Source organism: Telluria sp. ZB4P36 (assembly GCF_059685865.1).
The window spans coordinates 1-57242 of record NZ_JCASIE010000008.1 but is presented as its reverse complement, the minus strand read 5'-3'; the positions used below and the strand labels follow the sequence as shown (position 1 = coordinate 57242).

General features: G+C 65.7%; 49 protein-coding genes, 2 tRNA genes and 1 pseudogene (1 of these 52 running past the window's edge). 39 read left to right on the top strand and 13 right to left on the bottom strand.

The genetic code is table 11. The features are described 5' to 3' along the window. The 22 genes from mlaD to tatC form a co-directional block, all read left to right on the top strand. Positions 1–370: the 3' portion of an outer membrane lipid asymmetry maintenance protein MlaD gene (gene mlaD, locus AC56LK_RS12755; RefSeq protein ID WP_497184880.1), read on the top strand. 104 nt of this gene lie to the left of the window's left edge; the window shows 370 of its 474 coding nt (coding positions 105–474); its start codon lies off the left edge, out of view; its stop codon occupies positions 368–370. Next, positions 367–1128 carry an MlaA family lipoprotein gene (locus AC56LK_RS12750; RefSeq protein WP_497184879.1) on the top strand — a complete coding sequence of 254 codons (762 nt, stop codon included), beginning with the start codon at positions 367–369 and terminating at the stop codon, positions 1126–1128. Before mlaD ends, AC56LK_RS12750 begins: the two co-directional genes overlap by 4 nt. 103 nt (positions 1129–1231) lie before the next feature. Continuing rightward, positions 1232–1864: an MlaC/ttg2D family ABC transporter substrate-binding protein gene (locus AC56LK_RS12745; RefSeq protein WP_497184878.1), complete on the top strand. Its 633-nt coding sequence runs from the start codon at positions 1232–1234 to the stop codon at positions 1862–1864. Continuing rightward, entirely contained in the window at positions 1864–2139 is a 276-nt protein-coding gene (locus AC56LK_RS12740; RefSeq protein WP_497184877.1) for an STAS domain-containing protein, read from the top strand. Before AC56LK_RS12745 ends, AC56LK_RS12740 begins: the two co-directional genes overlap by 1 nt. Before the next feature lie 143 nt (positions 2140–2282). Beyond that, positions 2283–3206 carry an ABC transporter ATP-binding protein gene (locus AC56LK_RS12735; RefSeq protein ID WP_497184876.1) on the top strand — a complete coding sequence of 308 codons (924 nt, stop codon included), beginning with the start codon at positions 2283–2285 and terminating at the stop codon, positions 3204–3206. Continuing rightward, positions 3203–3970, top strand: coding sequence for an ABC transporter permease (locus AC56LK_RS12730; RefSeq protein WP_497184875.1), 768 nt, complete (start codon positions 3203–3205; stop codon positions 3968–3970). The genes AC56LK_RS12735 and AC56LK_RS12730 overlap by 4 nt, the downstream gene beginning before the upstream one ends. A 32-nt stretch (positions 3971–4002) precedes the next feature. After that, a complete protein-coding gene (locus AC56LK_RS12725; RefSeq protein WP_497184874.1) occupies positions 4003–4239 on the top strand; it encodes a BolA family protein in 237 nt (78 codons plus the stop codon). Between the two features lie 2 nt (positions 4240–4241). Then, entirely contained in the window at positions 4242–5495 is a 1254-nt protein-coding gene (murA, locus tag AC56LK_RS12720; RefSeq protein ID WP_497184873.1) for a UDP-N-acetylglucosamine 1-carboxyvinyltransferase, read from the top strand. Next, entirely contained in the window at positions 5492–6181 is a 690-nt protein-coding gene (gene hisG / locus AC56LK_RS12715; protein WP_497184872.1) for an ATP phosphoribosyltransferase, read from the top strand. Before murA ends, hisG begins: the two co-directional genes overlap by 4 nt. A 6-nt stretch (positions 6182–6187) precedes the next feature. Then, on the top strand, positions 6188–7507 hold the full coding sequence (gene hisD / locus AC56LK_RS12710) for a histidinol dehydrogenase (RefSeq protein ID WP_497184871.1): 1320 nt from the start codon (positions 6188–6190) through the stop codon (positions 7505–7507). Next, positions 7504–8325: a DNA-methyltransferase gene (locus tag AC56LK_RS12705; RefSeq protein WP_497184870.1), complete on the top strand. Its 822-nt coding sequence runs from the start codon at positions 7504–7506 to the stop codon at positions 8323–8325. The genes hisD and AC56LK_RS12705 overlap by 4 nt, the downstream gene beginning before the upstream one ends. Before the next feature lie 8 nt (positions 8326–8333). Continuing rightward, positions 8334–9422, top strand: coding sequence for a histidinol-phosphate transaminase (hisC, locus tag AC56LK_RS12700; RefSeq protein WP_497184996.1), 1089 nt, complete (start codon positions 8334–8336; stop codon positions 9420–9422). Positions 9423–9467: 45 nt separating this feature from the next. After that, the gene (gene hisB / locus AC56LK_RS12695; protein ID WP_436103793.1) at positions 9468–10058 is read left to right on the top strand and encodes an imidazoleglycerol-phosphate dehydratase HisB; all 591 of its coding nucleotides are present in this window, start codon (positions 9468–9470) and stop codon (positions 10056–10058) included. A gap of 9 nt (positions 10059–10067) precedes the next feature. After that, positions 10068–10709 carry an imidazole glycerol phosphate synthase subunit HisH gene (gene hisH, locus AC56LK_RS12690; protein WP_497184869.1) on the top strand — a complete coding sequence of 214 codons (642 nt, stop codon included), beginning with the start codon at positions 10068–10070 and terminating at the stop codon, positions 10707–10709. 43 nt (positions 10710–10752) lie between these two features. After that, positions 10753–11529 (top strand): 1-(5-phosphoribosyl)-5-[(5-phosphoribosylamino)methylideneamino]imidazole-4-carboxamide isomerase, encoded by a 777-nt coding sequence (gene hisA, locus AC56LK_RS12685; RefSeq protein ID WP_497184868.1) that lies wholly within the window; start codon positions 10753–10755, stop codon positions 11527–11529. Between the two features lie 5 nt (positions 11530–11534). Next, a complete protein-coding gene (hisF, locus tag AC56LK_RS12680) occupies positions 11535–12296 on the top strand; it encodes an imidazole glycerol phosphate synthase subunit HisF (RefSeq protein WP_497184867.1) in 762 nt (253 codons plus the stop codon). Positions 12297–12304: 8 nt separating this feature from the next. Further along, complete coding sequence (gene hisI / locus AC56LK_RS12675; protein ID WP_497184866.1) at positions 12305–12712, top strand: phosphoribosyl-AMP cyclohydrolase; 408 nt, start codon at positions 12305–12307, stop codon at positions 12710–12712. After that, entirely contained in the window at positions 12705–13043 is a 339-nt protein-coding gene (locus AC56LK_RS12670; RefSeq protein WP_497184865.1) for a phosphoribosyl-ATP diphosphatase, read from the top strand. The genes hisI and AC56LK_RS12670 overlap by 8 nt, the downstream gene beginning before the upstream one ends. Before the next feature lie 117 nt (positions 13044–13160). Beyond that, positions 13161–13535, top strand: a complete 375-nt coding sequence (locus tag AC56LK_RS12665) for a histidine triad nucleotide-binding protein (RefSeq protein ID WP_497184864.1) — start codon at positions 13161–13163, stop codon at positions 13533–13535. A 104-nt stretch (positions 13536–13639) separates the two neighbouring features. Next, on the top strand, positions 13640–13885 hold the full coding sequence (gene tatA / locus AC56LK_RS12660) for a Sec-independent protein translocase subunit TatA (RefSeq protein ID WP_497184863.1): 246 nt from the start codon (positions 13640–13642) through the stop codon (positions 13883–13885). A 9-nt stretch (positions 13886–13894) separates the two neighbouring features. Next, positions 13895–14401 carry a Sec-independent protein translocase protein TatB gene (tatB, locus tag AC56LK_RS12655; protein WP_497184862.1) on the top strand — a complete coding sequence of 169 codons (507 nt, stop codon included), beginning with the start codon at positions 13895–13897 and terminating at the stop codon, positions 14399–14401. Next, complete coding sequence (tatC, locus tag AC56LK_RS12650; RefSeq protein WP_497184861.1) at positions 14402–15157, top strand: twin-arginine translocase subunit TatC; 756 nt, start codon at positions 14402–14404, stop codon at positions 15155–15157. A gap of 37 nt (positions 15158–15194) precedes the next feature. Here the strand turns inward: tatC and AC56LK_RS12645 are convergent, their stop codons facing one another. From AC56LK_RS12645 to AC56LK_RS12625, 5 genes are all read right to left on the bottom strand, one after another. Beyond that, positions 15195–16931 carry an extracellular catalytic domain type 1 short-chain-length polyhydroxyalkanoate depolymerase gene (locus tag AC56LK_RS12645; RefSeq protein ID WP_497184860.1) on the bottom strand — a complete coding sequence of 579 codons (1737 nt, stop codon included), beginning with the start codon at positions 16929–16931 and terminating at the stop codon, positions 15195–15197. Between the two features lie 288 nt (positions 16932–17219). Further along, a complete protein-coding gene (locus AC56LK_RS12640; RefSeq protein ID WP_497184859.1) occupies positions 17220–19121 on the bottom strand; it encodes a DUF885 domain-containing protein in 1902 nt (633 codons plus the stop codon). Between the two features lie 129 nt (positions 19122–19250). Beyond that, complete coding sequence (locus AC56LK_RS12635) at positions 19251–19733, bottom strand: hypothetical protein (RefSeq protein ID WP_497184858.1); 483 nt, start codon at positions 19731–19733, stop codon at positions 19251–19253. A 42-nt stretch (positions 19734–19775) separates the two neighbouring features. Beyond that, positions 19776–23897, bottom strand: coding sequence for an SNF2-related protein (locus AC56LK_RS12630; RefSeq protein ID WP_497184857.1), 4122 nt, complete (start codon positions 23895–23897; stop codon positions 19776–19778). After that, positions 23894–25804: a S9 family peptidase gene (locus AC56LK_RS12625; protein ID WP_497184856.1), complete on the bottom strand. Its 1911-nt coding sequence runs from the start codon at positions 25802–25804 to the stop codon at positions 23894–23896. Before AC56LK_RS12625 ends, AC56LK_RS12630 begins: the two co-directional genes overlap by 4 nt. 89 nt (positions 25805–25893) lie before the next feature. Between AC56LK_RS12625 and hemE the strand changes: the two genes are divergently transcribed. The 4 genes from hemE to AC56LK_RS12605 all read left to right on the top strand — a co-directional run bounded on the left by hemE (position 25894) and on the right by AC56LK_RS12605 (position 31934). Continuing rightward, positions 25894–26976 (top strand): uroporphyrinogen decarboxylase, encoded by a 1083-nt coding sequence (hemE, locus tag AC56LK_RS12620; protein WP_497184855.1) that lies wholly within the window; start codon positions 25894–25896, stop codon positions 26974–26976. A gap of 544 nt (positions 26977–27520) precedes the next feature. Then, the gene (locus tag AC56LK_RS12615) at positions 27521–29527 is read left to right on the top strand and encodes a primosomal protein N' (RefSeq protein ID WP_497184854.1); all 2007 of its coding nucleotides are present in this window, start codon (positions 27521–27523) and stop codon (positions 29525–29527) included. 78 nt (positions 29528–29605) lie between these two features. Continuing rightward, positions 29606–30460, top strand: a complete 855-nt coding sequence (locus tag AC56LK_RS12610) for a hypothetical protein (protein WP_497184853.1) — start codon at positions 29606–29608, stop codon at positions 30458–30460. 34 nt (positions 30461–30494) lie between these two features. Next, positions 30495–31934, top strand: coding sequence for a dihydrolipoyl dehydrogenase (locus AC56LK_RS12605; protein WP_497184852.1), 1440 nt, complete (start codon positions 30495–30497; stop codon positions 31932–31934). Here AC56LK_RS12605 and AC56LK_RS12600 read toward each other — a convergent pair whose 3' ends face one another. The 3 genes from AC56LK_RS12600 to modA form a co-directional block, all read right to left on the bottom strand. Then, entirely contained in the window at positions 31935–32420 is a 486-nt protein-coding gene (locus AC56LK_RS12600) for an SRPBCC family protein (RefSeq protein ID WP_497184851.1), read from the bottom strand. Between the two features lie 82 nt (positions 32421–32502). Continuing rightward, positions 32503–33219 carry a molybdate ABC transporter permease subunit gene (gene modB / locus AC56LK_RS12595; protein ID WP_497184850.1) on the bottom strand — a complete coding sequence of 239 codons (717 nt, stop codon included), beginning with the start codon at positions 33217–33219 and terminating at the stop codon, positions 32503–32505. After that, complete coding sequence (gene modA / locus AC56LK_RS12590) at positions 33212–33976, bottom strand: molybdate ABC transporter substrate-binding protein (RefSeq protein ID WP_497184849.1); 765 nt, start codon at positions 33974–33976, stop codon at positions 33212–33214. Before modA ends, modB begins: the two co-directional genes overlap by 8 nt. 67 nt (positions 33977–34043) lie before the next feature. Between modA and AC56LK_RS12585 the strand changes: the two genes are divergently transcribed. The 3 genes from AC56LK_RS12585 to AC56LK_RS12575 all read left to right on the top strand — a co-directional run bounded on the left by AC56LK_RS12585 (position 34044) and on the right by AC56LK_RS12575 (position 38664). Continuing rightward, positions 34044–36104 (top strand): UvrD-helicase domain-containing protein, encoded by a 2061-nt coding sequence (locus AC56LK_RS12585; protein WP_497184848.1) that lies wholly within the window; start codon positions 34044–34046, stop codon positions 36102–36104. 157 nt (positions 36105–36261) lie between these two features. Then, positions 36262–38406, top strand: a complete 2145-nt coding sequence (locus AC56LK_RS12580) for a DUF4214 domain-containing protein (RefSeq protein ID WP_497184847.1) — start codon at positions 36262–36264, stop codon at positions 38404–38406. A 54-nt stretch (positions 38407–38460) separates the two neighbouring features. Further along, the gene (locus tag AC56LK_RS12575) at positions 38461–38664 is read left to right on the top strand and encodes a SlyX family protein (protein WP_497184846.1); all 204 of its coding nucleotides are present in this window, start codon (positions 38461–38463) and stop codon (positions 38662–38664) included. Here the strand turns inward: AC56LK_RS12575 and AC56LK_RS12570 are convergent. Then, on the bottom strand, positions 38639–39946 hold the full coding sequence (locus AC56LK_RS12570; RefSeq protein WP_497184845.1) for an FAD-dependent oxidoreductase: 1308 nt from the start codon (positions 39944–39946) through the stop codon (positions 38639–38641). The genes AC56LK_RS12575 and AC56LK_RS12570 overlap by 26 nt on opposite strands. A 171-nt stretch (positions 39947–40117) precedes the next feature. Here AC56LK_RS12570 and AC56LK_RS12565 point away from each other — a divergent pair, with 171 nt between their 5' ends. The 5 genes from AC56LK_RS12565 to AC56LK_RS12545 all read left to right on the top strand — a co-directional run bounded on the left by AC56LK_RS12565 (position 40118) and on the right by AC56LK_RS12545 (position 47418). Continuing rightward, complete coding sequence (locus AC56LK_RS12565) at positions 40118–42250, top strand: M3 family metallopeptidase (RefSeq protein WP_497184844.1); 2133 nt, start codon at positions 40118–40120, stop codon at positions 42248–42250. Between the two features lie 85 nt (positions 42251–42335). Next, the gene (locus AC56LK_RS12560; RefSeq protein ID WP_497184843.1) at positions 42336–44462 is read left to right on the top strand and encodes a M3 family metallopeptidase; all 2127 of its coding nucleotides are present in this window, start codon (positions 42336–42338) and stop codon (positions 44460–44462) included. Positions 44463–44543: 81 nt separating this feature from the next. Next, entirely contained in the window at positions 44544–44756 is a 213-nt protein-coding gene (locus tag AC56LK_RS12555; protein ID WP_027866485.1) for a VF530 family protein, read from the top strand. Between the two features lie 10 nt (positions 44757–44766). Beyond that, positions 44767–45069 (top strand): DUF4404 family protein, encoded by a 303-nt coding sequence (locus AC56LK_RS12550; protein ID WP_497184842.1) that lies wholly within the window; start codon positions 44767–44769, stop codon positions 45067–45069. Between the two features lie 102 nt (positions 45070–45171). Beyond that, positions 45172–47418, top strand: a complete 2247-nt coding sequence (locus AC56LK_RS12545; protein ID WP_497184841.1) for a YgiQ family radical SAM protein — start codon at positions 45172–45174, stop codon at positions 47416–47418. A gap of 1 nt (position 47419) precedes the next feature. Here the strand turns inward: AC56LK_RS12545 and AC56LK_RS12540 are convergent, their stop codons facing one another. Further along, positions 47420–48583 (bottom strand): AI-2E family transporter, encoded by a 1164-nt coding sequence (locus tag AC56LK_RS12540; protein WP_497184840.1) that lies wholly within the window; start codon positions 48581–48583, stop codon positions 47420–47422. Continuing rightward, positions 48580–49065, bottom strand: coding sequence for a cyclic nucleotide-binding domain-containing protein (locus AC56LK_RS12535; RefSeq protein WP_436103826.1), 486 nt, complete (start codon positions 49063–49065; stop codon positions 48580–48582). The genes AC56LK_RS12540 and AC56LK_RS12535 overlap by 4 nt, the downstream gene beginning before the upstream one ends. 253 nt (positions 49066–49318) lie before the next feature. Between AC56LK_RS12535 and AC56LK_RS12530 the strand changes: the two genes are divergently transcribed. Then, the gene (locus tag AC56LK_RS12530; RefSeq protein ID WP_497184839.1) at positions 49319–50473 is read left to right on the top strand and encodes a GGDEF domain-containing protein; all 1155 of its coding nucleotides are present in this window, start codon (positions 49319–49321) and stop codon (positions 50471–50473) included. Positions 50474–50600: 127 nt separating this feature from the next. On the opposite strand, the gene AC56LK_RS12525 is transcribed toward AC56LK_RS12530, so the two are convergent. Together AC56LK_RS12525 and AC56LK_RS12520 are read right to left on the bottom strand one after the other, a co-directional pair. Continuing rightward, a tRNA-Asp gene (locus AC56LK_RS12525) sits at positions 50601–50677 on the bottom strand. 41 nt (positions 50678–50718) lie between these two features. Continuing rightward, a tRNA-Val gene (locus tag AC56LK_RS12520) sits at positions 50719–50794 on the bottom strand. Positions 50795–50971: 177 nt separating this feature from the next. On the opposite strand from AC56LK_RS12520, the gene AC56LK_RS12515 reads away from it, so the two are divergent. The 4 genes and pseudogenes from AC56LK_RS12515 to AC56LK_RS12500 all read left to right on the top strand — a co-directional run. Next, positions 50972–52243: a glycerate kinase type-2 family protein gene (locus AC56LK_RS12515; RefSeq protein ID WP_497184838.1), complete on the top strand. Its 1272-nt coding sequence runs from the start codon at positions 50972–50974 to the stop codon at positions 52241–52243. A gap of 172 nt (positions 52244–52415) precedes the next feature. Then, positions 52416–54620, top strand: a complete 2205-nt coding sequence (locus AC56LK_RS12510; protein WP_497184837.1) for a TonB-dependent receptor — start codon at positions 52416–52418, stop codon at positions 54618–54620. Between the two features lie 354 nt (positions 54621–54974). Next, entirely contained in the window at positions 54975–56777 is a 1803-nt protein-coding gene (locus AC56LK_RS12505) for a S8 family peptidase (RefSeq protein WP_497184836.1), read from the top strand. Positions 56778–57022: 245 nt separating this feature from the next. Further along, positions 57023–57127 (top strand): annotated as a pseudogene (locus tag AC56LK_RS12500) (IS110 family transposase); the annotation flags it as partial. Positions 57128–57242: the final 115 nt, after the last annotated feature.

Below are 57242 nucleotides of genomic sequence, written 5' to 3'. Positions count from 1 at the left end.
GTTCAGCAAGACCTATGCCGTGACCGGCAAGTTCGACAACATCGGCGGCCTCAAGCCGCAGGCGCCGGTCAAGAGCGCCGGCGTGGTGGTCGGCCGCGTGGGTGAAATCAGCTTCGACGACAAGACCTACCAGGCGCTCGTGCGCCTCGATATGGAGCCAGGCTATAAATTCCCAAAAGACAGTTCGCTGAAGATCCTGACCGCCGGCCTGCTGGGCGAGCAGTACATCGGCATCGAACCGGGTGGCGACACCAACAACCTGGTCGACGGCGACCGCATCAACCGTACCCAATCGGCAACGGTGCTCGAAGACCTGATCAACCAATTTATCTATAGCAAGGCCGCTGAAGGAAAGGAAGGTAGTGAATGAAACACGCACCACACCGTACCACCGGCCGCATCCACGGGCTTGCGGCAATCGCCGCCGCCCTGCTGCTGACCGGCTGCGCCACGACGCAGAATCCGCAAGACCCGCTCGAAGGCTATAACCGCGCCGTGTTCGGTTTCAACGATGCGGTCGACCGCACCGTCCTGAAGCCGACCGCCACCGCCTACAAGAACGTCACCCCGAGCTTCGTGCAGACCGGCGTGAACAATTTCTTCGGCAACTTGTCCGACGCCTGGAGCGCGGTGAACAACCTGCTGCAGGGCAAGGCCCAGGACGGCATGGGCGACGTCACCCGTGTCGCCGTGAACTCGACCTTCGGTATCTTCGGCCTGCTCGACATCGCCTCGGAAGCCGGCATCCAGAAGCACAACGAAGACTTCGGCCAGACCCTGGGCGTCTGGGGCATTCCAAGCGGCCCCTTCTTGATGTTGCCGATTCTGGGCCCATCTACGGTGCGCGACACCGCCGCGCTGCCGGCCGATATCGGCGGCGACATCTGGAAGTACAAGGAGCCGGCCAACTGGCGCAACATCGGCGCCGCGGTGCGCGTGGTCGACAAGCGTGCCTCGCTGCTGGATGCGGGCAAGCTGCTGGAAGACGCCGCCCTCGACCGTTACGAGTTCATCCGCGACGGCTACATGCAGCGCCGCCAGAGCCAGGTCTATGACGGCAACGTGCCGCGCCAGGCCGGCGATGCCGAGGCTGCGGCCAGCAAGGCCGGCGAGTCGCCGTCGAAGTAACAAGTCCTTACATACCGGTGTCATCCGTAACCGGCAAGAAGAGTTAACAGGGGATGTCCCGCCGGCCATGTGGCGCGGCGGGTCCCACAAATAAGGAAACCACATGAAACCCATCATCCAACTGATCGCAGCAGCAAGCGCCACCATCGCCTTCGCCACCTCGGCCATCGCCGCCGAAGCACCGGACGCGCTGGTCAAGCGCATCAGCGCCGACGTCATCGACACCGTCAAGGCCGACAAGGACATCCAGGCCGGCAACCGCAACAAGATCATGGATCTGGTGAACTCGAAGATCCTGCCGCACGTCGACGCCGAAAAAATGACCCAGCAGGCGGCCGGCCGCTTCTGGCGCCAGGCCACCCCGGAGCAGCAGAAAGCACTGACCAAGGAATTCACCACCCTGCTGGTGTACACCTACTCGGGCGCGCTGTCGACCATCAAGAACGAGACCGTCGAATTCAAGCCGATGCGTGCCGAAGCCGGCGCCACCGACGTGGAAGTGCGCTCGCAGGTGAACGTCACCCGCGGCGAGCCGATCACCCTGAACTACCGCCTGGCCAACGGCCCGCAGGGCTGGAAGATCTACGACATCAACGTGCTGGGCGCGTGGCTGGTCGAGACCTACAAGGGCACCTTCGCCAGCGAGATCAACAAGGGCGGCGTCGATGGCCTGACCAAGAAGCTGGCCGAGCGCAACCAGCAGCTGGCCTCGCGCCCGCTGAAGGCGCCGAAGTAATGGCCGAAGCCAATCCCATGCTCTCGCTCGATGCCCTGACCTTCCTGAGCGCCCGCGGTGCGCTGGAACAGGGCTGCGCGGCGATCGCGGCCGGCGAAACCGTGTTCGACCTCGGCGGCGTGAGCGCCGCCGATTCGTCCGGCGTGGCCGTGCTGCTGGCCTGGCAGCGCCACGCGCTCGCGGCCGGCCAGCGCCTGAACTTCATCAACGTTCCCTGCAACGTGCAAAAGCTGGCCGCGCTGTACGGCGTGGACCAGCTCCTGCCCCGGTCCTGATGCCGCTTTGTGCGGGATGGGCGGCGCTCCGCTCATCCCGCATGTCAAAATTTCCCGCCGGCCTCTTGTATTTGCGATTTCCCCTATAATGGGTCGTTTCTTCCGCACGGCCTTGCGCGCCCGCGCCGCCGCTCCCAACAAGAATGACAGCGATCCAGATTAACAGCGTCGAGAAAAGCTACAAGGGCTTCAAGGCCCTCAAGGGCGTTTCCCTGAGCATCGAGGAAGGCGAGTTCTTCGGCCTCCTCGGCCCCAATGGCGCCGGCAAGACCACCCTGATTTCCACCATCGCCGGGCTGATCCGCCCGGACGTCGGCAGCGTCAAGATCCATGGCCACGACGTCGTGAGCGACTTCCGCGAAGCGCGCAAGCGCCTCGGCGTGGTGCCCCAGGAACTGGTGTTCGACCCCTTCTTCACCGTGCGCGAAACCCTGCGCCTGCAGTCGGGCTACTTCGGCATCAAGAACAACGAGGCCTGGATCGACGAGGTCATGCACAACCTCGACCTCACGAACAAGGCCGACGTCAACATGCGCGCCCTGTCGGGCGGCATGAAGCGCCGCGTGCTGGTCGCCCAGGCGCTGGTGCACAAGCCGCCGGTCATCGTGCTGGACGAGCCGACCGCCGGCGTCGACGTCGAGCTGCGCCAGACCCTCTGGAAGTTCATCTCGCGCCTGAACCGCGAAGGCCACACCGTGGTGCTGACCACCCATTATCTCGAAGAAGCCCAGGCCATGTGCCAGCGCGTCGCCATGCTCAAGCTCGGCGAAGTGGTGGCGCTGGACACCATGTCGGCGCTGCTGCGCCGCGTGTCCGGCTCGCAGCTGGTGGTGCACCTGAAAAGCGGCGAGCTGCCGGAAGGCCTGCGCCACCTGGTCTCGCACGACGAGCACAACAACGGCAACAAATACACGCTGCGCGTCAACGACGTCAACGAAGTCGAGCCTATCCTGGCCAGCCTGCGCGCGGGCGGCGCCGTGATCGACGAGATGCAGCTCGAGCAGGCCGACCTGGAAGACATCTTCCTGCAGGTCGTCGGCGACAAGCAACCCGGAGGCCCGCAATGAAGCTGTTCTCGGTGGGTTTCCGCACCCTGTTCTACAAGGAGTCGCTGCGCTTCTGGAAAGTGGCGACCCAGACCATCGCGGCGCCGGTCGTGACGGCCATGCTGTATCTGCTGATCTTCGGCCACGTGCTGGACGGCCGCATCGAGATGCTGGACGGCGTCAGCTACACCGCCTTCCTGATCCCGGGCCTGGTGATGATGAGCGTGTTGCAGAACGCCTTCGCCAACTCGTCCTCGTCGCTGATCCAGTCCAAGATCACCGGCAACCTGGTGTTCATCCTGCTGCCGCCGCTGTCGCATGCCGAGATCCTGTCGGCCTACGTGGGCGCCGCGATCCTGCGCGGCGTGGTGGTGGGCTTCGGCGTGTTCGTGATCACGGCCTGGTTCGCCCACCTGAGTTTCGTGGCGCCGCTATGGATCCTGGTGTTCGCCTTCCTCGGCGCCGCCATCCTCGGCACCATGGGCGTGATCGCCGGCATCTGGGCCGAGAAGTTCGACCAGCTGGCCGCTTTCCAGAACTTCCTGATCATGCCGGCCACCTTCCTGGCCGGGGTGTTCTATTCCATCCAAAAACTGCCGCCGTTCTGGCTGGCGGTCTCGCATTTCAACCCGTTCTTTTATATGATTGACGGGTTCCGCTATGGATTCTTCGGCAAGTCCGACGTCTCGCCCTGGACCAGCCTGGCCATCGTGTCGGTGTTCTTCGTGGTGCTGGCGACCATTGCGATCAACTTGCTCAAACGTGGCTATAAGTTACGCCACTGAGTGCGCCACTAAAGATTTCACCGGAGTTACCCGTGTCGACCACACCTGAACTGATCCACAGCTACATCAGCGCCGGCCTCGAATGCACCCACCTGCAGGTGGAAGGCGACGGCCAGCATTTCACTGCGGTCATCGTGTCGCCGGCCTTTGCCGGCAAGCGTCCGATCCAGCGCCACCAGCTGGTGTACGCCGCGCTCGGCGACCGCATGCGCGAAGAGATCCACGCGCTGTCGATGAAAACCCTCACTCCTGAAGAGTACCAAGGATAATTATGGACAAGCTCCAGATCGTTGGCGGCAAGCGCCTGAATGGCGAGATTTCGGTGTCGGGCGCCAAGAACGCCGCGCTGCCCATCCTGTGCGCCGGCCTGCTCACCGCGGGCGACGTCGAACTGTCGAACGTGCCGCGCCTGCATGACGTGCGCACCATCCTCAAGCTGCTCGCCCAGACCGGCCTCAAGGTCACCCAGGACGACGAGCGCGTGACGCTCAACGGCGCCAACATCACCTCGCTGGAAGCGCCGTATGAGCTGGTCAAGACCATGCGCGCCTCGATCCTGGTACTGGGACCGCTGCTGGCGCGCTTCGGCCAGGCCAAGGTCTCGCTGCCGGGCGGCTGCGCGATCGGTTCGCGTCCCGTCGACCAGCACATCAAGGGCCTGCGCCAGATGGGCGCCGAGATCACGATCGAAGGCGGCTACATCTATGCCAAGACCAACGGCAAGCTGAAGGGCGCGCGCATCCATACAGACATGATCACCGTCACCGGCACCGAGAACCTGCTGATGGCGGCAACGCTGGCCGAAGGCGAGACCGTGCTGGAGAACGCCGCGCGCGAGCCGGAAGTGACCGACCTGGCCAACCTGCTGGTGGCCATGGGCGCGAAGATCGAGGGCATCGGCACCGACCGCCTGGTGATCCAGGGGGTCGACGCCCTGCACGGCGCGCAGCACGCGGTGATCTCGGATCGCATCGAAGCCGCGACCTTCCTGTGCGCGGTGGCGGCCACCGGCGGCGACATCGTCCTGACCAATACCCGCACCGACATCTTCGACGTGGCGCTCGACAAGCTGCGCGAGATCGGCCTGCAGCTCGACGTGGGCACGAACACCATCCGCGCCCGCATGGACGGCCGCCCGAACCCGGTCTCGTTCCGCACCACGGAATACCCGGGCTTCCCGACCGACATGCAGGCCCAGTTCATGGCCGTGAACATCCTGGCCTCGGGCCCGAGCAAGGTCACCGAGACCATCTTCGAAAACCGCTTCATGCACGTGCAGGAGATGAACCGCCTTGGCGCCCACATCTCCACCGAGGGCAATACCGCCTTCATCAAGGGCGTGGACCGCCTGGTCGGCGCGCCGGTGATGGCGACCGACCTGCGCGCCTCGGCCTCGCTGGTAATCGCCGGCATGGCGGCCGAAGGCACGACCCTGATCGACCGCATCTACCACCTCGACCGCGGCTACGACCGCATGGAAGTGAAGCTGTCGGCCGTGGGCGCGGATATCGTGCGCATCAAATGAGCGAGATCGGTAAAAACGGCGGGCCCGGCCTGATCCTGGCCCTGTCCAAGGGCCGGATCTTCGAGGACACCCTGCCGCTCTTGGCGGCGGCGGGCATCACCGTCACCGAGAATCCGGAAACCTCGCGCAAGCTGATCCTGCCGACCAACGACCCGGGCGTGCGCGTGCTGATCGTGCGCGCCAGCGACGTGCCGACCTACGTCCAGCACGGCGCCGCCGACTTCGGCGTGGCCGGCAAGGACGTGTTGCTCGAGCACGGCGGCGAAGGCCTGTACCAGCCGATCGACCTGCGCATCGCCTGCTGCCGCATGTCGGTGGCGGTGAACGCCGGCTTCGACTACGAGACCGCGGTGCGCCAGGGCGCGCGCCTGCGCGTGGCGACCAAGTTCGTCAACACCGCGCGCGAGCATTTCGCGAGCAAGGGCGTGCACGTCGACCTGATCAAGCTGTACGGCTCGATGGAACTGGCGCCCCTGGTCGGCCTGTCCGATGCCATCGTCGACGTGGTCTCGACCGGCGGCACCCTGCGTGCCAACAACCTGGTCGAAGTCGAAAAGATCATGGACATCTCCTCGCGCCTCGTGGTGAACCAGGCCGCGCTCAAGCTCAAGCGCGAGCGCCTGCAACCCATCCTCGACGCCTTCCAACGGGCGACTGAGGCGTCCCCATCCTCACAACAAGGCTGAAGCAACATGGCAGTACAGATCCGCAGGCTCGACTCCACCGCACCCGACTTCAGGCAGACGCTCGACGCGCTGCTGGCCTTCGAGGCCGAGACCGACGACGCCATCGAATCGGCGGTCGCGAAGATCCTGGCGGACGTGAAGCATCGCGGTGATGCTGCCGTGCTCGAATACACGAACAAGTTCGACCGCATCCCGAACGGCGGCGCCAGCGCGATGGGCGCCTTCGACATCGGACAGGCCGAGCTGGACGCCGCCCTGGCCGCGCTGCCGGAGACCCAGCGCGCCGCACTGCGCGCGGCCGCGGAACGCATCCGCGTGTTCCACGAGCGCCAGAAGCAGGAACTGAACGGTTTTACCTTTACCGAGCCTGACGGCACCGTGCTGGGCCAGCGCGTGACCCCGCTGGACCGCGTCGGCATCTACGTCCCGGGCGGCAAGGCCGCCTATCCGTCCTCGGTGCTGATGAACGCGATCCCGGCCCAGGTGGCGGGCGTGCAGGAAATCGTGATGGTGGTGCCGACACCTAGCGGCGTGAAAAACCAGATGGTGCTGGCGGCCGCCGCGATCGCCGGCGTGACCCGCGTGATCACCATCGGCGGCGCCCAGGCCGTCGGCGCCCTGGCCTACGGTACCGAAACGATTCCGGCCGTCGACAAAATCGTCGGCCCCGGCAATGCCTATGTGGCCGCCGCCAAGCGCCGCGTGTTCGGCACGGTCGGCATCGACATGATCGCCGGCCCGTCCGAGATCCTAGTGCTGTGCGACGGCACGACCGACCCGGACTGGGTGGCGATGGACCTGTTCTCGCAGGCCGAGCACGACGAGCTGGCCCAGGCCATCCTGCTGTGCCCGGACGCGGACTACATCGCCCGCGTGGAAGCGAGCATCCACAAGCTGCTGCCGACCATGCCGCGCGCGGCGACCATCACGACCTCGCTGAGCGACCGCGGCGCCCTGGTCAAGGTGCGCGACATGGACGAAGCCTGTGAGATCGCCAACGCCATCGCGGCCGAGCACCTCGAGATCTCGGCGGAAGAGCCGCTGCAGTGGGCCGATAAAATCCGCCACGCAGGCGCCATGTTCCTCGGCCGCTTCTCGTCCGAGTCGCTGGGCGACTACTGCTGCGGCCCGAACCACGTGCTGCCGACTTCGCGCACCGCGCGCTTCTCGTCGCCGCTGGGCGTGTACGACTTCCAGAAGCGTTCGTCCATCATCCAGGTGAGCGAGCAGGGCGCCCAGACGCTCGGCAAGGTGGCGGCCGAACTGGCCTACGGCGAAGGACTGCAGGCGCACGCCCGCAGCGCCGAGCTTCGACTCAAATCATGAGCAGCTGGGTCGACCAGGTGTTCTGCGAGGATGCGCTGTCGGGGATGGCGCGCATCCCCGATGGCTCCATCGACCTGATCCTGACCGACCCGCCCTACAACCTCGGCAAGGACTACGGTAACACCTCCGACCAGCAGGGCGTCGAGGAGTACCTGGCCTGGACCGAGCGCTGGATCGACGCCGCGCTGCCCAAGCTGAAAGCCAACGGCAGCCTGTACATCTTCCTGACCTGGCGCTTCGCGCCCGAGATCTTCGTGATGCTGAAAAAACGCATGACGATGATGAACGAGATCATCTGGGACCGCCGCGTGCCCTCGATGGGCGGCAGCGTGCGCAGCTTCTCCTCGGTGCACGACACCATCGGCTTCTTCGTGAACCGCAAGGATTATTATTTCGACCTGGACGCCGTACGTATCCCTTACGACGCCGAGACCAAGAAGGCGCGCTCGCGCTCGATCTTCATCGGCGCCAAGTGGCTGGAAGTGGGCTACAACCCGAAGGACGTGTGGAGCGTGTCGCGCCTGCACCGCGAACATCCGGAACGTGCCGATCACCCGACCCAGAAGCCGCTCGAGATCATCGAGCGCATGGTCAAGGCGTCCTGCCCGGCGGGCGGCATCGTGCTCGACCCCTTCATGGGCAGCGGCACCACCGCCATCGCCGCGCGCCAGGCCGGCCGCCATTTCACCGGCTTCGAACTGAATCCCGACTACTGCGACATCATCCGCGCGCGCCTGGCCGCGCCCGAGGTGCCGGTTGCAGGTAAAAAACGCAAGGCTGCGGCGAAGAGCAGCCCCCTGAACGAGGAAACCGCATGACATCGAGCATGACTGCGATCGACAAGCTGATCGAGAACACCATCCGCGAAGACGTCCGCAACATCGCCAGCTACCATGTGCCGGATGCGAGCGGCTACATCAAGCTCGACGCCATGGAGAACCCCTACCAGCTGCCGGACGCGCTGCGCGCGGAACTGGGCCAGCGCCTGGCCGATGCCGCGCTGAACCGCTATCCGGTGGCGTCCTATGCCACGCTCAAGGGCAAGATCTGCGCCGGCCTGGGTGTCCCCTCCGGCTACGACGTCCTGCTCGGCAACGGCTCGGACGAACTCATCTCGATCATGGCGACCGCCGTCGCGCGCCAAGACAAGCGTGCGGTCGTCATGGCGCCGACCCCGGCCTTCGTGATGTTCTCGCGCTCGGCCCAGTTCGCAGGTGCGGATTTCGTCGGCGTGCCGGTCAAGGCCGACTTCTCGCTCGACCTGCCGGCCATGCTGGCCGCGATCGAGCAGCACCAACCTTCCCTGGTGTTCCTGGCCTACCCGAACAACCCGACCGGCAACCTGTTCGACGCCGAGGCCATGACGGCCATCATCCGCGCGCTGGGCGAGACCGGCATCGCGGTGGTGGACGAGGCCTACCAGCCCTTCGCGAAGAAGAGCTTCATGGGCCGCCTGCCGGAATTCCCGAACCTGGTCGTGATGCGCACCCTGTCCAAGCTGGGCCTGGCCGGCATCCGCCTCGGCTACCTGTCGGGCGACCCGAAACTGCTGGAGCAGTTCGAGAAGGTGCGTCCGCCCTACAACGTCAACGTGCTGACCCAGGTCGCCGCCGAGTTCGCGCTCGACCACCTCGACGTACTCGACCGGCAGGCCGAGTTGCTGAACGCCGAGCGCAGCCGCCTGGCCGCCGAACTGGCGAAGATGCCGGGGGTCGAAGTGTTTCCGTCGGCCGCGAATTTCATCGCGATGCGGGTGCCGGATGCGGACAAGGCCTGTTCAGAACTGCGCGCCGAAAAGGTGCTGATTAAGAATTTGGGTAAAATGGACAAGATGCTGACCAACTGCATCCGCGTCACCGTCAGTACGCCCGACGAAAACACCGCATTCCTGAATGCCCTGAAAGCATCCCTATAAGCGCAGCTCTTCCATTCGGAAAGCCGCCCAGATGAGCACCTAGCAATGACCCGCACCGCCGAAATCACGCGCAACACCAACGAGACGCAGATCCGCGTCGCGATCAACCTCGACGGCACCGGCCGCCAGAAGCTCAATACCGGCGTCCCCTTCCTCGACCATATGCTCGACCAGATCGCGCGCCATGGCATGATCGACCTCGAGGTCGATGCCGTCGGCGACCTGCACATCGACGCCCACCATACCGTCGAGGACACCGGCATCACGCTCGGCATGGCCGTGGCCAAGGCTGTGGGCGACAAGAAAGGCATGGTGCGCTACGGCCACTCCTACGTGCCGCTGGACGAAGCGCTGTCGCGCGTGGTCATCGACTTCTCGGGCCGTCCCGGCCTGGAAATGCATATCCCCTGGACGCGCGCCATGATCGGCACCTTCGACGTCGACCTGACGGGCGAATTCTTCCGCGGCTTCGTGAACCACGCCGGCGTGACCCTGCACATCGACAACCTGCGCGGCGTGAACGCGCACCACCAGTGCGAGACCGTGTTCAAGGCCTTCGGCCGCGCGCTGCGCATGGCGACGACGCTGGACGAGCGCGCCGCCGGCATCATCCCTTCGACCAAAGGCAGCCTGTAAGCGACCATCATGACGAACAAGATTGTGGTGGTCGATGGCCTGGGTAACCTGCGCTCGGTGGCGCAGGCGCTGCGCGCCGCCGCGCCGGAGGCCGACATCCTGGTGTCGAACAATCCGGCCGACATCGACGCCGCCGACCGCATCGTGCTGCCGGGCCAGGGTGCAATGCGCGACTGCATGCGCAGCCTGCGCGAATCCGGCGCCGAAGAGGCCCTGCTGCGCGCGGTGAAGAACCGCCCGGTGATGGGCGTGTGCGTCGGCGAGCAGATGCTGTTCGACGCGAGCGAAGAAAACGAAGGCACGCCGGGCCTCGGCCTGTTGCCGGGCAAGGTGGTGCGCTTCCAGCTGGACGGCAAGCTGCAGGCCGACGGCTCGCGCTTCAAGGTGCCGCAGATGGGCTGGAACCGCGTGCGCCAGACCCGCGCCCACCCGCTCTGGGAAGGCGTCGAGGACGGCAGTTATTTCTATTTCGTACACAGCTACTACGCCGCACCCCTCGAGGCGGCCGATACCATCGGCGAAGCCGACTACGGCGGGCACTACACCTGCGCCGTCGCGCGCGACAACCTCGTCGCCACCCAGTTCCACCCCGAGAAGAGCGCTGCCGCCGGCCTGCGCCTGTACCGTAATTTCATCCACTGGAACCCGTGAACCCGTTCACGCCAATCCCAACGTCAACCAACCGACAACGACCATGCTGCTGATCCCCGCCATCGACCTGAAAGACGGTCACTGCGTTCGCCTGAAACAGGGCGACATGGACCTCGCCACCGTGTTTTCCGAAGACCCCGCCGAAATGGCGCTGCACTGGCTCAAGAAGGGCGCGCGCCGGCTGCACCTGGTCGACCTGAACGGCGCCTTCGCCGGCAAGCCGAAGAACGAGGCAGCGATCAAGTCCATCCTGAGTGTGGTGCAGGACTACGCCGAAGAGAACGGCATCGAAGAGATCCCGGTCCAGCTGGGCGGCGGCATCCGCGACCTCGACACCATCGAGCGCTACCTGGACGACGGCATCACCTACATCATCGTCGGCACCGCCGCGGTGAAGAATCCGGGCTTCCTGCACGACGCCTGCGGCGCCTTCCCGGGCGCGATCATCGTCGGCCTGGACGCCAAGGACGGCAAGGTCGCAACCGACGGCTGGAGCAAGATGTCGGGCCACGAAGTCATCGACCTGGCCAAGAAGTTCGAAGGCTATGGCGTCGAATCAATCGTCTACACCGACATCGGCCGCGACGGCATGATGGCCGGCGTGAACATCGAAGCCACCGTCAAGCTGGCCCAGGCCGTGCGCATCCCGATCATCGCCTCGGGCGGCGTGCACAACCTGGCCGACGTCGAGGCGCTGTGCGCGGTGCAGGACGAGGGCATCGAAGGCGTGATCTGCGGCCGTTCGATCTACGAAGGCACGCTCGACCTGGCATCGGCCCAGGAACGCGCCGACGCACTGACCGAGGGCGCACAGGCCTAAGCTTTATGCTCGCAAAACGCATCATCCCCTGCCTCGATGTCACCGGCGGCCGCGTGGTCAAGGGCGTCAACTTCACCGAGCTGCGCGACGCCGGCGACCCGGTCGAGATCGCGCGCCGCTATGATGGACAGGGCGCCGACGAGATCACCTTCCTCGACATCACCGCCTCGAGCGACGGTCGCGACCTGATCCTGCCGATCATCGAAGCCGTGGCCTCCACCGTGTTCATCCCGCTCACCGTCGGTGGCGGCGTGCGCAAGGTGGAAGACGTGCGGCGCCTGCTGAATGCCGGCGCCGACAAGGTGTCCATGAACACCTCGGCCGTCACCAATCCGCAGCTGGTGTTCGACGCCTCGCAGAAGCACGGCTCGCAATGCATCGTGGTGGCGATCGACGCCAAGCAGGTCGCGCCGGGCAAGTGGGAAGTCTTCACCCACGGCGGCCGCAACGCCACCGGCCTCGACGCCGTCGAATGGGCGCAGAAAATGGAAAGCCTGGGCGCCGGCGAGCTGCTGCTGACCTCGATGGACCGCGACGGCACCAAGTCCGGCTTCGACCTGGGCCTGACCCGCGCCGTGTCCGACGCGGTCGGCATCCCCGTGATCGCCTCGGGCGGCGTGGGCGGCCTGCAAGACCTGGCCGACGGCATCCTGCAAGGCCACGCCGACGCGGTACTGGCCGCCAGCATCTTCCACTACGGGCAGCACACGGTCGGCGAAGCCAAGCGCTTCATGGCCGAGCGTGGCATCCCCATGCGTCTCGAGTAACGAACACCATGCCGAACAAATGGCTCAACAAGGTCCGCTGGGACGAGAACGGCCTGGTGCCGGTGATCGCCCAGGAGGCTGCAAGCGGCGACATCCTGATGTTCGCCTGGATGAACCGCGACGCGCTCGCCAAGACGGTGGAGCTGGGCGAAGCCGTCTACTGGAGCCGTTCGCGCAAAAAGCTGTGGCACAAGGGCGAAGAGTCCGGCCACACCCAGAAGGTGCTGGAGATCCGCCTCGATTGCGACGAAGACGTCGTGCTGCTCAAGATCGCGCAGACCGGCGGCATCGCCTGCCACACCGGGCGTCACTCCTGCTTCTTCCAGAAACTCGACGGCGGAGACTGGCAGGCGGTCGACCCCGTGCTGCAGGACCCCGACACCATCTATTCCCCGAACAAGACATCCCATGAGTGACATCCTGGCCCGCGTTGCGGCCGTGATCGAATCGCGCAAGCCGGAAGCCGGCGGCGATCCCGCGACTTCCTACGTCGCCAAGCTGTTCAGCAAGGGCGACGACGCCATCCTGAAGAAGATCGGCGAGGAAGCCACTGAAACCGTGATGGCCGCCAAGGACGCGCGCATCTCGGGCGACGCCTCCAAAGTACTGTACGAGACCGCCGACCTGTGGTTCCACACGATGGTGCTGCTGGCGCAATTCGGCTTGACGCCGCAGCAGGTGATCGACGAGCTGGCGCGGCGCGAAGGCCTGTCCGGCATCGACGAAAAAGCCGCCCGCAAGGATTAGTAAGCGCCCACTTACACTTGCCATGCTTTCAGGCGGTGTCATAATCAGCGTTCGCCGTCATAACGGTGTCATGGGGCGCCGATAGGATGCATGGTGTAACAAAGATCTGGAGACAAGATGGATAACTGCATTTTTTGCAAGATCGTCGCCAAGCAGATTCCGGCCAACGTCGTCTATGAAGACGACGACGTGCTGGCCTTCAAGGACATCAACCCGGCCGCCCCGGTGCACCTGCTGGTGATCCCGAAGCTGCACGTGGCCACCCTGTCCGACTGCACCGACGAGCACACCGCCGTGCTGGCCAAGATGCTGACCCTGGTGCCAAAGCTTGCAGAAGAGCATGGCGTTGCCGCCAAGAGCGACGGCAATGGCGGACGCAGCGGCGGCTTCAAGACCCTGATCAATACCGGACCGGACGGCGGGCAAGAGGTCTATCACCTGCACCTGCATATGTACGGCGGCAAGCGTCCATGGCGTGGGCTCGGTACCTGAGTGCAACTACACTTTTAATGCGGGCAAGACGCTCTGCATGGCGTATACTGAAACATAGGCTTTCCCGATTTACAGGGCGCATTGCGCCTCGCTAGGAGACAAACATGGGTTCGATGAGTATTTGGCACTGGGTAATTGTCCTGGTCGTTGTGATGCTGATTTTCGGCACCAAAAAGATCGGCAATATCGGTGGCGACCTCGGCAAGGCAGTAAAAGGCTTCAAGGATGGCGTGAAGGGCGAGGACGACAAGGCGAATCCGAACGCCAATGCCTCGACCACCCAGCCACCGCAGCAGGTCGCTGACAAGTCGACCATCGACGTCGAAGCCCGCGACAAGACCCGCCAGTAATCGACGGGCATGATCGATCTCGGACTGTCGAAGCTGGCGATCATCGGCGTTGTCGCGCTGATCGTGATCGGGCCTGAAAAGCTGCCGAAGGTGGCGCGCATGGCGGGCACCCTGTACGGGCGTGCCCAGCGCTACCTGCACGACGTCAAGTCCGAGGTCAGCCGCGAGATCGAACTCGACGAGCTGCGCAACCTGCACAAGGAAGTGCACGAAAGCGCGGAATCGTTCAAGTCCGAGGTCGAGCAGTCCATGTCCAGCCACGTCGACGAGGTCGAAGCGCTGTGGGACGGCAGGGAGCACGTGTCCCCGTCCTCATCGTCTTCCGCGTCCTTCGTCAGCACCAGCGACATCGAGCGCAAGGCGCGCGACTTCCGCCGCAAGAAGCTGGTGCGCACCTCGGCCGTGCCGGCCTGGTACAAGCACCGCAACGGCGGCAAGACCCATGTGCTTTCCGGCGCCGCGCGCGTGCGCAAGTTCCGCCCAAGCTCCAGCAAATCCAAGAGTTCGTTTTTCTAAATGACCGAAGAAGCCGCAGGCGAAGAAACCTTCATCTCCCACCTCGTCGAACTGCGTGACCGCCTGGTCAAGGCGTCGATCGGGATCGCCATCGCCTGCGCGGCCCTGTTCATCTGGCCGGGGCCTTCGCACGTCTACGACCTGCTGGCCGCGCCGATGGTCGCTTCGCTGCCGGCCGGCTCGACCATGATCGCCACCGGCGTCATCTCGCCTTTCCTCGTGCCCATGAAGGTGACACTGCTGCTGGCCTTCATCCTGGCGCTGCCCTGGGTGTTCTACCAGCTGTGGGCCTTCATCGCGCCCGGCCTGTACGCGCACGAGAAGCGCCTGGTGCTGCCGCTGGTGATCTCGTCCTCGCTGCTGTTCATCGGCGGCGTGGCCTTCTGCTACTTCTTCGTGTTCGGGCGCGTGTTCCAGTTCATCGGCGAGTTCGCGCCTTCCTCGATCGCGGTGACGCCGGACATCGAAAACTACCTCGACTTCGTCATGTCGATGTGCCTGGCCTTCGGCTTCACCTTCGAGGTGCCGGTGGTGGTGGTGATCCTGGTGCGCATGGGACTCGTCAGCATCGAAAAACTGAAGGAAATCCGCTCCTACGTGATCGTCGGCGCCTTCGTCATCGCCGCCATCGTGACGCCGCCGGACGTGGTCAGCCAGCTGGCGCTGGCCATCCCGATGTGCCTGCTATATGAACTGGGCCTGCTGGTGGCGCCGATCTTCGCGCGCGTCACGCGTGCTCCCGAAGAGCACGCGTAAAGGCTGATTTCTTCTTCGCTGGTTGAAGAATCGAAGCTTACGGACAGTTCCCGATCACGTAATACCCCGCCGCAGTCTGCGCCAGCGTCGTGGTGTAGAAGGTATTGTTCAACCCCATGTCCTGGTTCGACCCGTTGGCCAGCGCGTACCCACCGCTGTTGTGCGCCCGCCCGGCCGTCACGTGGGCGTAGTTGCTGGCCGTCGTCGTGGTGCACACGAAGCCGGAGGTCGTCGTGCCCGTGACGCCGGCCGACTTCGCACTCTCCACGCCGTTCCCGGTGGCCGAGACCTGGTAGGTGTAGCTGGTCGATGCCGCCAGGCCCCCGTCGGTGTAGCCGGTGCTGCTCAAGGGCGTGCCGTTCACCCTGGCGCCATTGCGATAGAGGTTATAGCCGGTAGCGCCGCTCGACGCATTCCAGGACAGCGCGATGCTGTCCGCCGTGCGTGCGCCGACCGCCAGGCCGGCGGGCGGCTGCAGGGCCGGCGCCGAGCCGACCAGGAATTGCGCGATGCTGCAGGCGCTCGAGGTCAGGCCGGTGCCGCTGTTGGTCGCCGTGACCGTGCCGGAGTAATAACCGTCCGCGCGCGCCGCATAGGCCTTGCTGAAGCCGGCGCCGCTGCCGGCAGCGCTGTCGTCCACCGGGGTCGGGCCGTTCAGCACCACGCGGTAGCTGCTGATCGCGCCGCCGGCGTCGGTGGCGGCGCCGTTGACCGTGACCGTCGAACCGGACACGCTGGCGCTGCACGACGTCATGCTTGGAGGCGCCGCGCGCGCCACCCGCAGGTTGTTCTTAAACCAGAAATCCATCACGAAGGCCGGGTAGTTGACCTTGGTGGCATCGACATAGTTGCTGTTCTGGCCACCGGTGCCGGCCGGCCAGGCGTGGCCCATGCCCGTGACCACGATTTCCGAGGTCCGCGTGTTCCCGTTGCTGTCGGTGTAGGGCACGTTGCTGCCGCCGGTCGGCACTGTGACCGCCGCACCTTTCGTATACGTGCCGCCGTAGACCTGGCGCATCGCCGCCGCGTTGAGCGGGCCATAGGCCTGCGCCACGGTGTAGTCGTTGGTGCCCCAGATGACGCCGGCGACCTGGGTCGAGAAGTGGCTGGTGTTGGTACCGGCCCAGCTGGTGCAGCTGCCGGCCACGCTGCTGGACGTGGTGCCGGAGGGGACCGTCGAGATCTGCGAAGTCGACACGGTCGGCGCCGGCCCTGCGTTGATGCCGATGCCGGCGAAGACGTCGGGCGCCACGCAGCCCATCACCATGGTCTTGGCGCCGCCCGAAGACAGGCCCGTGACGTAGATCTGCCTGGGGTCGATCGCATACTGCGGGTTGCTGACGAAGCGGTTGACCAGGTCGAGCAGCACCGCGTTGTGGCCGTAGCTGCGGCTGCGGTTGGTGGCGGCCCAGTCCCAGCAGTGGGCGCCGTACAGGTTGCCGGTGGCGTTCGGTGCCAGGATCACGGCGCCGTACTGGTCGGCGGCCGCCTTCCAGTTGTAGCCGGCGTCGCTGGTCCCTGCGATCACGTCATTCGCCGCGGTCTGCGCGCAGCCGTGCAGCACCAGCACCAGCGCGCGCTTGCCGTCAAGCGCAGGCGCGGTCGCGGGCCAGTAGTAGTAGCCGGTGAGGGCGCCGCCGTTGACCGTGTCGGTGGCCCAGGTCTGGTTGGCGCTCCAGGTGCCGGGTCCGGCCTGGAGTTGCGCGGATGCCGGCGCCGCTGCGGCCAGGGCCAGGCAGGCGGCGAACGCGGCCCGTGTGAGTTTGCATGCCATTGAAAGTCTCCGTTCTGTTTGTCGGCACTGCGGGACCGGTCGGGCAGGGACGTGACAGGGCCACGCCGATGCCGCAACCGGGAATCGGTGGAACAGGTGAAACGAGAGGAAAAACTGGCGGAGCGCGTCGCTAGGACGCCGGTGCGGGAAGGGAAGTCATGGATGTCTCCGGCTTATCTTTATGAGACGTCCATTCTAGCTTTAGAGATATTGCGCACAAGCGAGCGCGCGAGCACGCCGCTTGTGCGCTTTTGCACAGGCGATTGCCTGTGCAACATCAACACATTGTCACTGCATGAGTTCCGAAATCATCTTCACCGGCGCATTGCCGTAGCTGAGGAACTGGTCGTGGAATTCCTTCAGGTCGAAGCGTTCGCCCAGCTGCTGTTTGCGGCGCTCGCGCAATTCCATGATCTGCTCGTAGCCGCTGTAGTAGCTGGTCAGCTGCACCGAGGTAAGCGTCACCCGGCGCCACTTCTCGTCGGCTTCCTGGCGGGTCTGGAAGGCCTGGCGCACCAGCAGGTCGATCGCCTCCTGCTGGCCCATGCCGAGCACGTGGACGCTGTAGTCGAGGATGGTGTTGGTCACGCTGCGCAGGTTCCACTTCGAGTACATCAGCCACATCTCGGGCGCGTTGTCGCCATAGCCGGCTTCCAGCATCATGCGCTCGCCGTACACCGCCCAGCCCTCGACCATGGCGCCGTTCCCGAACAGCGATTTCACCAGCGAGGGCGAACGGTTCGCGTACACCAGCTGCGCGTAATGGCCAGGAATCGCTTCGTGGATGTTCAGGATCTGCAGGATCCACTCGTTGTACTCGCGCAGGCTGCTCTCGGCCTGTTCCGGGCTCAGGCCGTCGAGCGGGGTGACGTTGTAGTACGTCTTGTCCTTCGGACGGTAGGGGCCGGGTGCGTCGATGCTGGCGCCGGCCACGCCGCGCTGGTACATCGGGGTCTCGCGCACCTCCAGCGGCTTGTCGGCGTCGAGGGTGAGCAGCTTGCGCTCGGTGACGAACTTGTGCAGGGCCGGGATCTGGCGGCGGATCTCGGGCAGGAAGTTCTCGCGCGAGACGTGGCGGCTCGAGAGCTTGTCGATCATCATGCCGATCTTCTGGAAGCGGTCGCGCGGCTTGGCCCTGCCTTCCATGTAGCGCGGCCACAGTTCGTCCGAGATCGTGTCCATGCGGGTGAGCAGCTCTTCGCGCGTGGCCAGGGCCTTGCGGAAGGTCTGTTCGGCGCTGCTGGACGACTGGATCTCGAGCGCGAACTTCTGCTCATACAGGTCCTTGCCGGCGCGGAAGGGGCGTGGCTTCACTGCATTCTTGTCGAGCGCGCTCAGGAAGTCGACATAGGCCAGCACCGCGCTGCCGGCGTTGGCGATGCGCTGTGCAAAGATCGCTTTTTCCTGCGTATTCAGGATCGATTCCTGCGCCGCCTTGCCCAGGTCGGCCAGCACCGCGATGGTGCCCGGCGCCTGTGCGATGGCGAGCTGGGTGTGCTCGCGGGTCGGGTTGACGATCGAGGCCTGCGCCGCCTCGTAGTAGGCCGGCACGGTGGCCAGGCGCTTGAGGATGGTGCGCAGACGCTGCGGCTTGGCCGCGTATTCGGTATTCAGGATCAGGTCGAGCGGCTGGGCGATGTTGTACATCGACGGGTTCCACTCGTACTCGCGCCAGGTGGTGAGCTGCCAGCGCTCCTTCTCCAGCTTGTTCACCAGCAGGGCCAGGTCGGTACGCTGGCGCGCCGACAGCTGGCGGGTATCGAGCTTGCTGAACTTGTCGAGCCACTCGTTGGCGAAGGCCAGCTTTTTCGCGCGGGTGGCGGCATCCGGGATGGTCAGGTTGGCGGCCTGGTCGAACTTGCCGACGTAGATGCCGCCTTCCGGGTCGACGCGCCACAGCGCGGTCAGGTACTGCATGCTCATCGAGTCGAAACGGCGGTCGAGGCGTTTCTCGTTGGGGTTCGCGACCGGTGCCGCAGCGACTGCGGTGGCAGCAACGGCCGTGGCGGCAGTAGCGGCAGCAGCTTTCTTTTCAAGCTTCTTGACCGGCGCCTTGACCTTCTTCGTTTTCGATTTGACCACTTTCGTGGCTTTCGCCTTGCCCTTGGCGGGCTTGCCCGGCGTGGCGCTGGCGGGCGCCAGCGCGAAACTCGCCAGCAGCACTGCCAGCGCGATCTTCGTTTTCATCATTCTGTTCGAACCCTGCAAATATAAAGGTCGGCGCTCGCCCGCGCGGCATGCGCAAGGCGGAACCACGGAAGAGTAGCACCATTCAGCCCGCTTGCGGCGGCCTGAAACATTCGGACACTTAGCCCATACTTAATCGACGGCGCCCGAGCGCAGCATCTGCTGGTGCATGGCGTTGATGGTCTCGACAGCCTTGCGGCCATGCGCGATGTGGTGCAGGACGATCTCGCTGTCCCGGGTGAAGCGGTGGCCGATGCGCACCGTGTACGAGCGCGTCACCCAGCTGACGAAGCCGTTGACGTAACTCGCCTCGTCCATGTCGCGCCACTTCACGCCGGATACGCCGCGCTTCCACGGCAGGATGCCCGAGACCACCCAGACGCCGACGTCGTCGTAGTACAGCTGCACGCTGCGTACCTGCAGGAACTGGTAGGCGACCAGCAGGGCCGATCCGGCCAGCACCGCGGCGGCGGCGATCTCGTTCCACAGGAAGGCGGCAGGCAGCGCGACGAAGAACAGCAGCAGCGCCAGCGCCAGGACGCCCGCATACGCCGTCCAGGATTTGATGCCGATGATACGGGCCTGCGACGCCGTTGCCGCTTTGTCCAGTTGCATGTGTCTTTACTCATCCATAAAAGTGGCATGATCACATGAATGTCATGCAGCGCCAAGGCCCTGCTTCAGCATCGCCAGCATCTCGCCCGGCGACATGCGCGCCGCAATCTCCGTTCCTTCCAGCAGGCTGTCCGCCAGGTCGCGCTTGCGGTGGTGCAGTTCGACGATGCCTTCCTCGATGGTGCCGCGCGCCACCAGGCGATAGATCGTCACAGGCCGCTGCTGGCCCATGCGGTGGGCGCGGTCCGAAGCCTGGTCTTCCACCGCCGGATTCCACCACGGATCCATGTGGATCACGTAGTCGGCCGCGGTCAGGTTGATGCCCACGCCGCCCGCCTTCAGGCTGATGAGGAACAGCTCGCCCTCGCCGGCCTGGAAGGCATCCACGCGGCGCTTCCGTTCCTGCATCGGGGTCGCGCCGTCGAGGTATTGGTAGGGGATGTGCTTGCCGTCGAGGTATTTGCGAATCAGGCTGAGGTGGTCGACGAACTGGCTGAACACCAGCACCTTGTGGCGGTTTTCCAGCAAGCCGTCGACCAGGCGCGCGAAGGCGATCAGCTTGCTGCTGGCGATGCCGGCGCCGGGCGCCACCAGTTCCGGATTGCAGACGGCGCGGCGCAACCGCATCATCTCGGCCAGGATCTCGATCGACTTCTGGCTCTCCGGCGCTTCCAGAGCGGCCAGCTTGTCGAGCGCATCGCGGCGCAGCGATTCGTACAGCGCGCTCTCTTCCTGGGTCAGCTCGACCGGCACCACGATCTCGGTGCGCGGCGGCAGCTCGGTCAGCACCTGCGCCTTGGTGCGGCGCAGGATGAAGGGCTGCGTCAGCCGGCGCAGGCGCGTACGCGCACCGAGTTCGGCGCGCTTGTCCTGTGCTTTCTCGATGGGGCCGGCAAAGCGCAGCTGGAACTGGTCGGCGCTGCCCAGCAGGCCGGGATTGATGAACCTGAACAGGTTCCACAGCTCGCCCAGGTGGTTTTCCAGCGGCGTGCCGGTGGCCGCCATGCGGAAGTTCCCCTGCAGCGCCATCACGGCCTGCGAGCGCTTGGTGTGCATGTTCTTGATGGCCTGGGCCTCGTCCAGCACGATGCTGTGCCATGTCCGCTTTGCGAACAGCGGCGCTTCCTGCTGCAGCAGGCCGTAGCTCGCCACCACCACGTCGAAGGGGCCGGCTTCTTCCAGCATGGTGGCGCGGTCGCCCGGTCCGAACAGCTTCAGGTTCAGGGTCGGCGCGAAGCGCTGGGCTTCGGCGATCCAGTTCAGGCAGACCGAAGTCGGCGCGATGACTAGCGCCGGGCCGTCGGGGGCGCGTGTGAGCAGCAGGGCGAGCGCCTGCAGCGTTTTACCCAGGCCCATGTCGTCGGCCAGGCAGGCGCCCACGCCCCAATGCGCGAGGCGTCCCAGCCATTCGAAGCCTTCGCGCTGGTAGTCGCGCAGCTCGGCCTGCAGGGTGGAAGGCAGCGCCGGCGTGAAGGCTTCGCTGTCCGCGATGCGTCTCAGATGCCGGCGCCAGGCGTCGTCGCCGGCTACTTCGCCGGCATCGTGCGCCAGCTCGGCCAGCGAAAAACTCGCCAGCGGGTGCATGCGCAGCTCGTCGCCGTGCATGCTGCCGTAGTCGGCCAGCTCCATCAGACGCCGGTGCAGCTCGTCGCTCAGGGCCAGGTATTCGTTGTCGCCCAGTGCGACGAAGCGGCTTTTCGCTTCGCGCACGCGCTCCAGCAGCGTACGCAGGTCGAGCACGCGCTGCTCGTCGACGACAATGTCGCCGTTGGCCGCGAACCAGTCGCGCTCGCGCCGGATCTGGATGCGCACCGATTTGGAGGTCGCGCGTTTCGTCACGCGGAATTTCTCGCCTTCCGGCCAGGCCACCACCACCTTGGCCGGGTCGAGGCCGCGCAGCTCCTCCACCAGCTCCAGGCACAGCAGGGGCTGGCCCAGCAGCCACTCGCCGTGCTCGAATTCACCGTGTTCGAGCGCATGGCAGGCGCCGACCAGCTGGCGCTCGGCGTCGCGCTCCGCGTTCAGGTCGCGCCGGGCTTCCGTGCGCACGCCGTTCACATCGGCGATCACGCTTTCGGCGCCGGTGCCGGGCGCATAGTAGGCGCCGTTGTCGAGCGGGCGCACCTGCACCTGCATGCTCAGGCCCTGCTGGTAGGGACGCAGATGCAGGTGCAGGCGCGGGTCGGCCGCCACCTGCTCGATGTCGCCCGGGCTGGCGCCGATGTCCGACTGCACCGTCACGATCGAGGAGATCGCGCTGATCGCGCGCAGCACGCGGCGCTCGGCATCAAGCGGCACTTCCAGGCCCGCGCCGACGATGGCGGCGATGCGGCGGTGTTCCTCCCCGATGCGCACCAGGCGCAGGCGGGTCGGCGTTTCGCGGGTGACGATGACCTCGCCGTCCTGCTCGCCCGGCGCCGGGCGCAGCGAGATCGTGACCTTGCCGCCGCGCGCCTTGACGTGCAGCTCCGGCTCGCCCGGCAGCAGTTCCACCCGCGTGCCGGGCGAGTCCATCCAGAACAGCAGCGGGTGGCCGACCAGCGCGGCCACCGCCTTGTCCAGCTCGAACTCGAAACGGATGCCGGTGCTGCCGTAGTAGCGCCGCCCGGCGATGCTGGCGGCGGCCTGCACGTCCTGGGCGGTGAGGAAATCGAGTTCGCGGGCGTCTTCGGCCAGGCGTTTGAGGCCGATGGCGCGGCCGCGGCTCCAGCCGCCTTGGGCATCGCGCTTCTGTTCGCGCGGTTCCAGCTCGCGCACGCCCATGTGCTCGTCGTAGCGGATCATCCACACCAGGCGCGACTCGCGCACCACTTCGGCGTTCAGGGCCGGCTGCAGGTTGATGAGGGCGTTGAGCTGGCGTTCCCAGGGCTCCTCGCGCTCGAACCAGTGGGTCAGGTCGGTGAAGCGCTGCGCCCTGCGCAGTTCGCCGGCGCGCTGTTCCATGCTGACGGCGCCGGCGCCGCCGATCTGGCCCAGCAGGCTGGCCAACTGGGCCGACAGCAGGTCGAAGCCGGCGCCTTCGGACTGCGCCAGCATGTCCTCGATGTCCTTGCGCTTGCCCTGCAGTTGCGGCAGGCCGAGCCAGTGGTGCATCAGCGCGCGGAAGGTGAAGGGCTCGAGCGCCATTTCCCAGCTGCGCGAGGCCAGCACCGCGGCGTCCACCGTGCCGCGCCGGATCTCCTGCAGCATGCTGAGCTGGAAGACCACGGCGGTCTCGGGACGCTGCACCGCGCGGGTGGCGATGTCGAGCCAGGCATCGGCCAGCTTCAGGTGTGCGGGCTGGTTGCTGCGCAGGAGGGCGGCGAGGTAAAGGTGTGCGCCGATGCCGTCGAAGATGGCCTTGCGCTTGCCGGTCTCGCGGCGCAGCTGCTTGAGCGCCTGTTCGACACCGGGCAGGGCGATATCGACGTCGTCGCGCAGCAAGGCAATCACGCTGCGCAGGAACAGCCCGGCGGCATCGTCGACATCAAGCAGCAGGACCGAGGCATCGTCCAGGCGCCCGCACAAGATCAAGTGTTCGCCGAGCGCGATGCGCAGCGCGATCGAGGGATCGCCCTGGGCCGCGTGGCGTTCGGCGGCGGCGCGGATCACGGGCGCCAGCCCGGGTTCGCGCTGCGCATGCTGGACCAGCACCGCCAGCACGCCGTCGCGCAGCGATGGGTCGATACGCTCCAGCAGGGCCGGATCGAAGGGGCGGGCGCAGACCTCGACCAGCGGGTGCAGGTAGGAGGCTTCATGGCAGCGCAGGCAGGCCGCCAGCAGCGGCGTGACGGTGGACCCGGTTTCGCCTGCCAGCAGCGCCATGCGCAGCAGGGCCAGTCCCTGGCGGTAGCTGCGCAGCACGGGCGTGCCCTGCCAGTCGCGGCGCAGCGGCGTGACCTGTTCATAGGCGCTGCGCAGGGCGTCGAATGTGCCGTTCACCAGCGCCAGCGCGAGCGCGGGCCAGGCGGCGGCAGGCGCAATCGTGAAACCCCGTCCGACGACGTCGTTGACGAGGCCGGCCTCGCGCAGGCGCGCCAGCTCGGCCGCCCACTGCTCGGGGGGGAGTGGCAGGCCGGCCGCCATCAGGTGTTCGAGGATGCGCTGGCGGCCCATCGGCTCGCCGGTCAGGGCCAGCAGGGACAGGATCGCCTGTTCGCCGGTGTCGAGTTGGGAAACACTCATGCAGGCAGGTTCTCGATCTCCACCGCCGGCAGTCCTTCGGGCACGGGAATGCCGAACACGCGCAGGTAGAACACCAGCTCCGCTTCCAGCGTCTTCACCACGCTCTCGGCCTTGCGGAAACCGTGACCTTCGCCCTCCAGGGTGAGGTAGGCCACCGCTACCTGGCGCGCGCGCAGCGCCTCGACCATCGTCTCGGACTGCTGGGGTGGCACCACCATGTCATCCAGGCCCTGGAAGAAGATCATCGGCCGCTTCAGCTTGTCGGTGTGGTGGATCGGCGAGCGCTCGCGGTAGACCCGCTCGGCCTGCTCGGGCGGCGCGATCAGGTACTGGTTGTAGTGCGACTCGAACTTGTGCGAGTCCGCGTCCAGCCCGGCCAGGTCGGACACCCCGTAGTAGCAGGCGCCGGCCTTGAACACATCGTGGAAGGCGAGGGCGCACAGGGTCGTCAGGCCGCCGGCGCTGCTGCCGCGCACCAGCAGGCGTTCGGGATCAGCCAGCCCCTGCTGCGCCAGGTGGCGCGCGCCGGCCACGCAGTCCTCGACGTCGACCACGCCCCACTGGCCCTTGAGCAGGTCGCGGTAGGCGCGGCCGAAGCCGGTGCTGCCGCCATAGTTCACGTCCAGCACGGCGAAGCCGCGGCTGGTCCAGAACTGGGTCGCCAGCTTCAGGGTGCTGGCCGCCATGCCTGTCGGGCCGCCATGGCCGATGACGATCAGGGGCGGCAGTTCGCCGTCTTGCGGGGCGAAATCGGCATTGGTCGGCGGATAGTGGAAGGCGTAGGCGGTGCGGCCGTTCGCGCTCGGGTAGTTGATCGACTGCGGAACCGACAGGTAGCCCGTGGGCGGCAACTGGGCGATCGAACGCGCCAGCACTTCATGTGCCCCACCCTCGAGGTCGACGCGCGCGAGTTCGAGCGCCAGCGTCGGCGCACCGCCCAGCAGCGCCACCGTATGCGCATTCACGCGCAGTTCGCGGATCTCTTCATAGGGCGTCGCGGCTTCGGTCAGGACGCCGCCGCGCAGGCGCGCCAGTTTGCTGACGCCGCCCTCGACGTAGGCGCAGACGATCTCGTCTTCCGAGCGGAAGCCGTACAGCGAGCCGCCGAAGGTCCACAGGGGCCCGCCGAATTCCGCCTCGCGCGGGCACAGCGGCTGGACCACGCCATGTTCGAAGCGGTACAGGTTCCACCAGCCGCTGCGGTCGGACACGAAGTGCAGCACGCCGCCCGGCGACCATTCCGGCTGGCAGACCGACTCCTGCGGCCCGCCCGCCACCAGCCGGCCATTGGCCAGGCTGCCGTCGTCCTGGATGTCAGCCAGCCACAGCTCGCTGCCTTCCCAGGGCATGCGCGGGTGGTCCCAGCACAGCCAGGCCAGGTGGCGCCCGTCCGGCGAGATGCGCGGCGCCGCATAGAAGTCGTTGCCGTCGACCAGCACGGTTTCAACACCATCGAAGCCGATGGCGGCAATCGTGTTTTCCGGGTAGTGGCCGCCTGCCGAGTGGTCCTCGCACACGCTCAGCAGGCGCCGGCGCCCTGCATCGACCACGAAATCGGCGTAGCGCCGGCCATTGCCGTCCGCGGTGAGCGGCACCGGTGCGGCGCCGGGCTCGACCCGGTAGAGCCGGCTGTCGCCATGGTTGGAGAACCAGGCCACGCCATCGGCGACCGCATAGGCCCCGCCGCCGTACTCATGCACCTTGCTGCGCACGTTGAACGGCGCCGGCGTCAGTTCGCCGCTGCTGCCGACCAGCGTCGAGCGCCCCGCCTCGCTGGCCCGTCCTTCCAGCCAATACAGGCTGGCGCCGTCGAGCATGAGCGCGGCCAGCGGGGTGGCGCCGGCCGCGACGACCGAGGCGGTGATCGGGGATGTCCAGGTGCCGCAGGGAGCTTGCTGTTTGGTCATGGCAGTGCTTTCATCGTCAAGAAACGCATTATAAGTGTGGCCCCGGTGATGCGATAATAGAGGTTTTCCCTCCGCATTCATTGCCAGCCATGCCACAATTCGCCCCGCTTCAGAACGACACCTTCCTGCGTGCGCTGCTGCGCCAGCCGACCGACTACACCCCGGTGTGGCTGATGCGCCAGGCGGGCCGCTACCTGCCGGAATACCGCGCCACGCGCCAGCAGGCCGGTTCCTTTCTGGGGCTGGCAAAGAATCCGGATTTCGCCACCGAAGTCACCCTGCAGCCGCTTGACCGCTACCCGCTGGATGCGTCGATCCTGTTCTCGGACATCCTGACCGTGCCGGATGCGATGGGCCTGGGCCTGTACTTCGCCGACGGCGAGGGCCCGAAGTTCGAGCGTCCGCTGCGCACGGAAGCGGAAGTGCGCGCCCTGCAGGTACCGGATATGGCGTCGCTCGACTATGTCTTCAAGGCGGTGACCCAGATCCGCACCGCCATCAACGGCCGTGTGCCGCTGATCGGCTTCTCGGGCAGCCCCTGGACCCTGGCCTGCTACATGGTCGAGGGCGGCGGTTCGCGCGAATTCCACACCATCAAGAAGATGATGTACCAGCGCCCAGACCTGATGCACCACATCCTGGACACCAATGCGCGCGCCGTGGCCCAGTACCTGAACGCCCAGATCGACGCCGGCGCCCAGGCCGTGATGATCTTCGATTCCTGGGGCGGCGCGCTGGCCGACGGCGCCTACCAGGAGTTCTCGCTGGATTACATGCGCCAGGTGCTCGGCCAGCTGCAGCGCGAGAAGGACGGCGTACGCATCCCGGCCATCGTGTTCACCAAGGGCGGCGGCCTGTGGCTGGACGAAATGGCGGACATCGGCGCCGATGCGCTGGGCCTGGACTGGACCGTCAACCTGGGCAAGGCCCGTGCGCTGGTGGGCGACCGCGTGGCCCTGCAGGGCAATCTCGATCCGGCCATCCTGTTCGCCGCGCCGGAGCAGATCCAGGCCGAGGTCGAGCGCTCGCTGAGCGCTTACGGCAAGCCGTCGAGCGGCCATGGCCACGTGTTCAACCTGGGCCACGGCATTTCGCAGTTCACGCCGCCGGAATCGGTGACGGCGATGGTCGAGGCTGTGCACAGCTTCAGCCGCAAGCAGCGCGCCGCCTGATGTGTTCCTGCTGCGGGGTGTATTTCCGCAGCAAAATCACACTTGTTCACAAGTTCGTCAAACCTCGAAATTATTCCTGTGGACATCTTTGCTTAGTATGAAAATACATAAGCTAATGATTATTAAAGGTTTTTTTCATGGCGAACTGTAGGTATACACAGTGGGGATGATGGTCCACATGTAAATTGTTCCGGCTTCCTGTCCATTGTTCACAAAGTTATGCACAGGATGATGGATGAGTTGGGAAAAGTGCTTCGTTTACGCGGACTTAGCTCAACTCTTCAAGTAAGGTGTGAAGATTCTGGTGCAGCGCAGCGAGTTTTCCCAGTGCACATGTGCAGTTATGCACAGCAAGCCGATTCCAGGCCGACTTGTTAACAGGGATAACTCGTGTTTTGCAAGTCATTGAATTCATTGGCTAATTTCTTGTTGTTCCAGTGAATCGCCGGAATCGAGTTGATCTAACGTAAACCTCGAACGGGGTCAAGTACAGCGCTATTCACAAAGTTTTCCACAGCTTCACTGCTAACAAAGAAGGTTGAATTTGGCACACTGCTTCCTCCAGGTCGCGCTCGATACGCCGCTCAACAGCTGCTTCGACTACCGCTGGGATTGCCAGCCGGGCGAAGCGCCGGCGGTGGGCCGGCTGGTGCTGGTGCCGTTCGCGCGGCGCGAGGTGGTGGGTATCATCGTCGCCGTGAAGCAGGACAGCGAGGTCCCGCCGGACAAGCTCAAGGATGCGATCGCCGTGCGCAGCCAGCTGGCGCCGCTGCCCGAGCGCTGGCTGGCGCTGGTGCGCTTCGCCGCCGACTACTACCAGCGCCCCCTGGGCGAGGTGGCCCTGCCCGGCCTGCCCAAGAACCTGCGGGTGCCGAAGACCGTGGCGCTCGACCGCGCGCTCAAAAAACTGGCAAAGGACGACACGCCGCACGACCCCACGCCCTCCGGCATGCCGGTGCTGAACCCGGCGCAGCAGGAGGCCGCGAATGCCATCGGCGGGGCCGAAGGCTTCACGCCGATCCTGCTGTACGGCGTCACCGGTAGCGGCAAGACCGAGGTCTACCTGCAGGCCTGCGCCCAGGTCCTGGGGCGCGATGCCGATGCCCAGATCCTGATCCTGGTCCCCGAGATCAACCTGACGCCCCAGCTGGAAGGGAATATCCGCGCGCGCTTCCCCGGCGTGATGCTGGCCACCCTGCACAGCAGCCTGTCCGAGGGCGAGCGCATGCTGCACTGGCTGGCCGCCCACCAGGGCAGGGCACGCATCGTGCTGGGCACGCGCCTGGCCATCCTGTCCTCGCTGCCCCACCTCAAGCTGATCGTCATCGACGAGGAACACGACCCCTCGTACAAGCAGCAGGAAGGCCTGCGCTATTCGGCGCGCGACCTGGCGGTCTGGCGCGCCCACCAGCTGGCGATCCCGATCGTGCTCGGTTCGGCCACGCCCTCGCTCGAGACCTGGCACCACGCCGGCTCCGGCCGCTACCGCAAGCTGGAGCTGCGCGAGCGCGCCGTGCGCGACGCCGTGCTGCCCACCGTGAAGCTGGTCGACATGGAACGCGACCGCCCCAAGGACGGCCTGACGGGCGCCCTGATCGCGGCGCTGCGCGGGCGCCTGGACCGCGGCGAGCAATCGCTGCTGTTCCTGAACCGGCGCGGCTATGCCCCGGTGATCTGCTGCGACGCCTGCGGCTGGATCAGCAACTGCACCCGCTGCACCGCCTTCATGGTGCTGCACCGCCCCGAGCACCGGCTGCGCTGCCACCACTGCAGCCTGGAACTGCGCATCCCGCGCCATTGCCCGACCTGCGGCAACGTCGACCTGCAGCCGCTCGGACGCGGCACCCAGCGCGTCGAAGAAGGCTTGCAGGCGATGTTCCCGGAAGCGCGCATCCTGCGCATCGATGCCGATTCCACGCGCCTGAAGGGCAGCGCGCAGGCGGCCTTCGATACCGTGCACCGGGGCGAGGTGGACATCCTGGTCGGCACCCAGATGGTCGCCAAGGGCCACGACTTCAAGAAACTGACCCTGGTCGGCATCCTCAACCCGGACACCGCGCTGTTCTCGCAGGACTACCGCGCCAGCGAGCGCCTGTTCGCCCAGCTGATGCAGGTGGCCGGGCGCGCCGGGCGTGCCGGGGCGGCCTCGGAGGTGCTGGTGCAGACCCGCTACGCCAGCCACCCGCTGTACGGCGCCCTGATGCGCCACGACTATGACCGCTTCGCCGGCAGCCTGCTGGAAGAGCGCCGCCAGGCCGGGCTGCCGCCCTTCATGTACCAGGCGCTGCTGCGCGCCGAGGCGCCCGAGCTGGCCACGGCGATCGCCTTCCTGGAAGCGGCGCGCGACAGCCTGGTGTCCGACGCGGTGATGATCAACGACCCGATCCCGATGACGATGACCCGCGTGCACAACGTCGACCGCGCCCAGCTGCTGGTGGAGTCCGCATCGCGTCCGGCGCTGCAGGCTTTTCTCCGCGAATGGGTCGAGGTCCTGCGCGCCATGAAGTCGCGCGTGCGCTGGTCGCTCGAGGTCGATCCGCTCGATATTTGAGCGCGTGTGGCCTTCGGTGAGAATTCGCCGTCTTTCGCACTGCTAGACTGTCCTCCACCACGACAGGAGACGACCACCATGCGCGTACCGACCACCGCCATCCTGCTGCTTGCCATGCTCGGCGCGGCAGCCAGTGCCCATGCAGGGACCCGTTCCGGCGCCCTGGCGGTCGATGGAATCCGCAACAGCATCGCGGCGCGCGACTGCACCCTGGCCGTGGACCGGCTCAAGAGCGGCCTGAAGAACGAATACCCGGAAGTCCTGCTGCTGGCCGGTTCGCTGTACGAGAACGGCATTTGCGTCAAGCGCGACTGGGGGCGCGCAGTGGATTTCTACGCGCGGGCGCACGAGGCCGGCGAGAAGGATGCGGCGGCCCGGATCGCGGCCGGCTATGCCGACCCGGCCAACGGTCCGGACGTCGCCGCCGCCCTGTGGTGGGCCCTGAAACATACGCCATTCCGGCCAGCCCCTTGCACGGTCCCGAAAGAGGCCATGGCCGATCCCGACCGCTTCGTGGCGGAACTGAAGGGCTGGCCCCAGGCGCGGCTGTCGACCTGCAATTACCTGGCCGGTGTGATGTCCACGATTGCGGCCGAGGTGAAGTACCCGGAACTGGCGGCGGCCCATGCGATCGGCGGCGACGTGACCCTGCGCTTCCTTCCGGGCGTGCCGCGCATCGAGCTGCAGCGCGGCGAATCGCGCGAATACGAGATGGTGGGCTGGGTCAATGCCGATGCGCTGCGCGACCGCAAGTCGCGCAGGATGGCTGACGGTTTCCAGGCCGCCCTCAGCACCGTGGGCAACCGCGCCCTGGCGCGTTATCCCCACCCGGGCGGCATACCCGAAGATGCCCTGATCACGGTGAAATACAACTTCGGCATGGAGTACGACAGGAAGCCTTGCACGGTCTCCCAACCCTGTTCCCCGAATTAGCGTATCGTTCCGCTGTGATTTTGCGGAGGAAGCGATGAAGAAACTGAACGTGGATGTCGCCATCATCGGCACCGGCACCGCCGGCATGACGGCCTACCGGGCGGCGAAGGCCCAGGGTGCGCGCACCGTGGTCATCGAAAGCGGCCACTACGGCACCACCTGCGCGCGGGTCGGCTGCATGCCGAGCAAGCTCCTGATCGCCGCGGCGGAAGCGGCCCATGCGATGCAGCACAGCGCGCCTTTCGGCGTGCATGCGGGCCAGGTCCGCATCGACGGGCCGGCCGTGATGGAACGCGTGCGGCGCGAGCGCGACCGCTTCGTCGGCTTCGTGCTGGAAGGCGTCGACTCCTTCGCCGACGAAGACAAGCTGCGCGGCCATGCGCGCTTCACCGGCCCGCACACCCTGGTGGTGGACGAGCACACCGAGATCAGCGCCGCGCGCATCGTGATCGCCACCGGCTCCACGCCGCTGCGCCTGCCTGCGCTGGAAAACGTCGGCCCCGGCATCGTCACCAGCGACGACGTGTTCTACTGGGACGACCTGCCGAAGTCGGTCGCCGTGATCGGCACCGGCGTGATCGGCCTGGAAATCGGCCAGGCCCTGCACCGCCTGGGTGTGCGCGTGAAGCTGTTCGCGCGCGGCGGCAGCATCGCCCACCTCAGCGACCCGGAAGTGCTGCGCAGCGCCACCCGCGTACTCACCGAAGAACTCGACATCCAGTTCCAGTCGAAGGTGGTGGGCGCGGTGCAGGACGGCGCGGAGGTTGCGCTCACCGTCAGCGACGCCCTTGGCGAGGAAAAGACCGAGCGCTTCCAGCTTGTGCTGATGGCGGCCGGCCGCACCCCCAACGTGCACGGCATCGGCCTCGAGCACACGGGGCTGGCGCGCGGCGCCGACGGCATCCCGCTGTTCGATGCGCGCACCATGCAGTGCGGGACCAGCCACATCTTCATCGCCGGCGACGCCAACAACGAGCGCCCGCTGCTGCATGACGCGGCCGACCACGGCAAGATCGCCGGCGACAACGCGGGCCGCTACCCGGACGTGCGTCCTGGCCTGCGCCGCACGCCGATCGCGGTGGCCTTTACCGACCCGAACATCGCTACCCTGGGCGCCAGCTACCGCCAGCTCTGCGAAGGCGGCAAGCGCAAGTTCGCGGTGGGCGCGGTCTCCTTCGCGAACCAGGGCCGCAGCCGGGTGATGTTGCAGAACAAGGGAATGCTGCGCGTGTATGCGGAATTCGGCTCGCGCCGCTTCCTGGGTGCCGAAATGATCGCGCCGCGCGCCGAGCACCTGGCGCACACGCTGTCCTGGGCCTGCCAGATGCGCTTGACGGTGGACCAGATGCTGGAGATGCCCTTCTACCACCCGGTGGTCGAGGAAGGCGTGCGCACCGCCCTGCGCGACCTGGCGCACTGCCTGACCAGGGGCGAGAGCGAGGTCGACGCGGCGGACAGCGAGCCGGGGACCTGATCAGTTCAAATAGCTGGCGTCCAGCTTGCCTTCGCCGGCCAGCTGGCGCAGGATGCGCACCGTGTCGATGTCGGCTTCCTGGTAGGCCGAGCGCTTGAAGTCGTCGTACATGGCGTTGGCCGGGTCGGTGTGCTCGCCCTGGCCGTCGTCGTAGCAGAAGCGCAGCAGCAGCACGGCATCGCCGGGCGCCTCGATGACCATCTTCAGGCTGGAGGCGGCGATTTCCCCCTGGGCCGGCACCTCGTAGCGCACTTCCTTCAGCGGCGTCATGTGCACCACGTCGTCGATCACCAGGTCGCCGTAGCGCAGGCGGCGCGTGAAGCTGCCGCTGCTGCGTTCGCCGATCGTGCATTCGTCCAGGTGCGGCACGAACATGGTCGGCGATTCGGCGCGCAGCACCAGCCCGCGCCACAGCTGTTCGATCGAAATGGTGTCGATCAGCGGGTTGAGCGGATCGTTGATCTGGATGAGATGTTCAAATTTCATGGTGCAGTCCACATAAGCCTTGGCGCGGGGCGCCACAAGGGAGAGATGGTACCCGATCGTGGGACGCTTCGTCGCCTCGGTCTCAGTTATTGCCTAAAAATAGGGCATGCTGCTTGCGCTGGAAAAAGGCGATCGCTACCAGGATCGCGAACGAGATCGCCAGCAGCACCAGCGCATAGGAATGCGCCGCCGCATAGTTGAGCTTTTGCGCCTCGTCGTAGAGGGCGATCGAGGCCACCCGGGTCTGGCCCGGGATGTTCCCGCCCAACATCAGCACGACGCCGAACTCGCCCATGGTGTGGGCAAAGCTGAGCGACAGGCCGGTCAGGATGCCGTTGCGCGACAGCGGCAGCACCACCGAGAAGAAGGTCTGGCGCCGGGTCAGGCCCAGGGCCAGGGCCGACTGCACCAGGTCGCGGCTGACGTTGCGGAAGGCCGACTGGATCGGCTGCACCGCGAAGGGCAGGCTGTACACCACCGACCCCGCCACCAGTCCCGCAAACGAAAAGGGCAGGGGATGCCCGAACACCGACAGCCAGGCCGCGCCCAGCGGCTGCTGCGGCGACATCAGCATCAGCAGGTAAAAGCCGATCACCGTCGGCGGCAGCACGATCGGCAGGCTGACCAGGGTTTCGATGAACAGGATGCCGCGCATGCGGCTGGTATTCAGCCAGTTGGCGAGCGGGATGGCGATCGCCAGCAGCACCAGCGCGGTCACCAGCGACAGGCGCAGGGTGAGCGCGAGCGCGTCCCAGAGCTCGGGCGTGAAGGCGAAGCCCGCAGCGGAAAACTCAGTCATTCGCCGGGGGCAGGCCGAAGCCGTTGCGCTCCAGGATGGCGCGCGCCGCCGGCGAGCCGAGGAAGCGCACGAAGCGCGCGGCCAGCGGCTGGCCGGCACCTGCGCGGGTGACGATGGCGCCCTGTTCGATCGGCACCACGCCCGCGTCGCTGATCAGGTGATAGCGGCCCACGCCTGCCATCTTCGGCGCGCGCACGGTGGCCAGCGACACGATGCCCAGCTGGGCATTGCCGGTCTGGACGAACTGGGCGGCCTGGGCGATGTTCTCGCCGATCACCAGGCGCGGCTGCACAGCGTCCCACAACTTGTCGCGTTTCAGCGCGGCCCTGGTGGCGCGGCCATAGGGAGCGGTGTCGGGATTGCCGATGGCGACGCGCGCTACCCGCGGGTCGCGCAGCACGGCCAGCCCCTGCGCCACGTCGAAGCGGGGATCGAGGGTCCACAGTACGATGCGGCCGATGGCGTAGGGACGCAGGGTGGCGCCGTCGGCCGCCCCCACTTTCGCCAGCTGGGCCGGGTAGCTCATGTCGGCCGACAGGAAGACGTGGAAGGGCGCGCCGTTGCGGATCTGGGCGAAGAAGTTGCCGGACGCACCGGTGGACACCTTGACTTCCGCCTCGGGCGCCTCCTTGCGGAACGCAGCCGCCAGCTCATCGATGCAATACGCCAGGTCGCTGGCCGCGGCCACCAGCAAGGGCGCTGCCTGGAGCGGCCCTGCGAGCAGTGTTGCAAACAAGATGACAAGCAATTTTTTCATGGATTCATTTTAGCGCGCCGGCCGACTCATCGTTACAATACCCGGCCATTCTGCAGAAATCTTTCCCATGTCCAACGCACCAAAATTCGGCCTCAACGGGCCGCAAAGCGAAGCCGTGCTCTATCTCGACGGCCCCTGCCTGGTGCTGGCCGGCGCCGGCTCGGGCAAGACGCGTGTCATTACGCAGAAGATCGCCTACATGATCGAAGACCGCGGCTACGACCCACGCACGATTGCCGCCCTGACCTTCACCAACAAGGCGGCCCTCGAGATGCAGGAGCGCATCGCCAAGCTGCTCAAGCAGCCCAAGCAGGCCAAGCAGCTGACCGTGTCCACCTTCCACTCGCTGGGCGTCAAGATCCTGCGCCAGGAAGCGGCCGGCGTCGGCCTCAAGGACAAGTTCTCGATCATGGACAGCGACGACTGCTACACGGTCGTGTCCGACCTGGCGCTGACCACGGACAAGCAGGAAATCCGCCGCATCCAGAACGCGATCTCGCTGTGGAAGAACGGCCTGGTCGACCCGGAAGACGCGATCCGCAACGCCAAGGACGAAGACGAAGCCATGTCGGCACGGGTCTACCGCAGCTACCTGGCCACGCTGCAGGCCTACCAGGCGGTCGACTTCGACGACCTGATCCGCCTGCCGGTGGAGCTGTTCCGCAACAACGAATCGATCCGCGACCGCTGGCAGCGCCGCCTGCGTTATTTGCTGATGGACGAATACCAGGACACCAACACCTGCCAGTACGAGCTGGTCAAGCTGCTGGTGACGGGTCTCGGTAAAAAGCCGATGTTCACGGCGGTGGGCGACGACGACCAGGCGATCTACGCCTGGCGCGGCGCCTCGGTCGAAAACCTCAAGACCCTGCAGACCGACTTCCCCGACCTGCGCGTCATCAAGCTGGAACAGAACTACCGCTCGACCACCCGCATCCTGCAGGCGGCCAATGCCGTCATCGGCAACAACCCCAAGCTGTTCGAGAAGTCGCTGTGGTCCGAGCACGGCCTGGGCGAGCCGATCGAGGTGCTGGGCATGCAGAGCGACGAAACGGAAGCCGAGCAGATCGCCATCATGATCTCGGCCGACCATTTCCAGCGCAAGAACAAGTGGACCGACTACGCCATCCTGTATCGCGGCAACCACCAGTCGCGCGTGATCGAGCAGGCCCTGCGCAAGGAACGCATTCCCTACACCATGTCGGGCGGCCAGAGCTTTTTCGATAAGGCCGAGATCAAGGACATCATCGCCTACCTGCGCCTGATCGCCAACCAGGACGACGACCCGGCCTTCATCCGCGCCGTCACCACCCCCAAGCGCGGGGTCGGCATGGCCACGCTCGAGACCCTGGGCGCATTCTCCAAGCAGTGGAACTGCTCGCTGTTCGAGGCGGCGCGCAAGAACGGGCTGGAAGCCAAGCTGGCCGAGCGCCAGCTGGCGCCGCTGCGCGACTTCTGCCGCTTCCTGCTGGATCTGGAAGACCGCGCCACCCGCCCGGGCCCCTCGGGCAGCGGCGACAATGCCGCCGAGGTGCTGGACGACATGATGAAGGAGATGAACTACGAGCACTACCTGTACGAGAGTTTCGACGACCGCGCGGCCCAGGCCAAATGGCAGAACGTGCTCGAGTTCACCAACTGGCTGAAGGAGCGGGGGCGCGGCGGGCGCGACCGTGACGGCGAAGAAAAGAACCTGCTGGAACTGACCCAGATGGTCGCCCTGATGTCGATGCTCGAGGGCCAGGACGAGGAGCAGGATGCCGTGCGCATGTCGACCCTGCACGCGTCCAAGGGACTGGAATACCCGCACGTCTTCCTGGTCGGGGTGGAAGAAGGCATCCTGCCGCACAAGGGCGACCCGGATGCGCCGGTGGAAGTCATGGCCGCCCGCATCCAGGAAGAACGGCGCCTGATGTACGTGGGAATCACGCGTGCCCAGCGTACCTTGCGCCTGACCTGGTGCAAGAAGCGCAAGCGCGCGGGCGAGCTGGTGCACTGCGAGCCTTCGCGCTTCATCAAGGAAATGGCGCTGGACGTCGGCGACGCCCCGCCCAAGGAAACCGAGGTCCTGAGCCCGAAGGAGCGGCTGGCCAGCCTGAAAGCCCTGCTGGCCATGCCGAAAGCATAAGTATTCGCCGGATACGTTGCGCATAAGCCTTGAAGGGCTGCCAATCGCTGCGCACGATTGAATTCTTATTTGACTTCGTCTGTGCCGCAGGAAATACTTTCCGGAAAGCGAGCTCAGTGTACGAGCGTTCGCGTCCACTTTTTACTGTTAGCGCGCAATGGCAACCGTTTCCGATTTAGAAAATACGCCCCTGTCCGGGCTGAACCACATCGACGCACTGCTCGACATCGGCCCCGACTGGAACTTCGTGACCACGGGCGGCAATACGATTTACTACACGTTCTCGATCAGCTCGGGCAACGAGGTGAATCCGGATACCGGCGTGGCCGTCACCGGGCAGGAGGCATTTACCCTGTCCCAGCAGGCCGCGGCGCGCGTTGCGTTCAATTACCTGCGTGAGGTCACCGGCATCAATTTCGTCGAGACCACGACCGGCACCAGTGCCCAGATCCACCTCGCGAACCTCAACCTCGACGGCGCCACCACGACCGGACTGTGCAGCTGGCAAAGTCCCTATTCCTATGGTGCGGGAAATGTCCTGGTCGACTACAAGCCGAACGCCTACGTCTATCTCGACAACGCCGAGTGGCGCGCCGACAATTTCAACCTCGCGCAAGGCACCTCCGGCTACCAGACCCTGCTGCACGAGCTGGGCCATGCACTCGGCCTGAAGCATCCGTTCGAGGAAAGCGTTCACCTGCCCGCCGGCCAGGACAATACGGCCTATACGCTGATGTCCTATACCGACTCGGGCGGACCGTACACGGCCTTCAGCCCTTACGACATCGCCGCCCTGAACTGGCTGTACGGCGGCGACGGCCTGGGCGGCAAGCTCGGCATCAACTCGACCGGCGGCGGACGCTACTTCACCGGCACGTCCGGCGCCGACCTCCTGAACGGCACGGCTGCCGACGACATGTTCGCCGGCCTGGGCGGCAACGACCTCATCCAGGGCGGCGCCGGCAACGACACGGTCGCCTTCTCGGCCCTGCGCAAGGACGTCAGCTTCAGCGAGAACGCCAGTGGCCAGCTGGTCGCCGTGTCTGCGGCCGGTACCGTCACCATGTCCGGCATCGAGCAGATCAAGTTCAACGACGGGATCCTCCAGCGTTCCCAGCTGCTGTCCGACATCACGCCGCCGTCGGCGCCGACCCTGGCGGTGTCGAAGAACGCCGCCGGCTACACCGCCGGCAGCAAGCCGCTCGTCACCGGCTCGGCCGAAGCGAATTCCACCGTGCGCATCTATGACGGCGAGCGCCTGGTGGCCGAGACCCGCGCCGACGCCAACGGCCTGTTCAGCGTCGTCACCAGTGCCTTCGACAATGGCCTGAACCGTTCGGTGCGCGCCACCGCGACCGATGCCGGCGGCAACATCTCGGAGTTCAGCGCCGCGGTCAGCTTCCACGTCGACGCCACCGCGCCGGTCGTGCCGACCTCGAACGTGGTGCTGGCTGCCGGCGCCAACCAGCCGGTGTTCAGCGGCACCGCCGAAGCCGGCACCACGATCCAGCTGATCCGCATCAGCGACGCCACCGAGATCGGCCGCACCGTGGCCAAGACCGACGGCACCTGGAAGATCGATTCGGTGGCGCTGCCGAACGGCGCCTATGAAGTGGCGGCGGTGTCGGTCGACATCGCCGACAATGCCACCAGTGCGGCGACCCGCATGCAGTACACCGTCAACAGCGCGCTCAACGAGACCGGTAACAGCCTGGCCAACCGCTTCACCCCGGGCGCAGGCAACAATGCCATCGACGGCGGGGCCGGCCTCGACACCGTCGTGTACAGCGGCGCGCGCGCCGGCTTCACGGTCGAGCGCGGCATCTACGGCGTGAGCGTGACCGACAAGAGCGGCGCGCTGGGCGCCGACAACCTGGTCAACGTCGAGCGCATCCAGTTCGGCGACACCATGGTGGCGCTCGACATCGACGGCTCCGCCGGCGAAGTCTACCGCCTGTACCGCGCCGCCTTCGACCGCGAGCCGGACAAGGGCGGCCTGGCCTACTGGATCAAGGCCCTCGACACCGGTAACTTCACGCTGACCCAGATCTCGCAGATGTTCCTGGCCGATAAGGAAGCCCAGGCCCTGTATGCGACCAATCCGTCGGATACGTATTTCGTCAGCAAGCTGTACGCCCACGTGCTGCACCGTCCGGCCGAAGGCGCGGGCTTCGACTACTGGGTCAACGGCCTGAAGCAGGTCTCGCGCGCCGACGTACTGGCCTTCTTCTCGGAGAGCCCGGAAAACCAGGCGCAGGTGATTGGCCTCATCAACAACGGCATCGAGTACCCGCTGGCCTAAGGGCAGCCGCGCGCTTAGCTGGCATAATGCCGGCTTTGCGCGCGGAGTTTGAGCATGAGCCAGGAAGACCGTTTCATCGACATCGAGATCAAGCTCGCGCACCAGGAAGACCTGGTCGAGAGCCTGAACGAGACCATCTACCGCCAGGGCCGCCGCATCGACCAGCTCGAAGCCATGGTCGCCTCGCTGGTGGACCACGTCCGTACCCTGCAATCCACCCGCCAGGGTCCGGTCAACGAGAAACCGCCTCACTACTGACGGCGTTCGCCAGCATCGCGCCGAGCCGCTTGCCCAGGCACAGCAGGGTCAGCGTAGGCGGCAATCCCCAGGGCTGCGGAATCACCGAGGCATCGCACACATAGAGTCCCGGCGCGGCGCGCAGCTCGCTGTCCACGCCTTCGCCGATACGCACGCTGCCGCCCGGATGCGCGGCAAAATGGTGGGTCGTGAACAGCTGTTTCGCGCCCGCCTGTTCCAGGATCGTGCGCGCCATCCCGATCCCTTTTTCAAGACGCCCCCGGTCGCCCGGGCTCAGGCGCTTGTCCACCCAGCGCGGGCCGACCGCGCCGCCGATGTCGTCGCGGATCTTCACCATCAGGCTCAGCGTGCGCCGGTGCGCCGCGAGGCGGTCGACGCGGCCGGCCTGCAGCGCGAAGGCCGCGTACATCGGCGCCGGCAAAGTCAGGTCGGCCAGGGAAATCCCCTCCTGGTGGAAGCTGGCGCCGGCCGCCATCGGCACCTCGGCGCCGCCGTCGAGGTCCTCGACGCTGCCCATCACCGCCACCACCGGGTCGCTGAAGAAGGGCGCAAGGCGCGGGCCCAGGCCGGAGGCATGCAGCAGGCGCGGGCTGCCGATGCCGCCGCCCGCCAGCACCACCAGCGGCGCCCGTGCCTCGCGGTCGGCGCCGTCGCGCCGGAATGCCACGCCGGCCGCGCGGCCGTTTTCCATCAGCACGCGCCGCACCCGGCTGCGGTCCAGCAGCACGGCGCCGTGGGCGCAAGCCTGGTCGACGAAATCGCGCGCGCTCCACTTGGCGCCGTAGGGGCAGCCGTACACGCAGCGCCAGCAGCCGCTGCGGCAGGCCTGGGGACGGATCATCTTGTCGAGCTTTTCCCATTTGAGGCCGGCGGCGCGCGCAGCAAGCATGATGCGCGTGGCCATCGGGCCGACCAGGCTGTCGGGCAGGGGCGCCAGCGGCAGTTCCTCGCTCAGCGCGGCGAGGAAGGGCGCCAGGTCGATGCCGTGGGCCGCGAACATGGCAGGCGGGGGCGGGGCGGCGGTGGCGAAGTTCAGCGCCGAGCTGCCGCCCAGTCCGGTGCCGGCGACCAGCAGCGAGGCGTCGCGGTGCAGCCAGGCGCCGCGGCCGGGCAGCGCCATCGTGGCCATCTGGCCGAGCGTGCCGCGCAGGGGCGCGGCGCTGCCCTGCTCGAGGACGAGGACGCGGGCGCCCGCGCGCGCCAGTTCGCGCGCCGTGCTGGCGCCGCCGGGGCCGGTGCCGACGACGATGGCGTCGAAGGAGGATGCGGTAGAAGTATCCATGGTGTGAAGGCGGATGCTAGCACGCGCTTTTGAAACAAGGCTGATACATGGAGATACATGCCTGATACATACCGTTTTTGTTGTGACGGCATGCGTATTAGTTGCTATGATCTTCGCGCAACGGCTGTCGAGCACGCCCGGCAGCTCCTTCTCCAGCGTCCGAAAGATCCCATGAACCGACCACACCTGTTCATCGTTGCCGCCAGCCTCGCGTTATCGCATGCGGCCGCAGTCGCCGCACCTTCCGCAGCTTCCCTCGATGCCGCCAATCCGTTCGCCCAGCCCAGCAGCCTGCCGCTGAACTACCCGGCTTTCGACAAGATCAAGAACGAGCACTTCCTGCCGGCCTACGCCGCCGGCATGGCCGAGCACCTGCGCGAGATCGACGCGATCGCCACCAGCAAGGCGGCGCCGGCCTTCGACAACACCATCGTCGCCATGGAGCGCGCCGGCCAGATGCTGTCGCGCGTGGCCGCGGTGTTCTCCAACCTGCAGACCGCCAACACCAACGACGTGCTGGACGCGGTCGACCGCGAGATGTCGCCGAAACTGGCGGCCCACAACGACGCGATCTACCTGAACCCGGCCCTGTTCCAGCGCGTGAAGACCCTGCACGACAAGCGCGCCACCCTGGGGCTGGACGCCGAATCGAAGCACCTGCTCGAGCGCGTGTACAAGGAATTCGTGCGCGCGGGCGCCAACCTGTCCGCCGCCAACAAGAACAAGCTCAAGAAGTACAACGCCGAAATCGCCTCGCTGCAGTCCGACTTCTCGCAGCGCGTGCTGAAGGAAGCCAATGCCTCGGCCCTGGTCGTGGACACCCGCGAAGAATTGGCCGGCTTCTCGGATGCCGAGATCAATGCAGCCGCCGCCGAGGCCGAGAAGCGCGGCCTGAAGGGCAAGTACGCGATCGCCATCGTCAACACCAGCAGCCAGCCGGCGCTGTCCAGCCTCACCAACCGCACCACCCGCGAGCGCCTGATGGCCGCGTCGCTGAACCGCGGCAGCCGCGGCGGCCAGTTCGATTCGCGCGAGCTGGTGCTCAAGCTGGCCAAATTGCGCGCCGAACGCGCCGCGCTGCTGGGCTACCCGAACTATGCGGCCTACTCGCAGGAACTCGAGACTGCCAAGAACCCGGCTGCCGTGAACAAGCTGCTGGCCGAACTGGCCAAGCCGGCGGTGAACAACGCACGCAAGGAAGCGGCCGAGATCCAGAAGGTGATCGACAAGGAGAAGGGCGGCTTCCAGGTCGCCAGCTACGACTGGCCGATCTACCAGGACAAGGTGCGCGCCGCGAAGTACAACTTCGACGAGAACCAGCTGCGCCCTTACTTCGAGCTGAACCGCGTGCTGGTGGATGGCGTGTTCTTCGCCGCCACCAAGGAATACGGCATCACCTTCAAGGAGCGCAAGGACCTGCCGGTCTACGATCCGGACGTGCGCGTGTTCGACGTGTTCGACCACGACGGCAAGCAGCTGGCGATCTTCCTGTTCGACCCCTACGCCCGCGGCAACAAGCAGGGCGGCGCCTGGATGAACGAATACGTGTCGCAGTCGCAGCTGCTGGACAAGCGCCCGGTGGTCGGCAACCACCAGAACATCCCGAAGCCGCCGAAGGGTGAGCCAACCCTGCTGACCTACGACGAAGTGCGCACGATGTTCCATGAGTTCGGCCACGCGCTGCACGGCATGTTCTCGAACGTGAAGTACCCGCACTTCTCGGGCACCAACGTGCCGCGTGACTTCGTCGAGTACCCGTCGCAGGTCAACGAAATGTGGGCGATCTGGCCGGAAGTGCTGGCGAATTACGCCAAGCACCACCAGACCGGCGCGCCGATGCCGAAGGAACTGCTGGACAAGGTGGTCGCTTCCAAGAAGTTCAACCAGGGCTACATGACCACCGAGTACCTGGCCGCCTCGCTGCTCGACCAGCGCTGGCACCAGCTCAAGCCGAGCGAGATCCCGAGCGACGTGCTGGCCTTCGAAGCCAGGGCGCTGAAGGAAGCCGGCGTCGACTTCGCCCCGGTGCCGCCGCGCTACCGCACGACCTATTTCTCGCACTCGATGAACGGCGGCTACTCGGCCGGCTACTACGCCTACCTGTGGAGCGAGAAGCTCGACGCCGACACGGTGCAGTGGTTCACCCAGAGCGGCGGGCTGTCGCGCAAGAACGGCGACCACTTCCGCAAGACCCTGCTGTCGCGCGGCGGCAGCGCCGATGCGATGGACCTGTTCCGCAGCTTCCGCGGCCGCGACCCGGTCATCGAGCCGCTGCTGGAGCGCCGTGGCTTGACTGGCAACTAATCCCCTTACGCCGCATCTTCCCGCTGCCACGAGCGGCGGGGCGGGGGCGGCGTGTCGTTCGCAGTACCTAGATAGAAGAGACAATATGATTCGTCCACACGTCCTGCTGGTCGCCGCTGCCACCGCGGCTTCCACCCTGGCCTATGCCGCCCCCGCGTCGATGCTCGAAGCCTCGAACCCCTTCGCCAAGCCGAGCACCCTGCCGTTCCAGTACCCGGCCTGGGACAAGATCAAGAACGAGCATTTCGCCCCCGCCTTCGCCGAAGCGATGCGCCAGGAAACGCTCGAGATGGAAGCGATCGCCAACAACAAGGCCGCCGCTACTTTCGAGAACACCATCGTGGCGATGGAGCGCTCGGGCCAGCTCATGAACCGCGTCGGCGCCGCCTTCGGCACCCTGACCGGTTCCTATACCAACGACACCCTGATCGCCCTCGCCAAGGACCTGGCGCCGAAGCTGTCGGCCCACAATGACGCGATCCGCCTGAACCCGAAGCTGTACGCGCGCATCAAGTCGCTGTACGACAAGCGCAACAAGCTGGGCCTGGACGCCGAGTCGAAGTACCTGATCGAGCGCTACCACACCGACTTCGTACGCGCCGGCGCCAAGCTGTCCGACGCCGACAAGCAGAAGATGAAGGAGATGAACGGCCAGCTGGCCGCGCTGTCCACCCAGTTCGCCCAGAACGTGCTGAAGGAAGCCAATGCCTCGGCCCTGGTGGTCGACAGCCGCGCCGAACTGGCCGGCATGTCCGACAAGGCGATCGACGCCGCCGCCGCGGAGGGCAAGAAGCGCGGCCTGGACGGCAAGTTCGTGATCCCGGTCGTGAACACCACCCAGCAGGCCGGCCTGTCGGTACTGACCAACCGCGCCACCCGCGAAAAGCTGCTGGCGGCCTCGCTGGCGCGCGGCTCGCGCGGCGGCGACTACGACAACCGCGAGGTCGTGCTGAAGCTCGCCAAGCTGCGCGCCGAGCGCGCCGTGCTGCTGGGCTACCCGAACCACGCGGCCTATAACCTGGAAGACCAGACCGCCAAGAATACCAATGCCGTTAACCAACTGCTGGCCGACTTCGCCAAGCCGGCCGTGAACAACGCGCGCAAGGAAGCGGTCGAGATCCAGAAGGTGATCGACCAGGAGAAAGGCGGCTTCCAGGCCGCCGCCCACGACTGGGCCTTCTACAGCGACAAGGTACGCGCCGCCAAGTACGCCTTCGACGGCAACCAGTTGAAGCCGTATTTTGAACTGAACCGCGTGCTGGTCGACGGCGTGTTCTTCGCCGCGAACAAGGAATTCGGCATCAGCTTCAAGGAGCGCAAGGACCTGCCGACCTACGACCCGGACGTGCGCGTGTTCGACGTCTTCGACCACGACGGCAAGCAGCTGGCGATCTTCACCTTCGACCCCTACGCACGCTCCACCAAGCGCGGCGGCGCGTGGGCCAATGCCTGGGTCCCGCAGAGCAAACTGATGGGAACCAAGCCGGTCATCGCCAACAACCTGAACATCGCCAAGCCGGCGGCCGGCGAACCGACCCTGTTGACCTACGACGAAGTGCGCACCACCTTCCACGAGTTCGGCCATGCGCTGCACGGCATGTTCTCGGATGTGAAGTACCCGCGCTTCTCCGGCTCGCGCGTGCCGCGCGACTACGTCGAGTTCCCGTCGCAGGTGAACGAGATGTGGATGACCTGGCCGGAAGTGCTGGCCAACTATGCGAAGCACTACCAGACCGGCGCGCCGATGCCGAAGGAACTGCTGGACAAGGTGCAGGCCTCGCAGCAATTCAACGAAGGCTTCCGCACCACCGAGTACCTGGCGGCTTCCCTGCTCGACCAGGCCTGGCACCAGCTGTCGCCGAAGGAGATCCCGCTAGATGTGCTGGCCTTCGAGGGGGACGCGCTGAAGAAGGCGGGCGTGGACTTCGCCCTGGTGCCGCCGCGCTACCGCACCACCTATTTCTCGCATACCTTCGCGGGCGGCTACTCGGCCGGCTACTACGGCTACCTGTGGGCCGAGAAGCTGGACGCGGACACCGTCAACTGGTTCAAGGAAAACGGCGGCCTGACTCGCAAGAACGGCGACCACTTCCGCAAGACCCTGCTGTCGCGCGGCGGCACCATCGACGCGATGAAGATGTACCGCAACTTCAGCGGGCGCGATGCGCAGGTGCGTCCGCTGCTGGAACGCCGTGGGCTGACGGGCGAATAATCCGCCGCGTCATCGCGTAAAATCAGGGGAACCATGCCGGCGGCATGGTTCTCCTTTTTTTATGGCCTATGGCAGCAAGCGATGAGTGTTCAGTCTCTCCACGGTATTACCTTAGAATCCCTGTTAACCCGCCTCGTCGAGCATTACGGCTGGGAAGGCCTCGGCCGCCGGATCGACATTAATTGTTTCCAGAAAGACCCGAGCATCAAGTCGAGCCTGAAGTTTTTGCGTCGCACCCCATGGGCGCGCGAGCAGGTCGAGGCGCTGTACCTCGAGACCCGCTTCACCAACTAGCGAGAGCGACATGCTGAACGAGAACGAGAACCTGAATGAGCGCAATACCAGCCTGAAAGCGCACCTGAAAGCCCTGCACCGCCAGTTGCAGGAAACCGACAACGTCGATCCCGAACTGGAAACCCTGCTGCGCCAGCTCGACGGCGACATCGACCGGGCCCTGGCGCGCCAGGCCGAGAGCGAGCTCGACCTGAACACCTATGGCCTGTCTTCGCGTACCCAGGAGCTGGCGGCCCGCTTCAATGCGAAGCACCCGACCGTCTCGGCCGGCCTGCGCCAGCTCGGCAATATGCTGTCCAACATGGGAATCTAAGGACTAGCTGAGCCTACTGCCGTGCAGCAAGTCATTGATAAGTAAGCCATTTTTGGGTCGATGGGGCGACCCGAAAACGGTTTTCCGGTACAATACCGGCCAATGAACTCCCCAGTAAATCTCTTTGCGAGCGTGCCGAAGCGCTCCAGCCGCGCTGTCGCCGCGCCTTTCCTCCCGATGTCCCGTGCCGAAATGGACAAGCTCGGGTGGGATTCGTGCGACATCATCCTGGTCACCGGCGACGCCTACATCGACCATCCGAGCTTCGGGATGGCGCTGGTCGGCCGCCTGCTGGAAGCACAGGGCTACCGCGTCGGCATCATCAGCCAGCCGGACTGGACCTCGGTCGAGCCTTTCCGTGCGCTCGGCAAGCCGAACCTCTACTGGGGCATTACCGCCGGCAACATGGACTCGATGGTCAACCGCTATACGGCCGACCGCAAGATCCGTTCCGACGACGCCTACACCCCGAACGCCGAGCCGAACAAGCGTCCGGACCGCGCCGTCACCGTCTACTGCCAGCGCGCCCGCGAAGCCTTCCCGGGCGTGCCGGTCATCGCCGGCAGCATCGAAGCCTCGCTGCGCCGCATCGCCCACTACGACTACTGGTCGGACAAGGTGCGCCGCTCGGTGCTGTTCGAATCGAAGGCCGACCTGCTCATCTTCGGTAATGCCGAACGCGCCCTGGTGGACGTGACGCGCCGCATCGCCGCCGGCGAGAGCATCAAGAACATCCGCGACCTGCGCGGCACCGCCTTCCTGGTGCCGCACGGCTGGCTGCCCGACGAAGAGTGGAGCGTGCACAACTCGACCCGTGTCGACGTGCCGGGCCGCGTCGACCCGCATCCGAGCCCCTACGCGATGGCGCAGGAAGACACCACCGCCTGCGCCACCGAGAACGCGCAGCCGGAACCGGTAGTAAAGCCGGTGGTGATCATGACGCGCGAAGAACGCCAGGCCGCCGCCCGCGAAAAGGCGAGAAAAACCGTGGTGCGCCTGCCGTCCTTCGAGACCGTCAGCACCGACCCGGTGATGTACGCGCACGCCTCGCGCGTGTTCCACCTCGAGTCGAACCCGGGCAATGCGCGCGCCCTCGTGCAGCAGCACGGCGACCGCGACGTCTGGCTGAACGCGCCGCCGCTGCCGCTGGCCATGGACGAAATGGACAACGTCTACGACCTGCCGTACGCGCGCGCCCCGCACCCGAGCTACGGCAAGGCCCATATCCCGGCCTGGGAAATGATCCGCTATTCGGTCAACATCATGCGCGGCTGTTTCGGCGGCTGCACCTTCTGCTCGATCACCGAGCACGAAGGCCGCATCATCCAGAGCCGCTCGGAACCCTCGATCCTGCGCGAGATCGAACTGATCCGCGACACCACCAAGAACTTCGCCGGCACCATCACCGACCTGGGCGGCCCGACGGCCAATATGTACCGCCTGGCCTGCAAGGACAAGAAGATCGAGGAATCCTGCCGCCGCCTCTCCTGCGTGTACCCAACGATCTGCAGCAACCTGGGCACCGACCACAGCAAATTAATCTCTTTGTACCGCAAGGCTCGCGCCATCCCTGGGATCAAGAAGATCCTGATCGGTTCCGGCCTGCGCTACGACCTGGCGGTGCGCTCGCCCGAGTACGTGAAGGAACTCGTCACCCACCACGTGGGCGGCCTGCTGAAGATCGCGCCGGAGCACACCGAGCAGGGCACCTTGTCGAAGATGATGAAGCCGGGTATCGGCGCCTACGACGAGTTCAAGCGCCTGTTCGACAAGTACTCGATCGAGGCCGGCAAGAAGCAGTACCTGATCCCCTACTTCATCGCAGCCCACCCGGGTTCGACCGACGAGGACATGCTGAATTTGGCCCTGTGGCTGAAGAAGAACAACTTCAAGCTCGACCAGGTGCAGACCTTCACGCCGACGCCGATGGCGATGGCGACCACCATGTACCACTCGGGCAAGAACCCGCTGGCGAAGGTGACCGAGGATTCGGAAGTCGTCGAGACCGCGAAGAGCGGCAAGACGCGCAAGCTGCACAAGGCCTTCCTGCGCTACTACGATCCGGAGAACTGGCCGGTCATCCGCAAGGGCCTGCGCCGCATGGGCCGCGCTGACCTGATCGGCAACGGCGAGCGCCACCTGGTGCCGGCGACCGACGAGGGCGCCACGATGGTGCGCGAAGACCGGCGCGTGCCGGGTGGCGTACCGAAGGGCCGCACGATCGAGGTGGCGCCGAAGCGTGCCGCACGTGGCGGCGAGCGCAAGCCTGCGTCGACGCCCTTCGTGGCGCCGCCGTCGAAGGTCAAGCCGTCGATCCTGTCGACCATCAAGAGCAAGCCAAAGCGTTAATTCATAATCCGGCGTTCGGCGTCGGCGCCCCGCGCCGTTCGCGCGCGATGTCCAGGTCCACGCTGGCCTGGCGCGTGCGCAGCGCGCGCGCATAGCGGTGCCGCGCGCGCAGGCGCGGATTGGTCACCAGCCGGCCCAGGGTCTCGCCCACCACCATCACCACGCCCAGCAGCGGCAGCACCAGCATCAGCCCGACCACGCCGGCCAGCGCGCCGCCGATGAAGATCATCAGTACCGTCACCAGCGGATGCACGCGGATGCTGCGCCCCAGGGTCAGCGGCATGAACACGAAGTCGTCCAGCAGGCGCACCAGCACGAACACGCCGATCGCGCCGTAGGCGATGAAGGGATTGCTGGGCGCATCGGTCGAGGCCACGATCACCACCAGCACGCAGCCGACCACCGAGCCCACGAAGGGGACCCAGGCCAGCACCGCCGACATCAGGCCGAGCAGCAGCGGCGACGAGACGCCGATGGTCCACAGGCCCAGCGCCAGCACCGCGGTATCGAGCACGGTCAGCTTGAGCAGGCCGTCGAAATAGCGGCGCGCGGTCTGGTCGACTTCGTGCAGCAGGTACAAGGCGCGCTCAAAGTAGGCGTTCGGCACTGCGCGCGCCAGGAATTTCTTGAAACGCAGGCCGTCGCGCAGGAAGAAGAAGGTGAGGAAGGGCGCCAGCAGCAGCGAGGGCACCCAGGTCGCCAGCGCCACCAGGATCTCGCCCAAGTGCTTCTCGGCGAAGTTGTCGGTGTGGGTGCGGAAGATCGCGTTGACGGTCGAGGTCAGGTGCATCTCGGCCAGCAGCGGGAACTTCTTCTCCAGCAGGGTCATGGTGTTGTGCACGAAGGCGATCCCGCCGTCGAGGTAGAGGCCGACCGTCTTTTCCCAGGAATCTTCTTCCGGCCCGCGGCTCCACGAGAAGGCGGCGGTCAGGGCCAGCGTGAGGAAGGCGAAGAACAGCAGGCAGACCAGCATCGCCGCGGCATTGCGGCTATGGCCGGCGCGCACCAGGCGCTGCATCGGCCCGACCAGGATGTAATGCAGCACCCCGCCGAAGAGGAAGGGCAGGGCCAGCCACAGCATCTGCTGCACGACCAGCAGCAGCACGCAGGTGGCGGCGATGATCCCGGTCCAGACCACCGGACCGGCGCGCTCGCTGCTGTTCATAGGGCTTCCAGCTGGGGACGGCCGGTGCCCATCCATTCGCGCAGGCGCAGGCCGATGTGGCGTGCCAGCGCCAGCGAGATCTTGTAGCCGATCACGGCGTCGGTTTCGAGCAGCCCCAGGAAGTCGGCGCGGAAGAACACCGCCATCTCGCAGGGCTCGACGGCGCGCGCCTGGGCATTGCGCGGCGAATTGTCGAGCAGGGCGAGGTCGCCGAAAAAGCTGCCCGGCTCGAGCTCGGCCACGACCTGGTTGCTGCCCTGGTGGAGCTTGTTGATCACTACCCGGCCGCTCATGATCAGGTACAGGGCCTGGCCTTCTTCGCCTTCGTCGAAGACGATTTCGTCGGTCAGGTAGCGGCGCTCGTGCAGCAGGCCGTCGACGATTTTCAGTTCCAGGGGCGTCAGCGTCGAGAACAGCGAGGTGTTCTTCAGGCGATGCAGGCGCGGCGACATCTTGGGCGGCTTGAGGAAACCGAAAATCACGATTGCTCCGGAATGGTGCGTTAGGTTGTTGTCGGATGATTATCCGCTATCAAGTGCTGCTGTGCATCAAAAACTGTGTCTCGGAAGTGTCTCGGTAAAAAGTGTTGCGCTTTGCTCATGTTGGTTTGTTGTCTGTTCAATTGTACGGCCCCGGGCGATAAAACCGTGTAACATTAATTCTCTGCGGAAATATATATTGTACGTTTAATATGATTGTAGTGTTGGCATCGCCGCTTCAGCACCGGGAACCGTCGTGATCGACATCCCTTCCTTTGTATTGGCGCTTGGCGTCGGCAACATCGCATTCGCCGTGCTCATGGCCGGCTACACCCATGGCGCCGCGCCCAGTCCGGGGCTGCGCCTGTGGATGTGGGCACGCTTCGGCATCGGCCTGTGCCAGCTGCTCGGATGGAGCCGGCCCTACCTGGACATGCCGGCGCTGAACGGCGTCGAGGGCGCCAGCTGGATTCTCGCGATTTCGCTGGAGGTGGCCGCTTACTGCATCTTCTTCGGCTTCGAACGTTGGCAACGCATCCTGGTGCCGGTGTCGGCGCTGGCGCTGGCCGTCGTGCTGGCGGCCGGCAGCGCCGGCGCACCGGTGCGCCACCTGACCGCGCTGGTGGCCGGCGTGGTTGCCCTGTTCGCTGCGGCGATGGCCTCGATCCTGTTGCGCCCGCGCCGCCGTGCATCGCTGCTGCAGCGGATCATCGGCGTCAATGACGCCGTGTTCGCGGTATCGGTGGTCCTGTGGGCCGTCGGTTGCCTCGGCAAAGTGGGTCCGGCCGGGCAGTGCACCGCACAGGAATACGCCTACCTGGCCGGCTACCTCCTGATGATCGTGAACGGCTTCGGCTTCCTGTTGCTATGCAAGGAGAAGGACGATGCCGAAATGGCGCGCCTGGCCACCACCGACAGCCTGACCGGCCTGCCGAACCGCCACGCCTTCCTCGAGCGCGCCGAGCAGGCGCGCCAGGCCGCGCTGCGTCAGCGCCAGCCGCTGGCACTGGCGATGATGGACATCGACCATTTCAAGCAGATCAACGACCGCTTCGGACATGCCACGGGAGATGAAGCCCTGGTCGTGTTCGCCCGTATCTTGCGCGAGACCCTGCGTGCGCATGAGACCGTCGGAAGGTTGGGCGGGGAAGAGTTTGCGATGGTGTTGCCGGCGACGGATTTGGGCGGGGCCTTGCATGCTGCGGAACGGCTGCGGCAGGCGGTGCGGGAGGCGATGGTGATTACCAGCGGCACGCCGTATACGATGACGGTCAGTATCGGGGTGGTGGTGCTGGATCCGAACGAGACGCTGGGGATGGGGCTGGCGCGGGCGGATCATGCGCTGTATGCGGCGAAGAGTGGGGGGAGGGATCGGGTCGAAGCTGGCAGACCGCAGCAGCGTAGAGCCTGACATCTCAAAGCGGACCGGGCTCGCGGCCCGCCGTAATCCTCCCCACTGGGGAGGATTACTCCGCAGGGACGAATGCTCTGATAGAAAAGAAAAAGGGTCCGACTTCTCGGACCCTTTCCTTTATAACTGGCGGAGCGGACGGGGCTCGAACCCGCGACCCCCGGCGTGACAGGCCGGTATTCTAACCAACTGAACTACCGCTCCGTTTACTCTGATCATTACTTCGATCGACCATCTGAATTGCGTGGTGGGCGCTGAGAGGCTCGAACTCCCGACCTAATCCTTGTAAGGGATCCGCTCTACCAACTGAGCTAAGCGCCCGGCTTTCTATTCAGAGGTTTCTGTCTGACGCTTGTCATTGCGTCCGAAGAGGCCCGAATTATAGAGGTTGGAATTCGAGGTGTGCAAGGGTTTTTGAAAAAAAATTGAAAACCCCGGTTTTCACCGTCGCGGCGCTTTTGTGTGAAGATCATGGCTTGCCCCAGACGAGAACCGACCATGCTCACCGCCCACCCGCTGCTGCTGCACCTGTTCGAAGCCGCCATGGCCGCCGCCGATCCCTATCACCTGATCGCGCCGCACCTGCCGCCGCCGCCAAAGGGACGGACCCTGGTGCTGGGCGCCGGCAAGGCGGCCGCGCGCATGGCCGAGGCGGTGGAGCGCCACTGGCAGGGGCCCTTGGCGGGCCTGGTGGTCACGCGCTACGGCCATGGCGCGCCGACCCGCCACATCGAGGTGATCGAAGCCGGCCATCCGGTGCCGGACGCCGCCGGCGAAGCGGCGGCCCGGCGCATGCTGGAAGCGGCCGCGGGGCTGGGGCCGGACGACCTGGTGCTGTGCCTGGTGTCGGGCGGGGGCTCGGCCCTGATGTCGCTGCCCGCGCCCGGCATCAGCTTCGAGGAAAAGCGCGCGCTGAACCGCGAGCTGCTGCGCTGCGGCGCGCCGATCGGCGAGATGAACCGCGTGCGGCGCCACCTGTCGGCGATCAAGGGCGGGCGGCTGGCGCTGGCCTGCCATCCGGCGCGCGTGGTGACGCTGGTGGTGTCGGACGTGCCGGGCGACGATCCGGCCGTGGTCGCCTCGGGGCCGACCGTCCCCGACGGCAGCACCGGCCTTGACGCGCTCGCCATCCTCGAGAAATACGGCATCGCCGTTTCCGACAAGGTCCGTGCGCTGCTGGCCGATCCACAGCTGGCCGCGCCGTTGCCGGGCGACCCGCGCCTGGCGCGCAACGAGACCCATGTCATCGTCACCGCCCAGCAAGCGCTCGATGCCGCGGCCAGTGCCGCGCGCACCGCCGGCTATGCGCCGCTGATCCTGTCCTCGAGCATGGAAGGCGAGGCGCGCGAGGTCGCGCTGGTGCATGCCGGGATCGCGCGCCAGGTCCTGCAGCATGGGCAGCCCTTGCCCGCGCCCTGCGTCATCCTGTCCGGCGGCGAAACCAGCGTCACCGTGCGGGGACAGGGCAGGGGCGGGCGCAACGTCGAATTCCTGCTGGCTTTGGCCGTCGCGCTCGACGGCCTGCCGGGCGTGCATGCGATCGCCGCCGACACCGACGGCATCGACGGCACCGAGGACAATGCCGGCGCCTGGCTGGCGCCGGGCACGCTGGCGCGGGCACGCGCGCAAGGCCTGGATGCGCGGGCGCGCCTGCTGGACAACGACGGCTACGGCTTCTTCGGTGCGCTCGGCCAGCTGGTGGTCACGGGCCCGACTCGCACCAATGTCAACGATTTCCGCGCCATCGTCATCGAAACGGATGTGTTGTAACAAGGTTGCAAAAAGCGCCAAACGTTCCGTTTCTCCTTGCTATTGCACGTATTCATCATTGACAATACGCGCTTTATCAAACCGGCAAGCTTAAGACATCCGCAAGATGCACTGCCGAAGACAAGAGAGAACGGGGACATCGGTTCTTTTATCAATCCACAGGAAAAACTCCATGATGAAGATGTCCAAGATGCACAGGCGCGTTCTGGCCGCACTGGCACTGACCGCCGCCATGCCGGTCCAGGCCCAGACCACCGCGGCCAGCCAGGCCCCGGAATTGCAGACCGTCACCGTGACCGCGCAGCGCCGCACCGAAAACATCCGCGAAGTACCGGTGTCCGTCACCGCGCTCAAGGGCGAAAAGCTCGACGTCCTGATCTCCGGCGGCGAAGACATCCGCCTGCTGGCCGGCAAGGTGCCGAGCCTGAACGTCGAATCCTCCAATGGCCGTACCTTCCCGCGCTTCTACATCCGCGGCTACGGCAACACCGATTTCAATACCTTCGCCTCGCAGCCGGTCTCGCTGGTGTATGACGACGTGGTGCAGGAAAACCCGATCCTGAAGGGCTTCCCGATCTTCGACCTGGCCAGCGTCGAAGTGCTGCGCGGCCCGCAGGGCACGCTGTTCGGCCGCAACACCCCGGCCGGCGTGGTCAAGTTCGAATCCGAGCGTCCGAAGCTGGGCAAGACCGAGGGCTACTACAACCTGTCGCTGGCGAGCCGCGAAACCGCCAACGTCGAAGGCGCGGTCAACGTGCCGCTGTCCGACAAGTGGGCGATGCGCGTGTCGGCCGTCGGCCAGCACCGCGACGACTACGTCGACAACTTCGCCGACGTGGCGAAAAACCAGAAGCGTAACGAACTCGACGGCTACAACGAGCACGCCGAGCGCGTCCAGTTCCTGTACAGCCCGGACAGCAGCTTCAACGCCCTGCTGAACCTGCACCAGCGCAACACCAACGGCAGCGCCCGCCTGTTCCGCGCGAACCTGATCCAGAAGGGGTCGAACAAGATCGTCCCGGGTTACGACCTCGACAGCATCGTCACCAACGCCGACAACTGGCAGCGCCTGAAGACCAACGGCGCCAACCTGCGCCTGAGCTGGGACCTCGGCAGCGTGCGCCTGTTCTCGATCACCGGCTACGAGCACGTCAGCGACTACTACAGCCGCGGCGACATCGACGGCGGCACCCCGGCCGGCCCGGGCTTCATCCCCTTCCAGGTCCAGACCGGCGGCTATATCAGCGACCTCGACCAGTACACCCAGGAATTCCGCGTCGAATCGCAGAATGCCGGCCCGCTGAACTGGCAGACCGGCCTCTACTTCTTCGACGAAGACGCGACCGGCGGCAGCGACAACTTCAACAACGCCGGCGCGCGCACCTCGCGCCTGGTCAGCAACCAGAAGAACGACGCCTGGGCCGCCTTCGCCTCGGTGAACTACACCATCAGCCCGGACTGGACCGTCCGCGGCGGCGTGCGCTACACCAAGGACGAGAAGGAATTCGGCACCCTGGTGAACGAAAACGTCACCCAGATCGGCCCGCGTTCGGTGAGCACCAGCCAGGACAAGTTCAACTGGGACCTGTCGGCAACGTACAAGCTGAGCCCGACCGTGAACGTCTACGGCCGCGTGGCCACCGGCTTCCGCGCCCCGAGTATCGCGGCCGCCTCGGCCGCGGTGCCGATCACCGTCGCCGATTCGGAAACCATCACTTCCTACGAGCTGGGCCTGAAGGCCGACCTGTTCGAGCGCCGCGCCCGCACCTCGTTCTCGGTGTATGACTACACCGTCAAGGACCAGCAGCTGACCGTGGTGGGCGGCAATTCGAACGTCAACCGCCTGATCAATGCCGACCGCACCAAGGGCAAGGGCGCCGAGTTCGACTTCGAAGCGGCCGTCAGCACCGCCCTGCGCGTGAGCGCCGGCGCGAGCTACAATTACACCCAGATCCGCGACGCCAGCCTGTCGGTGAACCGTTGCGGTTCGTGCACCGTGACCGATCCGGTGAACGCCGCCGGCCGCGTCGTCATCAACGGCAACCCGCTGCCGCAGGCGCCACGCTGGACCGTCAACGCGACCGCCCGCTACGGCGTGCCGTTCCGCGACGGCGAGCTGTACTTCTTCACCGACTGGTCCTACCGCAGCAAGATCAACTTCTTCCTGTATGAAGCGACCGAGTTCGAAGGTAGCCCGCTGACGGAAGGCGGCGTGCGTCTGGGCTACATCTTCGGTGGCGGCAAATACGAAGTGGCAGCCTTCGGCCGTAACGTGCTCGACCAGCGCCGCATCACCGGCGCCATCGACTTCAACAACCTGACCGGCTTCACCAACGAGCCGCGCCAGTGGGGCGTGCAGTTCAAGGGCAACTTCTGACCTATCCCCATCCTATGACGAGGCCGCGCTTGCGCGGCCTTTTTTGTTCTTGAGCCCGGCCAAAATGTGCTTCTTTACCCTATCAAAAGAGAAAGCATTTTGAGATATATCAACACAATTGTGGCATACGTTATTTGCCAAAATTAACGTTTCACCGAAGAAAACGTGTTTTTGCAACAGTTGATTGTCACAGTGTTGTTAATACACCGAAATTGTATCGGATTGTCACGCACAACCTCTTCCTTTCGTATTACGCTGTTTTTCGCCGCAATCAGACGGCGCCGGCAAGACCGGAAACCAATGACACAGGCGAGGGTCATTTCGCTTGACGGAAAACACTAATAAGGAAGAAACATGAAGCAATCGCATTCGATTCATCCTGCAATGTTGAAGATGTGCGCTGCAATCTCGCTCGTATTCGTGGCGGCTTCGGCCGGCGCAGCCGAGCAGAAATTCATCGTGGAGACAGACCGTATCATTGTGAAGTACAAGGACGCAGTGCCGGATGGCAAGGACGCTGCCAAGGATGCGGCCAAGGCCGCCAAGGTGGCCCTGAAGGCGGATCGCAAGGCCAAGCTGGACCGTGCAGGCCAGGAATTCGGCATGACCGTTGCCGAGAGCCATGCGATCTCGACCGGCGCCCACGTGTTCAAGCTGAACGGCCGCAAGCACCTCGACGAGGTGAAAAAGCTGGCCGCCGAAATGATGGCGCGCGACCCGGAGATCGAATACGCCGAGCCGGACCGCATCATGACCCACATGGCGACGGCGAACGACCCCTACTACGCCCAGCAGTGGCACTACACCGACACCACCGGCGGCCTGCGCCTGCCGACCGCCTGGGATCTGTCGACCGGCAGCGGCGTGGTCGTGGCCGTGATCGACACCGGCTATCGTCCGCATGCCGACATGAGCGGCCAGAACCTGGCAGGCTATGACTTCATCAGCACCGCCACCGTTGGCAACGACGGCAACGGCCGCGACAGCGATGCGAGCGATCCGGGTGACTGGGTGGCCGCGGGCGAATGCGGCACCGGCTCGCCGGCCTCGGGCTCGAGCTGGCACGGCACCCACGTGGCCGGCACGATTGCCGCCAAGACCAACAACAGCCTGGGCGTGGCCGGTGTCGCATACAACGCCAAGATCGTACCGGTGCGCGTGCTCGGCAAGTGCGGCGGCTACACCTCGGACATCGCCGATGCGATCACCTGGTCGTCGGGCGGCACCGTGAGCGGCGTGCCGGCCAACGCCAACAAGGCGAAGGTGCTGAACATGTCGCTGGGCGGCACCGGCGCCTGCGACGCCACCACCCAGACCGCGATCAACGGCGCCCGTTCGCGCGGTTCGGTCGTCGTCGTGGCGGCCGGTAACGACAACATGAACGTCAGCAACGCCAGCCCGGCGAACTGCTCGGGCGTGATCGCCGTGGCAGCCACCGGCAAGACCGGCGGCCGTGCTTCGTACTCGAACTACGGCACCCTGGTCGACGTGGCGGCGCCTGGCGGCGACGGCAGCTTCAGCGTGATCTCGACCCTGAACGCGGGCACCAGCTCGCCGGGCGCCGACAACTACGCCGGCTACCAGGGCACCTCGATGGCGACCCCGCACGTGGCCGGCGTGGCTGCGCTGATGTTCGCCGCCAAGTCGACCCTGACCGTGGACGATGTCGAAAGCATGCTGAAGTCGAGCGCGCGCGCCTTCCCGGCGACCTGCTCGGGCTGCGGCACCGGCATCGTGGACGCGACCGCGGCGGTGAATGCGGCGCTGGGCACGACCCCGCCGCCCGGCCCGACCATCACCGAAGTCGAGTCGAACAACACGACCGGCACCGCCAGCCTGATCTCGACCAGTGGCACCACCGTCAACGGCACCATGGCAAGCACGACCGACACCGATTACTACCGTGTCGATCTGCCGGCCGGCAAAACGCTGAGTTCGGTCCTGACCCCGGGTCTGAGCACTGCCGACTATGACCTGTTCGTGTACAACAGCGCAGGCACGCTGCTGGGCAAGAGCGAGAACGGCGCAGGCGCGGTCGACAGCTACGCCACCGCCAACACCGGCACCACCACCTCGACCCGCTATGTCCGCGTGGTCTACTACAGCGGCGGCACCGGCGCGACCAACGGCAAGTACACCCTGAAGATGACCTGGTAAGTCAAAGGACGAAGCGGCGCGCTCCCCTGCGCCGGCTTCATCCGGAACGCGCGGCTTGCCGCGCGTTCTTTTTGCCGCGCGTTCTTTTTGGCAATGGGATGGACCCCCCTCCCGAAACGGCATCGATGTGCCAAAGTGGAAGTGTCAACTGACCACGACATCGAGGGGGGCGTCATCATGAAGATTACGACAATTGGCATTGACTTGGCAAAGGATGCATTCCAAGTTCACGGCATAGGTGAGCAAGGCATGACGCGGCTGATGCCGAGGCCGTCTGCGAGGCAGTCCGTCAGCCAACAATGCGCTTCGTCCCGATCAATACGGTCGACCAGCAGAGCATTCTTGCGGTGAGGTACTCTGATTTTTTCGGACACTCTTGTTTGGTAAAGTTCACCAACAGGAGCTTTTATGATGACATTGAAGAAGACGTACACCCCGGAACTCAAGGAAGAAGCCGTGAAGCTG

What these genes read in the sequence shown, in the direction of transcription:
- AC56LK_RS12750 (WP_497184879.1), top strand. Translation starts at nt 367, where the DNA reads ATGAAACACGCACCACACCGTACCACCGGCCGCATCCACGGGCTTGCG.
- AC56LK_RS12745 (WP_497184878.1), top strand. Translation starts at nt 1,232, where the DNA reads ATGAAACCCATCATCCAACTGATCGCAGCAGCAAGCGCCACCATCGCC.
- AC56LK_RS12740 (WP_497184877.1), top strand. Translation starts at nt 1,864, where the DNA reads ATGGCCGAAGCCAATCCCATGCTCTCGCTCGATGCCCTGACCTTCCTG.
- AC56LK_RS12735 (WP_497184876.1), top strand. Translation starts at nt 2,283, where the DNA reads ATGACAGCGATCCAGATTAACAGCGTCGAGAAAAGCTACAAGGGCTTC.
- AC56LK_RS12730 (WP_497184875.1), top strand. Translation starts at nt 3,203, where the DNA reads ATGAAGCTGTTCTCGGTGGGTTTCCGCACCCTGTTCTACAAGGAGTCG.
- murA (WP_497184873.1), top strand. Translation starts at nt 4,242, where the DNA reads ATGGACAAGCTCCAGATCGTTGGCGGCAAGCGCCTGAATGGCGAGATT.
- hisG (WP_497184872.1), top strand. Translation starts at nt 5,492, where the DNA reads ATGAGCGAGATCGGTAAAAACGGCGGGCCCGGCCTGATCCTGGCCCTG.
- hisD (WP_497184871.1), top strand. Translation starts at nt 6,188, where the DNA reads ATGGCAGTACAGATCCGCAGGCTCGACTCCACCGCACCCGACTTCAGG.
- AC56LK_RS12705 (WP_497184870.1), top strand. Translation starts at nt 7,504, where the DNA reads ATGAGCAGCTGGGTCGACCAGGTGTTCTGCGAGGATGCGCTGTCGGGG.
- hisC (WP_497184996.1), top strand. Translation starts at nt 8,334, where the DNA reads ATGACTGCGATCGACAAGCTGATCGAGAACACCATCCGCGAAGACGTC.
- hisB (WP_436103793.1), top strand. Translation starts at nt 9,468, where the DNA reads ATGACCCGCACCGCCGAAATCACGCGCAACACCAACGAGACGCAGATC.
- hisH (WP_497184869.1), top strand. Translation starts at nt 10,068, where the DNA reads ATGACGAACAAGATTGTGGTGGTCGATGGCCTGGGTAACCTGCGCTCG.
- hisA (WP_497184868.1), top strand. Translation starts at nt 10,753, where the DNA reads ATGCTGCTGATCCCCGCCATCGACCTGAAAGACGGTCACTGCGTTCGC.
- hisF (WP_497184867.1), top strand. Translation starts at nt 11,535, where the DNA reads ATGCTCGCAAAACGCATCATCCCCTGCCTCGATGTCACCGGCGGCCGC.
- hisI (WP_497184866.1), top strand. Translation starts at nt 12,305, where the DNA reads ATGCCGAACAAATGGCTCAACAAGGTCCGCTGGGACGAGAACGGCCTG.
- AC56LK_RS12670 (WP_497184865.1), top strand. Translation starts at nt 12,705, where the DNA reads ATGAGTGACATCCTGGCCCGCGTTGCGGCCGTGATCGAATCGCGCAAG.
- AC56LK_RS12665 (WP_497184864.1), top strand. Translation starts at nt 13,161, where the DNA reads ATGGATAACTGCATTTTTTGCAAGATCGTCGCCAAGCAGATTCCGGCC.
- tatA (WP_497184863.1), top strand. Translation starts at nt 13,640, where the DNA reads ATGGGTTCGATGAGTATTTGGCACTGGGTAATTGTCCTGGTCGTTGTG.
- tatB (WP_497184862.1), top strand. Translation starts at nt 13,895, where the DNA reads ATGATCGATCTCGGACTGTCGAAGCTGGCGATCATCGGCGTTGTCGCG.
- tatC (WP_497184861.1), top strand. Translation starts at nt 14,402, where the DNA reads ATGACCGAAGAAGCCGCAGGCGAAGAAACCTTCATCTCCCACCTCGTC.
- AC56LK_RS12645 (WP_497184860.1), bottom strand. Translation starts at nt 16,931, where the DNA reads ATGGCATGCAAACTCACACGGGCCGCGTTCGCCGCCTGCCTGGCCCTG.
- AC56LK_RS12640 (WP_497184859.1), bottom strand. Translation starts at nt 19,121, where the DNA reads ATGATGAAAACGAAGATCGCGCTGGCAGTGCTGCTGGCGAGTTTCGCG.
- AC56LK_RS12635 (WP_497184858.1), bottom strand. Translation starts at nt 19,733, where the DNA reads ATGCAACTGGACAAAGCGGCAACGGCGTCGCAGGCCCGTATCATCGGC.
- AC56LK_RS12630 (WP_497184857.1), bottom strand. Translation starts at nt 23,897, where the DNA reads ATGAGTGTTTCCCAACTCGACACCGGCGAACAGGCGATCCTGTCCCTG.
- AC56LK_RS12625 (WP_497184856.1), bottom strand. Translation starts at nt 25,804, where the DNA reads ATGACCAAACAGCAAGCTCCCTGCGGCACCTGGACATCCCCGATCACC.
- hemE (WP_497184855.1), top strand. Translation starts at nt 25,894, where the DNA reads ATGCCACAATTCGCCCCGCTTCAGAACGACACCTTCCTGCGTGCGCTG.
- AC56LK_RS12610 (WP_497184853.1), top strand. Translation starts at nt 29,606, where the DNA reads ATGCGCGTACCGACCACCGCCATCCTGCTGCTTGCCATGCTCGGCGCG.
- AC56LK_RS12605 (WP_497184852.1), top strand. Translation starts at nt 30,495, where the DNA reads ATGAAGAAACTGAACGTGGATGTCGCCATCATCGGCACCGGCACCGCC.
- AC56LK_RS12600 (WP_497184851.1), bottom strand. Translation starts at nt 32,420, where the DNA reads ATGAAATTTGAACATCTCATCCAGATCAACGATCCGCTCAACCCGCTG.
- modB (WP_497184850.1), bottom strand. Translation starts at nt 33,219, where the DNA reads ATGACTGAGTTTTCCGCTGCGGGCTTCGCCTTCACGCCCGAGCTCTGG.
- modA (WP_497184849.1), bottom strand. Translation starts at nt 33,976, where the DNA reads ATGAAAAAATTGCTTGTCATCTTGTTTGCAACACTGCTCGCAGGGCCG.
- AC56LK_RS12585 (WP_497184848.1), top strand. Translation starts at nt 34,044, where the DNA reads ATGTCCAACGCACCAAAATTCGGCCTCAACGGGCCGCAAAGCGAAGCC.
- AC56LK_RS12580 (WP_497184847.1), top strand. Translation starts at nt 36,262, where the DNA reads ATGGCAACCGTTTCCGATTTAGAAAATACGCCCCTGTCCGGGCTGAAC.
- AC56LK_RS12575 (WP_497184846.1), top strand. Translation starts at nt 38,461, where the DNA reads ATGAGCCAGGAAGACCGTTTCATCGACATCGAGATCAAGCTCGCGCAC.
- AC56LK_RS12570 (WP_497184845.1), bottom strand. Translation starts at nt 39,946, where the DNA reads ATGGATACTTCTACCGCATCCTCCTTCGACGCCATCGTCGTCGGCACC.
- AC56LK_RS12565 (WP_497184844.1), top strand. Translation starts at nt 40,118, where the DNA reads ATGAACCGACCACACCTGTTCATCGTTGCCGCCAGCCTCGCGTTATCG.
- AC56LK_RS12560 (WP_497184843.1), top strand. Translation starts at nt 42,336, where the DNA reads ATGATTCGTCCACACGTCCTGCTGGTCGCCGCTGCCACCGCGGCTTCC.
- AC56LK_RS12555 (WP_027866485.1), top strand. Translation starts at nt 44,544, where the DNA reads ATGAGTGTTCAGTCTCTCCACGGTATTACCTTAGAATCCCTGTTAACC.
- AC56LK_RS12550 (WP_497184842.1), top strand. Translation starts at nt 44,767, where the DNA reads ATGCTGAACGAGAACGAGAACCTGAATGAGCGCAATACCAGCCTGAAA.
- AC56LK_RS12545 (WP_497184841.1), top strand. Translation starts at nt 45,172, where the DNA reads ATGAACTCCCCAGTAAATCTCTTTGCGAGCGTGCCGAAGCGCTCCAGC.
- AC56LK_RS12540 (WP_497184840.1), bottom strand. Translation starts at nt 48,583, where the DNA reads ATGAACAGCAGCGAGCGCGCCGGTCCGGTGGTCTGGACCGGGATCATC.
- AC56LK_RS12515 (WP_497184838.1), top strand. Translation starts at nt 50,972, where the DNA reads ATGCTCACCGCCCACCCGCTGCTGCTGCACCTGTTCGAAGCCGCCATG.
- AC56LK_RS12510 (WP_497184837.1), top strand. Translation starts at nt 52,416, where the DNA reads ATGATGAAGATGTCCAAGATGCACAGGCGCGTTCTGGCCGCACTGGCA.
- AC56LK_RS12505 (WP_497184836.1), top strand. Translation starts at nt 54,975, where the DNA reads ATGAAGCAATCGCATTCGATTCATCCTGCAATGTTGAAGATGTGCGCT.